Here is a 57,671-nt window from a genome sequence, read left to right on the forward strand (position 1 = left end):
AGATGTGTATAAGAGACAGCCGTAGGAGTCTGGTCCGTGTCTCAGTACCAGTGTGGGGGATCATCCTCTCAGACCCCCTACCCATCGTAGCCTTGGTAGGCCATTACCCTACCAACTAGCTAATGGGACGCATGCCCATCCCTAACCGCCGGAACTTTGGTTGGCAAAGGATGCCCTCTGCCAACGTTATGGGGGATTACCTCCGATTTCTCGAAGCTATCCCCCGATTAGGGGTAGGTTACATACGCGTTACTCACCCGTGCGCCGGTCGTTCGAAGTATTGCTACTTCGAACGTCCCTCGACTTGCATGTGTTAAGCCTGCCGCTAGCGTTCATCCTGAGCCAGGATCAAACTCTCCATTGTAAGTTTGATCTTTTACTCCGGATTCTCTTCTAGGATGTTTTCCACCCTAGGAATACGCTCACCTCTCTCTACATCACAATAAGTCAAAGAACTATCTTTTTCTTTTTTAATTTTTGGACTGCAAAGTTAAATCCTTTTTTTAAATTGACAAAATTTTTCTTAAATTTTTTTTCACTTTTTCGTTCCCTTGATTTTGGGATGGCAAAGATATAACATTTTTTTATAACCAAACAATTTTTTGAAAAAATTTTTTTCTTTCAAAAAACCTTGATTTTTAATAATTTTTACGAGCAAATTTCTGATTTACTAACAATATACCAAAATACATACGCATCTCATGGTTGTTTTTACTTCAACTTCTCAATTAAAGTAAGCCTCATGACAAATTAAAGATTAAATTATAATCTTGTTCTTAATCAAATGTTGATATAATAAATGTGTGGGCAATCCCATAACCGTATAAAACGACCCCTCTATACGCCTAAGCTTAGAAAGGCCTATCCAATCCTGAGCACCATAAGAGCCAGCTTTATCAAAAGGCTTAAAAGTATTCACATAATAAGTCATTTCTTGATCATTAAGTAAATCAAAAGTTACCAAAGCTCTGTCAACAAAAACATCAAAATAATCCATATTTCGAAGACAGACAGCAGTATATACTTCGTGCTTTTTGCCAGACAATTTTCCCAGCATCTTCAATGCTTCTTGTTCGGAAGCGGGTTTGCCTAAAATTTCTCCGTCTATCGATACAATAGTATCGGCAGTTAAAAACCACCTATCTTCCCCCAACCACGTTCTCGGTATTGCTTTTGCTTTATTTAGTGCAATAGCTTTGGCTACCTCGGAAAACTCAGACAAGCATGTCACAATCTGCTCATCAACTTCAATATGTCGTATCGAAAAACGCAAACCCATTTTTTCGAGTAATTCCTTCCTTCGAGGACTTTTTGATACGAGTATCATTTCACATTTTTGAACCATAAGTCACTCTTAGTTTGCATTACCAACTCAATGAAAAAACTTGCAAAGACAATATCCCAGATAACATGTACACTTTAAGCCAAAAAGACATTTTAATAAAATCATCCTTTTGTTGTAATTTCCACATCCAGATAAGTAAATATAACCAAAAAGGTATAAGTAGTAACGAGAAGTAATAAAAAAGATATTTTGACTTAAATGAAAAGCTTATCCAAGCAAAAAAAACTAAAAAAAGTAAAAATACCAACCCCAGTATAAAAATCAATCGAGTCGTTTTTCGTTGGCCAAGATATATGGCAAAATTGTTGCAATTGAAAGCTTTGTCCCCTTCCATATCTATCACATCCTTCACTATTTCACGAATGAAAGTTACCCAAAACGACAACACTCCATACAACAACGAAATATACAGTAGCGGTTTAAAGGTAAATGTTGGAATATCTTTAACCGTCGGGAAAAGCGTCATATAATGTAAGAAAACAAGAAATACATTTAAGAAAGCAAGTAACGCTATCATGAAGTTACCCCAAAAAATCTCTCGTTTGAACTTAGTGGAATAAAACCACATCAACGCACTTACAAACAAGGGTAATATAAACAAATATTTATCTTTAAGCACTATAGCTTGAACAAATGATGAAGTCAATCCAAGGCCCATACATAGAACAAAAACCCTCCATCCTGTCTTTATTGAGAACGTATTTCCTAAAACTTTTTTATGTGGCCGATTAATTTCGTCCATTCCCACATCATAATAATCATTAATAGCATAACCTCCGGCCATAACGAATAAATAATTCAGTACGAGCCACATAAATGTCCATTCATTGAATGGTTTTACGACCTTTTCAAGAGAAAGTAAAAAATCTACTACCCAGATACGGGTAAAATAAAAAACCAAAGCTGCCATGAGAAGATTTTCCCATCTAATAAGGCGAGCAAAACCGCCCAATTTACCAACAAAATGCGTCTTCATCAAACCAATCTCCTTTTACTTTAAGGACTTGTTCAATAACATCCCTCACGCATCCTTCACCTCCCATATGCGGGGAAATATAGTCGGATATGGATTTAATTTCGTGAGCTGCATCCTTCGGACATGCCCTTACCCCTGCTAAAAGCATGGCATGATAATCCGGAATATCATCCCCCATATATAAAAGATTTTCAGAATGAAGGTTTTGTTCTTTCATAAAGTTGCGCAAAAAAGCCTCTTTGTTCTCAATACCAGTATAAACATGAGGAATCTTGAAAAAAGCACATCTGAGTCGAATGTTTTCATCATTGCTTCCCGAAATTACAACTACCTGATATCCTTTTTTTATAGCTAACTGAATAGCATAACCATCCTTTACATTACCTTGACGTATGATGAGACCATTGGTAGCGAGATAAATATTACCGTTGGTCATAACTCCATCGAAATCAAATATAAATGTTGAAATATTTCTTAGCTTACTTCGGTAATTCCGGGTAGCCATATTTTTTCAAGATTCGATTGGTCAAAAATACATAAATTTCAAAGAGCTCAGGCTGGGTTTTGAGCAAGTCAAGGTGCATTTGAATCACATGACGATCGTTGCGAGCAGCTGGCCCTGTCTGTAACAAAAACGGTTCATAGTCTTTGATTCGCTCGACAGTCTGAATCATTAAAGGAATTAAGGCTTCTTGAATTAAATCTGAGGGATAATCACTGAGCCACTCCCAAGCTAAAGAAATTAAGTAATTGACAAAATTTGATGTCAATATGCCAGCTATGTGCAGTCGCCTTCGAAAAATTGCATCTCCCACACAAGCATGTCCTGTTAACATTAAAGCAAACTTCATAAGAGAGACTTCAATTTCCTTGTGATCGCTTTCAATTACAAAAAGGAAATCTTTTCTATGAAGTGGTACTTCTTTGCGAAATGTTTGAAAAGGATACATCACCCCTCGCCATCTAAATTTTTTTAGTATATCTAAATGCATGGTTCCTGAAGTATGAGTCATTATCCCTTTTAGCTCAGCAGGAATGTAAGAAATAACTTCTTCATAAGCATCATCCTTGATGGTTAATAACCATAGGGTGTTTTCTGAATCTAGCCTCATTACATTGTCGAGGCAATCTTTCAATTGGCGAGCAACTAATTTGTGAACGGAAACACCTTTCTCTCTCAATAAGTCAAAGAGGTGAGTTCCCACATGACCTTGTCCTATGACCCCTACTTTCCGTATGACTCTTTGTTCCATGGTACATTTTCCAGTTTATCATCAAACCGTATGTTTAAAATTTGCCAATTTTTTTCAGGCTTGTAAAAAACAAACGTATAATATAACGGTTGTCGTTTGTGTTTCACTAGATATGTAACTGATACCAGACTTGGAGCATATTCATGAACAATCATTTTCTCATAACCATAAAAATCACCAATCAAAGCAGTTACAGTACCAAGTCGCATCTTAATGTTCTTTACCTGTTCTGATTGCACATCCATGTAAGGGTTGGTCGAAAAAACGTAGTCAAGAGCTTTTTCTGGAGCTTCTTTGGAATAAATCTGAAAAAAACGATCTACAATCTCTTCGTAAGAGGATTGACCCATTAGAACCAGTACAACTAAAAAAAATAATACTCCTATCTTTTTCATATGACATGATAATTTTCATTGAAATTTCCACCGATCGTGTGACCAAAAATAGTGTGTCGGTTGTAAACTTATGTCCTCTTCGAGCATTCTGACATATGTCCTAGTTAATCCATGAGTAACATCGATAGTGCTACTTTTACTAAGCTCGATAAATTCATAATAATATTTCGTTTCTTTTCGTAGAATTCGGACATAAAACAATGGGAGGTGAAATTTCTTGGCAATATTTTCAGGACCATGTGCAAAAGCAGTTTTTTTTTGAAAAAAATCTACCCAAATGGCCCTAGAAAATTCCGATCGAGTAGGTCTTTGGTCTGCAAGAAATACCATTAAAGAGGGTTCTTTCAAAGCTTTTATTATCATTTCTTTGACTTCCTTCAAAGAATAAAGCTTCATTCCATGAGACTCGCGTTGATGATGTACAAAATTATCGAAATAAGGATTTTTAAAAGGTTTGTAAACCGCATACACCTTGCATTGAAAAAAAGATGGTAAAAAGGACGACAACCATTCCCAGTTGTTGAAATGAGATAACAACAATATAGCGCTCTGACCATTGGCAAGTACCTCTCGAACTTTGCTGTCCCCCTTCCATATTATGTGGTGAGAAATTTGTTCGAAGGACATACTGTAACCTTTTACAGATTCCAATAATATCAACGAAAAGCGATAATAGTAATCCCAGCTGAATCTAAGAAAACTTATCTTAATCTTTTCATTTTTGACTATTTGTTTCCAATTCTTTCTTAAAACTTTCCGTCGGTAACAGGACAAAAACATCAAAACTCCCAACGTCCTTGCCCAAAGTCTTAACATCCATACGGGATTAAATCGAATTAGCAAATATAGAATCTTAAATCCAGCAAATTCTATTTTGTATTTTATCAAATCTGATTCATTTACACAAAGATACATTATTTACTAGTTGCCAAATTGAAATGCTAATACTTTTATAAGTTCATCAACTTTTTTTCATATGCGTCCCTGTTAGCTTAAAAATGTTCAGCTGTTTTGTTGCAATGGTGGATCGTTGTGAATAAAATTTTTTCGTTTTCGTCTGTGAGATGCATAAATTTTTTATAAGCTTACAAACGAATCATTTGGTCTTAGATAATTTAAGGTATATGAATTTTAAATCATGAGAAAGACGAAAAACGAGACAAATACAAAAGGTAAGCTTTTTCCATATTCAATGACCAAATTCCTTTCTAACAAAAATAATTTAATGGAAAACTTTAACTTTTTTTTTTACTTTTGTCTTTAAGAATAGATTTTAAAACAAAATGGATATGAAAAAACAATTATTTATTTTAATGGCGACATGGTCGCTGTTTGTTTTTACTCAACATGTGGTACTTATTGATCCACAGGGTGATGGGGGGTTTGAGTTGGGAAACAATTTTCCCAGTAACGGATGGACTGTGGTGAATGGTAGCCAAACTAATTATTGGATCATTGGTACCAATGCTGGAAGTCCTTATGGCTCAGCAGCTTTTATCACTAACAATGGAAGCGATAATGCTTATAATACCAGTGCAACCTCAGTTGTCCACTTTTACCGTGATATCACATTTCCAGCAGGTTTTACAGACATTCAACTTACGTTTTGGATCAGAGGTTATGGAGAGTCTACTTTTGACCGATTAAGAGTCTATTTAGTTGACCCATCAACAACACCAGTTGCAGGAACAGAGCTTACTACAGGTCAAATTGGTCTTCCTAATTATAACCTCCAACCCGCATGGATCAAGGTGGGTATACCCATTCCATCAACTTTTGCTGGAACAACTAGGCGCCTAGTTTTTAGCTGGCGCAACGATAACAGTTTGGGAACTCAACCTCCCATAGCTATCGATAACATATCATTAATTGCGCAAATTCCTATTTCTTTCAATGGCTCATATACAATTGATCGAAATTTACCGGCTGGTGGGGGTAATTTTTCTTCGATCATCGATGCTATTCTTAGCTTAAATGCTGGTACCATCACTGGAAACAGCTCTTTTTACATACAAGATGGACAAACATTTACCGAAATTCTACCACCCATCACCAATTCTCATCCAACATTCAGTGTAACATTCACTTCTTCTTCTACCCTACCTGCAAAAATTCTCTCGGGTGGTTTTTCAGGAACTACCGATGCCATTATCAGTCTTGTTGGTGCTGACAATATTACAATTTCAAATCTTGAATTAGGTTACCTTACACTTTCAGAAAGCTCTATCGAATATGGCATAGGTATAACCAATGCCTCTGCAACAAACGGAGCACAAAAAAACACTTTTTCCAATCTCAAAATAACTCTTAACAGAAGCAACACTAGTTCTCGTGGAGTTTATCAAAATGTTGCTGTTACGCCGACATCAGCAGCTGGTGCCAACTCCAACAACATTTATTCTCAAATCAGCATTCAAAACAGTTACCATGGAATTCAATGCACAGGAAACTCTACATATCCTGATTTAAATACTCTGATTGAAAACTGTACTATTGGCGCAACAATTTCATCGGATATTGGAAATGGAACATCAGCTGTAAACGGAATTCGTCTTACTTCTCAATCAGGTTTTATTGTCAGAAAAAATACTATCCGGAATCTAAACGTCACCGGTGGTTCTAACGTGTTCGCCATATATGCTGAAAATGCTGCCGGAAATAACCTTATCGAGGGCAATTATGTCTACAATATTAGCTCTACATCCACTTCTACATCAGCCGTGCTTCATGGAATTCGTGTTGATGGCGTGGCAGGTTCTTCAACCAACGTTCAGAATAATCTCATTTATGGGTTCAGTCATGCAATTTCTACACCTTCCACTACCATTGTGGCTCGAGGATTATCTGCAAACGTAGGTACGACAACCGGCACAGTTAATTTCTACCATAATACCGTACATCTTGATATGAATGCTGCATCATCCAACACTGCTCTTGCTTTGAACAACGGCACGGTCAGAGTGGTAAATAACATTTTTAGTAACCTTTCTGCAACCAACTCTGGTTCCAAACGTTATCTGATTTATCGTTCAGGAGGAACTCTTACTTCTAATTATAACGATTTATACATCCCAGTTGGCACCAATAATTTTGTGGGTTATTTTACAGCAGACCGTGCAACACTTTTAGATTGGCAGACTGCATCCGGACAAGATGCTAATTCCTTTAATACTGACCCTCTCTATACTTCTTTATTTCCTGGTAACTATAATTTCAGGCCAATGAACCCAGACATAGATAACAAAGGAACTTCATCTTTGGGAATCACGACAGATATTGAAGATCAACCACGTTCTCCAACAAATCCTGACTTGGGAGCATACGAATTTAATGCACCTACCTGCCTTCGTCCCACATCTATTAACGTGTCTAACATCACTACATCCACTGCTGACGTATCATGGGTAGGCACATCAACTAATTATCAAGTTAGCTATGGTTTATCTCCCATTACTCCTGATTATGGAAATAAAATTTATGTCTTTAACAGTTCTACGACTACCTTAACAGGACTTCAGCATTCATCATTTTACGATGTGTATGTGCGTAGTATATGCGGACCTGGAGACACTAGCATTTGGTTTGGTCCCCTGACGTTTCAGACTGCTTGTGGTGTCTTTAATTTACCTTATCTTCAATTTATCCCCACCTCCTCGTGGCCACTATGTTTTACCCAAACTCCTTTAAGTGGTGATCGATGGAATGTAAACAACACTTCCAATGCAGGAGGAACTCCATATGAATTTAGATGTTCATACGTTAATGCTAGTGGTACTTCACGTCTAATTAGTCCGTCCCTGGATTTAAGCTCTGCCAACCATCCTTACCTGTCCTTTAGACATTTCTTAGATGATTATTCCTACACATCGACGGCAACCTTGAAAATCCAGTCAAGTTCTGATAACGGCAACACATGGGTCGATGAAGCCATTTTGTACGTAGCAGGCAATGGTCAAAATCGTGGACCAGAAATTCTCTACATACCCCTTACAAATATCAGTCCAAACACCAAAGTTGCATGGACTATTACTGGGCACCATTATGCCTTTGATTATTGGTATGTAGATAATATTCGCATTTTCGATGCTGTGTTTCCAACCGTTAATCCTAATCCCTTTATATACTCCCATCTCTTACCCACCCATGCCACCACTTCCATCACATGGAACGATGCAACTCAATTGAAATATGTCATCAACCTCAGCGCCAACGATACTCTTGCACCAAATACGGAATTTACGCTGATAGGTAGCCAACTTACTATTTTAAATTCTTATCTCCAAAATTATCTACCTAGTCTCAATGATACGATTAACTTCCTCCTTGTATTCAATGTGGGAACTGCCAACTTTATGGTTGTTGATCAACCTGTTTATGCTACCATCAATCCCTCCTTTGGGTATTTTAGATTAGGAATTCCTCAAAATGTCGGCACACAAATTACATGGAACCAGGAAAACATGATTACATCTATTGTGAATATAGTTACCAATGACACATTGCAAGCCAATTTAGATTATATTTTATCAAGTGACTTTTTGGAATTTCAAGCTTCTTACATCAGTGCTAATATAGAATTTCGAGATACGCTAAAACTCAGAATTAAATTTAATGAAAGCATTAGCAATTTCTATATCATAGATACTTCTCTTACACCTGAAGTCTATCCAAACACTTATTATTTCAAGTTTGTGAATCCACTACCTGTTTATTTTAATTTTAACCCAAATGACGCAACAAATATTGACTATATCATCAATCTAACTGACAATGATACCCTAGAGCATAATGTTGATTATGAATATACGGTGAATAATTATACGAACTGGGGTTACGTATTAATTTACCACAACTATCTTTCTAATTACTTAACCTATCCAAATGATTCTTTGATTCTTAGAGTTAAATTCAATATAGGATATTTCGATATTAAAATTGTTGACAACACTACTTTTGCAAGTATTTATCCAACTGTCAGGAATTTCTCTCTTGCTTATCCTCAAAATCTTTTCTTTCAAATTAATCTGAATGATGAACTTTACCTACATCGTATTATCAACACCACCAACAATGATACTTTAATGCTATATCACGATTATCTCGTTAGTGGTACAACTCTTTATATTTTCGCTTCATACATAAGTTCTAGGATACAAGCAGGTGGTCAACTTAATTTGAGTGTTAAATTTAGCACAAGTACTTCCAACATAACTATTAATGAGGTTTCTATTTTACCATACATTTATCCGGATCAAGCCTATTACAACATTTCAGTTTTAAACAACGTAAAATCTCGTATAATATGGAACGATGCTTCCTATGTCCTTAAAGTCAAAAACCTTTCCAATAATTCCTTCTTGCAAGATCCTGATTACGACGTCATCGGCGACACCCTCTTCATCAACGCTTCCTACCTCTCCTCCATCTTCACCTCGTCCGGTCAAACCAAAGCCTTCGAAATTACCTTCAACATTGGAAAAGATACTCTCTTCATCACATCTAAACAATCTCCCTATATCGATCCCAATCCGATGGTTTATTACTATCAAATTCCAAGCGAACTGCGTGGCAAAATCTTCTGGAATGACGCATCCTCCATCACCTCTATCCACGAAAATCCATCCAACCCTCTCGTCCTCAACCAGCATTACAAAATCTCTAACGACACCCTCATCTTCCTGCCATCCTACCTCACTTCCAGATTCACAGGTGTCGATACCGCTCATCTGACAGTGGTCTTTAACACAAGCAACTATAATCTAACCATTTATAGTAAAAAAACTATTTTACCTGCTTACGTCAATCCTAGCAATACCACTTTCGACTTAAGTTTAAACAAGCCTGCCAGAACTAACATTTTCTGGAACGATGCTTCCTATGTCCTTAAAGTCAAAAACCTTTCCAATAATTCCTTCTTGCAAGATCCTGACTTCGACGTCATCGGCGACACCCTCTTCATCAACGCTTCCTACCTCTTCTCCATCTTCACTTCGTCCGGTCAAACCAAAGCCTTCGAAATCACCTTTGATATCGGAAAAGATACGCTATTCATCACATCCAAACAGTCTCCCTACATCACCCCTAACCCTATGGTTTATTACTACGAAGTTCCAAGTGAACTACGTGGCATAATTTCCTGGAACGACGCTTCTTCCATCACCTCCATCTACGAAAATCCATCCAATCCTCTCGTTCTTGGCCAGCATTACGAAATCTCTGTCGACACGCTCATTTTCCTGCCATCTTACCTTAGCGCAAGATTTACTAGCAATGATACTGTCGACTACACCATCATCTTTAATACAGACAATTATGTCCTGAGAATCATCAGCACTAAGTTTACCAACGTAGAAAATTACGAAGCTATTGTCCGTCTTTATCCTAATCCTGCTAGCGAAGAAATTTCGGTAGAGGTTCCCCAAGAAGCTAACGTTGAGATTTGGAACATCGTAGGACAGCTTATCATGTCGGCACGGGTTGAACAACGTTCAACTTTCAACATTTCCCATTTGCAAGAAGGAACGTATTTTATGAAAGTAAATAGCACTGGATTTACTAAAACCCTGCCTTTCATCATCAAAAGATAATTTCACCATCTTCAGCTCCAAAGCCTCCTCTAGGGAGGCTTTTTTTATTCATATCTACAATAACATGATTTGTCATCTTCATGTGATAAATGTCATTGAATATATCATATCAAATTTGAGGTTTTATTTTTGTACGGATCAATAAGAAAAATTCTATGTTTTATTTGGCATTGAATCATGTTTTTACAAGATTAAATCATCCTATGATTAAAATGATAATTTTTTTACAATCAAAAATATGAAAGCAAGAACCGTTCTGATTTATTTATTTTTGAGTCCTTTTGCTCTTATGTCGCAAAACTACTGTCTTCGTTTCTTTGGAAATGGTCAAAACGACATCGATCGAGTAAAAATTGCTTTAGATAGTCCTCATAAGTCCATCGATGTAGGCGAAAGCTTTACGATAGAATTTCAGCTCAAAGCTACAGCAGTAGAAAACCCACTTGGTGCAAATGCAACCGAAGGACATAACGACGACTGGACATTGGGGCATGTCATCATTGACCGCGATATCTTCGGCCCAGGTGATCACGGAGATTATGGAATCTCTTTGGCAGGAGGAAGAATAGCTTTTGGCGTGAACAATGGTTCTCAATCATACACACTTATTAGCAATACCATTCTGACCGACGGCATATGGCACCATGTAGCAGTCACTCGCCGTCACACCAACGGCGAAATGAACATTTTTATTGACGGAATTCTTGATAAAAGTTTCATTTCCGGCATCACAGGTGATATCAGTTATCGTGACAACAGAACCACTCAATGGCCCAATGATCCATACCTGGTCATCGGAGCTGAAAAACATGATTATGACAACTCCACCTATCCATCCTTCAGTGGAATGTTAGACGAAATTCGCATCTCAAACAAGGTCCGATATCATTCCAATTATACACCTCAATTGATGCTAACGTGCGATTCAATAACCATAGCCTTATATCACTTAGATGAAGGCCAAGGACTTCTTATTAATGATGCCTGCAATCCCAATCAAACAGACCTGCAAGGGACCATCTATTATGGTGGGAATCCTGCCGGACCCGTATGGATGATCAAGGATTTTACCCCTACACATTTAGCAAACCAAACTCAAAAAATTGATTCATTTTATTTTTCGGTTAACCCGTTTTTAGGTGAAATGATTTTTTCAAATGCCCCGAACAAAGAAATTTTGTTTTTTGATTCTTCAGGAAAACTCATTCTTGCCCAAAAGCAAAAAAAGATCAATATTCAACACCTACATCCTGGTATCTATCTAGTAAAGTTTGATGACGTTGCTATCACCTTCGTCAAAACTTTTTAAAAAATAGCATTTGCTATATGAAACAATTTTTCAAACCTCCATTCGTTTATTTAATAAAATTCATGAAGCACGTATACAATTATAGTAAAAAAATTTTGTCACATCAAATGGTATGCCTACTTGTTTTGCAGTACGCTGCTATTCAATATTACTGTTTGAGAAAAAGTCGAGCATTTTGGTTTCTTCCTAATTAAAGCTAAAAAGCAAAATAACTTAAAAAACTTCGAGCTACTGAATATAATTAAGGTGAACTTTCTATCTTGCTTATGTCACCATTTAATACTTTTAAACTTTTTTCATTGCCATAAAATTCTATTTCTGCTATCCGAGGTAAATAAAAGATTCATCATAAACTTTTCTTAATTACAACAAAATCATGGGAGCTATAGAAAGTTACCACTTTACATTCTCCATCGCAATTAAGAAGCGGTATAAGGTAAGTAGTTTTTATTATGACTCAAAGAGTTCTAAACGTAGCAATCCTTGAGAAAACTCCCCATACACGATCACCTTTTTTAACAAGTGGTTGAGCAGATGTCGGTAGGAAAATATCTACTCGACTACCAAACTTGATGAAACCTAATTCATCACCTCGACGAACCTGTTGGCCAGACCGAACCAAAGGAACAATTCGCCTTGCAATCAGGCCAGCTACTTCACGAACGAGAATCCTACCATAAGGACTATCCTGCCAATATTCTACATGTTCATTTATCAAAGATGATTTAGCACTAAAAGCAGCTAAATGTTTTCCTGCCCGATGAGTTACACTAAGAATTTTACCATCCACAGGTACATAATTCAAATGTACATCCCAAAGACGCATGAAAATAGAAATTTGCCATGCTTTTCCGTCTGGCATATTTTCGCAATCTACTTGTTCACACACCACAACTTTACCATCGGCAGGGCAGATGATATCATCATTTTCAACATCTGGTAAGACTTTCCGTTCTGGATAACGAAAAAAAAACCTAACCAAGTAAGGCAAAACAAAAAAAACACTCATTCCTACTATCGAAAAAACCGGAGGTAAAAACCAATAACACAATACCATACCTAGCAAACTAAGAATAATCGCGATTGAAAAAAATTTTTTACCAACAGGATGAATTCTCACCATATTATGTGATTTTTCCATAAAACATAAGGAACATAAACCATCGATACCATCAAAAGGCTATCAAGCCGATCTAAAACACCTCCATGACCAGGCAAGATGTTTCCACTGTCTTTTACTTGAACAGTACGTTTAAGCCTAGATTCAAATAAATCGCCCAAAGTAGCCAAAATCAATATTACCGTAGTAACAACCAACACCTCAGGCAAGAGCTCTAAACTGTGCCAATATGTATATGCTCCTGTCCCTAAGAGAGTAATGAACGCACCTCCAAGAGTTCCCTCCCATGTTTTGGATGGTGAAATACGAGCAACAAGCAAATGTTTTCCTCCCACGCTCCCAACTATATAGGCAAAAGTATCATAACTCCATACGACCAACAACACATACATTAATTCATTATAAAATATTTCATGCTGATTTACTGATAAAAAAGCTAAACCTTGTAAAGAAAAAATCACATAAACAAAAGTCAACATCAAAAAAGCAAAATACTTCATCAAATCTATATCCGCTTGCCAAAAAACAAAAACAATGAAATAAAACAGAGATAAAGCCAACACAAGAAAGATTTCAACTTGCCACATTTTCAAATACAACTCAAAAATGGAGATTTCAACAGATACACCTTTCCAAAATAACAGAAAACCCATCCAGACCCATGATAAAAACACAATAACTCCCACAATTCTTGCATTACTATTCTCTATTTTAAGCAAACGTGCAAGCTCCAACACAGATAAAACGGCAAAAAAACCTGTGATCATCCACAAAAGATGAGGGGAAAATAGGGCCGCCACTAACCACAATCCGGCATATACCAAACCAGTTAAACTACGCAAAGCAAAGTCATTAAGTCTCTTCATATAAAAAAACGATCAAACGCTTAGATGCTTGAGCACCTAAAACAATCTCTTTTTCGATGTCTGCTGTTCTAGAAGGCCCAGTAATAAAAGTTACCAAGGATGGATATCGATTGCGGTATTTTGATGTCAACCTCAAGAGTGCATCTTCTATATCGTAAACCACTTGATTAGTTCTTGCAACGATGACCAAAACGTCGTTGGTAAAAAGAGCTCTTCTGCCAGTGCTCAAAAAGCTACTCATCACCACACTGCCTGTTCGAGCGCAAAGGAATTCACATTCAGCTATAGTTACCTCGTTGACAGAAAGATCGTCCTTCTCATTAAGTATGATGTACGACTGAGTATTAAACAAAGATAGCAATTCATCGTTGGTACAATAAACGTTAGTAACTTTCAATCTATTCAATAAAGAATTTATTGCTAAACTTAATTCCTGAACTGATTCTGCATAATAAAATTCACCATTGGCATTTAACAAATTTTGAGCAAATTGAATTAAAATATCGTCTTCATCCTGAACAAAATGATTGCGAATATCTTCCAGGGGTAAATACACTCTTTCTTCATCGTGAGGATAATTAAAATGTCGAAAAAATAAATCTCTTGTTATTTTGCTTTTACTCATGCATACAAGTTAACACCAAAAAAACAAAGATCTTTTATGAAAGACATGGAACATCTGACTATAACTGTTCTGTGGAGATTTTTTGATCGATGAAAGGCCTGGGGCCTAAAATCTGTTCCAAGTCTTCACGATAGAGAATCTGTTTTTCATAAAGCATGTTGCCAAGTTTTCTAACTTGATCTGCATGCTCGATAAGAATCTGTTTTGCCCGATCATAAGCAGAAGCTATAAGCTTTGAAACTTCTTCATCTATGATTTGAGCCGTTTTTTCTGAATAAGGTTTAGAGAATAGATATTCTTGAGAATTGGTTGAATCATAATAACTCAGATTCTTTAGTTTATCGCTCAATCCAAAATAAGCTACAGAGGCGTAAGCTTGTTTCGTAGCACGTTCAAGATCGTTAAGTGCACCTGTAGATACAGTTCCAATAAAGACCTCTTCTGCTGCTCTTCCACCAAGCAAACTGACCAGTTCGTCAAATATTTGCTCACGGGTTGCTAACTGACGTTCTTCAGGTTGATACCAAGAAGCCCCTAGTGATTTGCCTCGTGGAACAATAGTTACCTTGATGAGTGGATGTCCATGAGGAGTAAACCAACTAACGACAGCATGACCTGTTTCATGGAAAGCGACCATGCGTTTTTCGTTCTCAGTAACGATCTTATTTTTCTTTTCAAGTCCTGCCACTACGCGGTCAATGGCATCTTGAAAATCCTGAACGTCGATAGCATCCTTGTTTTTACGAGCAGCAATAAGAGCAGCTTCGTTACAAACATTAGCAATGTCAGCACCACTGAAACCTGGAGTTTGTTTAGCCAAAAATTCTGCAGATACATCAGGTGAAAGCTTAAGTGGACGCATATGAACCTTAAAGATCTCTTCACGTTCCTTGAGTTCTGGAAGATCAACATAAATGATTCTATCAAATCTTCCTGGGCGCAATAACGCTTTATCAAGAATATCCACACGATTGGTCGCACCCATTACAATAATACCGGAATTGGTTGAAAAGCCGTCCATTTCAGCAAGAAGTTGATTTAGTGTGCTTTCTCTTTCGTCGTTGGCTCCACTGATGTTAAATTTACCTCTTGCACGACCTACGGCGTCAATTTCATCTATGAAAACGATGCATGGAGCTTTTTCTTTGGCTTGTTTGAACAAATCACGCACACGTGATGCCCCAACGCCCACGAACATTTCTACGAAATCCGAACCGCTGATACTAAAAAAAGGAACTTGTGCTTCACCAGCAACCGCACGGGCAAGCAGTGTTTTTCCCGTACCAGGTGGCCCTGCTAGCAAAACTCCTTTGGGTACCTTTCCACCCAGCCGTGCGTATTTCTGAGGGTTTTTTAGAAAATCTACTATCTCCTGGACTTCCATTTTCACCTCATCCATCCCGGCAACATCTTCAAATGTCACATTGACATGCATCCCCTTTTCAAGTAGCGTAGGACGTGATTTTCCAAAATTGAAAATGTTACCAGGACCACCACCTCCTTGACTACGAGCTATCCCTCTGAAAAGAACAATCCAGATAATAATAAAAATCAATATAGGCAAAACCCAATACAGAAAAAAATCCCTAACCCAATTGACCCTTTCCTCAGGCACCAACACAATTCCTTTCTGACTAGCTAAAAGATCCTTCTCGGCTGGAGTTTTACCTATGGTATCCTGACGAAATTGGTCCTCAATTACTGCATTTACCTGATTTTCAAAGGCTTCGGGAGTAAGAAATTTGTAGGTATAATGAGGTCCTTTGTAACTACTGCTTTCTCTACCCGCAGCATCTTCAAACTCCTTTTGACGTAAGGCTTCAGGTTTAATAAAAATCTCAGCAAACTCTTTGTTAACAACAACAATTTTTTCGACATGCTTGTTGCGTATAGCTTGTTCCAGCTTTTTCCATGTAAGTTCAGGAACTTTGACGTCGTTGCGCATGAAAAGGAGGTAAACCATAAAAAGAATAAAAGCAGCATATAACCAGTAAGGACTAAATTTAATTTTTTTCATGAAAAAGTTTTTTGTTGGTTAAACAACTGACCGGTATCTACATAATCGCCCCATAATTTTTCTATTTGATAGTATTCTCTTGCATGTTTCTGAAAAATATGCACAATCAAATTACCGTAATCTAACAATATCCATTCAGCATTTTGATATCCTTCTACATGACTAGGTTTCAGTTTCTTTTCATAAGCAAATTCACCCAAGAGGGCGTCTGCCATGCTTCTTACCTGGACAGATGAATCACCGTGACAAATTAAAAAAAAATCACATAAAGGATGATTTTCAAAACGAATAATGACAGGATCTTGAGCTTTTTTAGAGAGCAAGAGTGCATATATACTTGCCAGCAATTCCCTGTCTTTCATGTTTTTTTGCAAATGTACGATAAAAGTTTGACATCTCTAAGAATTTGTTTTACTTTTGCAAAAAAATGAAGAGGTATATTTTATTTATTTTAACACTTAATTTCGTACTTTTACGTGGTCAATTTTATGTATTTAATGGAAACATTGGAAACATTCCCATTACCATGCACATTCTAAAAACCCCTATAGGCTTCTTTGGAAGTTATTACTACGAAAAGATCAAATTACCAATTATGCTCGTCAGTTGGACAACCCCTCAGGAATCTTCTAAAAAATGGAAACTTTACGCTAAAGTGGGCAATCAAAGTGAAGAATTTGACGGTGTTTTTGATGGCAACATTTTTAGTGGAACTTGGAAAAAAAATGAAAAAAGCCTACCCTTTTCCTTGAAACGAAATACGGCAACGGAACAATTATATAAAACATATCACTCTTATGATAGCGCTAGCTATTATAAATTTTCTTGTAGTGTAGTCTATCCTTTGTCATCTCATCCAAATTTTTCTTTGATTGAAAATTATTTTTTTGAATACAGCATCCCCTCTTTTTTAAAGCAAATTGAAATTAAAAAAGCTGAAAATTTTGCACAACATAAAAGTGATTTTTCAGAATTTGAATCTATAAGTATACCCGAAGATATTACCATGTTTTATCCTATTTATTCATCAACCAACTTTATTGTTTATGCAAAATATGATTACACGAATTTAGGCGGCGCTCGTGGCTACAAGTCCTTTTCGTATAGTACTTTAAGTCTAAAGTTAAATACTATCATTGAAGCTTCCGATATTTTACCGATTGATCATAAAGCTTTGAACCAAAAATTAATCAATGAATTGAAAAAATTTTATGAAGACATTGAAATTGTTGATGATCTGCCCCTTTCAGATGCAACCATCTGCATGACAGATGGCGGTATTATGTTTAATTTTCCTCCTGGCATTTTATCTCTTTATAGCGATTTTTCCATTTATCTTTCAAGAAATGATGCTGAATTGCTTCTTAACAATTTTGCTAAAAATTTATGGACTAACGAATAATGCCACTTAATTTGGGATTGACTAAACTTTAGAACTCATTCAGGTCAAATTACTTTTTTATCGCACGGATTGCTTATCTTTAAAGAAATCAAATTTTGATGTAAGTTTGTAAAAAAATGAAGTTATTTTTTTTCTATATCTGTTTTCTTCCAATTTTTGTTATCGGGCAATTGTATGTATTTAATGGAAACCTTAGTGATAAATCCATTACTATGTATGTTTTGTACACACCCGTAGGCATGTGGGGAAGTTATTATGATGAAGAGAGTAAAATACCTTATCCGCTAATAAATTGGGAAGATTTCTCCTCGTCCAACAATTGGAAACTTTATAAGAAAGAAAACAACATGATATCTGAAGAATTTAACGGTAAATTTGATGGAAAATATTTTAAGGGAACTTGGAAAAAAGGAAATAAAGAGTTATCCTTTAATCTAAAACAAGATCAAAAAACAGAAAAATTATTTGAAACTTTTACTTCTTACGACAAAACCAAATATAACCCTTTTTTTGTGGAAATAGTTTATCCCCTTAATAATCATTCAAGTTACTCTCTTATTGAAAAACACATCTTCGAAGGAAATATTCAAAATTTCACAAAAGAAAAAGTGATAAACCGAAAAAAATACTATGCTAATTTTCAAGATATCTTTGCAAACGAAGCCTTTGATAATCCACCCAGGGATTTTTATATTCTCTACCCTATTTATTTATCTTCTACATTTATTGTTTATGCTGAATATTTTTATGCTTCTCTAGCAATGGAACGAGAAGGATACTCTTTTACAGTCTTAAGCATTAAGAACGATCAACCTATTGAAATTTATGACATTGTTGCAGATGAAGATTTCGAGCTAAAAAAGCTCTTGACTGAACGATTAGCAAAAACTTATTCCTTACAAATCCCTGCTGAAGATCTTTCATGGAGTGAAATTGATTTTTATATGACAGATGGAGGGGTTGTTTTTTGTTTTCCTTCTGGTTTCTTTTATCCTGGCATGTATAGAATCAGTTTAACACGTAAAGAAATTGAACCTTTTCTAAATCAGTTCGCCAAAAAGCACTGGGGTAATTAAATCTAATTTTTTTAAAAGTAAAACCTATGCCCAGCAAAAAAGTTAAAACCAAAGCTTCTGATAAAGAATCAGCCCAAAATCCCATACTCGAGCATGGGCGGATTCCACCCAATGCCATTCAAATCGAACCATTTGTTTTGGGGGCACTTCTGATTGACCCACAAGCTATTAACGCTGTCATTGATTTTCTCCATCCAGACGTTTTTTACAAAGAAAATCATAGAATTATTTATAAATGCATCCAGGACCTTTTTTCTAAAAGCATGCCTATCGACATTTTAACCGTAGCGGAAGAATTAAAAAAACAAGATCTTTTTGAAGAGGCAGGAGGGTCCGCATATTTGATACAACTTTCAAATAGTGTTGTTTCTAGTGCCAATATCGAATACCATGCACGAATTTTAGTCGAAAAATACCTAAAACGAAAACTCATTGAAATTTCGACAGAAATCATTAACGAAGCTCATGAAGAAAGTATTGATGTTTTCGATCTCCTAGATACTGCCGAAAACAAACTTTTCCAAATAAATGAAGAAAACCTGAAACGTAAAGGTGGAGCCATTACCTACATCCTCAGCGATGTTAAGGAAAACATACATCATGCAGCAAAAAGCAACACAACCGTCACAGGAGTTCCTAGTGGCTTTAAGTCTCTCGATCAGTACACTTCTGGTTGGCAACCTTCTGATCTTATCATCATTGCTGCAAGGCCAGGTATGGGAAAAACAGCTTTCGTGCTGACGATGGCACGAAAAATGACTGTCGAATACAAAATACCAACTGCTTTTTTTTCTCTTGAAATGAGTTCTCACCAACTTGTCATGCGACTATTATCATCCGAAACGCGAATACCAACAGATGTTCTAAGAAGAGGACAATTGTCACAACAACAATGGAAAATGCTCAATCGATCCATAGAAACACTATCGTCAGCTCCGTTTTTTATCGACGATACACCATCCCTCTCCATTTTTGAGCTTCGCGCTAAAGCTCGCCGATTCAAACAACAACATGACATTCAGTGTATTATTATTGACTATCTCCAGCTCATGTCAGCAAAAGTAGATAAAAATGCCACACGGGAAATTGAAATTGCAACCATTTCCAGATCTTTAAAAGCTTTAGCTAAGGAACTAAATATTCCTGTGATCGCTCTTTCACAACTTAGCCGCGAAGTAGAAAAAAGAGCTGGAACCAAGCGTCCTCAGTTGTCGGACTTGCGTGAATCAGGATCCATCGAACAGGATGCCGATCTTGTATTATTTATTTATAGACCAGAATACTACTATAAGGAAGGATCGGGTAAACAAGCCATACCAGAGGAACAAAAAAATTACGCCGAAATCATCATAGAAAAACATAGAAATGGACCACAGGGAACTGTCAAACTTAAGTTTATTCCCAATTTTGCTACATTCTACGATGAAACTGATCATGATTATCAACTAGCAATCAATTACCTCAAAGAACTTGAACCAGAAACTACATATACCACCGACTCAATCATTGTTGAATCTCGTATGAATAAAGAAGTTGATGAATATCTATATTCTGGCACGGAAAATGAGGATGAACCTTTTTAAAAACACCTTACCCATGAGACCATACATACTTATCTTAATGTTTTCTATGATAACACAAGTTCAAGCTACGTTTCTTCTCATTCCCATGGATGAAAAACAAAAAAACCATCTAAAAGCTTATGGAATTGCTTATTGGATTTTACAGAACAATTTGGAAGTTGAATGGTTACTCAACTATCGTGGAGGGAGTTTTCTCACAGGTTATTCCAAAACAGTTCAAATCGAATGTCAGTTGCGTGGTGTAACATGTGAAGTTTTGGCAGACGCACAAGTGGCTTCTATAAAGGAATATATTTCACAACCTGATGTAAATATGGATGTTATGAAGTTGGTCAAAGCTCCACGTATTGCTGTATATGCACCCAAATACTATCAACCCTGGGACGATGCTGTCATGCTGGTACTTACATATGCCGAAATTCCTTATGATGTGATTTATGACGAGGAGGTATTGCAAGGTGCACTGCTAAAATATGACTGGCTCCACCTACATCATGAAGATTTTACAGGGCAATTTGGAAAATTTTGGGCAGCTTATAGAAATTCTGATTGGTATCAGAAACAAGTTGAAGAAGATCAACGCATTGCTCGTCTATATGGTTTCAATAAAGTATCAAAACTCAAATTGGCCATAGCCAAAAAAATTAGAGATTTTGTAGCCGGAGGTGGATATCTTTTTGCCATGTGTAGTGCCCCGGAAAGCATTGACATAGCACTAGCAGCTGAAAACACAGATATTTGTCCTGAACCCTTCGACGGTGATCCTGTCGATTATGATTACGCCAAAAAGCTTGACTTTACACAAACCTTTGCTTTTCAAAATTTCACTGTTGTGGTTAACCCTTATGAATATGCTAAATCGAATATAGACGTTACACGTACACGCCCTAAAGTAAGACAGGAAGATGATCTTTTTGTTTTGTTCGAGTTTTCAGCGAAATGGGACCCCATTGCTACTTTACTTACTCAAGATCACGAACGTATTATTCGTGGCTTTATGGGTCAATCCACAGCCTTTAATCCTAAAACTCTCAAACCCAATGTTGTCGTTCTTGCAGATAACAAACAATTTAATGAAGCTCGTTATATATACGGTGAATTCGGCAAGGGCTTTTTTGCTTTTCTTGGAGGACACGATCCTGAAGATTATCAACATTTTGTTTATGATCCACCTACAGACTTAAATCTTTTTCCAAATTCAGCTGGCTATCGTCTCATTCTTAACAACGTTCTTTTCCCTTCTGCACAAAAAAAACAACAAAAAACATAATCATATTTTTTCAAACAACTAAAGCCAATCAAAAATTGTATTTTTGAAAAAAATTTATCATGAAGAAGTTTAACTTTTTTATTGTATTATCTCTTTTCTGGATCGTGGGATACATCCCATCTAAAGCTCAGCAAAATGTTCCTGGTACACCACCTAGTTTTACATGGAATCTCTCCATTACTGAAGTTCCTTGCATGTTTTTACCAAAGCCAGATTTACAAACTATAGCAAAAGAAGACGAAGAGATGCAAATTCGTGGAAGAGGTTACCGTAACGGCGTTTTTGTAGATGCATTTATTAACCCCATTACAACAGGAATATGGAGTTATTTACCTGATGGATCAAAAATTTGGCGAATTAAAGTATCAATCCCCGATGCAAAGGCGTTAGGCATATATTTTTCCAATTACAAACTTCTACCGGGAATGGTTTTTTATGCTTACACACCTGACAAAAGTTTCGTGATTGGAGGTTTTACTGAAATTAATAACAATTACGATTATCCTGTTATGGCAACACAAGAAATACCAGGAGATGAGGTAATAATTGAACTCTTCGTACCAGAAGGAATTGCTCATCATGAATACGCATTCGAAATCGATAAACTAGCCTACTTCTATCGTTCAACTCCTTTTGAAAATTCAACTAAAGTGGGAACATGCTACATAAATGTAGCTTGTTCTGAAGGAGATAATTGGCAAAACCAGGTACGTGGTGTTGCTAAGGTCACTATGGTTTTAAGTGATGGAACTTATCTTTGTTCTGGGACTCTTATTAATAACACCAACCAAGATTGTAAAAAATATTTTTTAATGGCTGATCATTGTTCAGTTTCAGGTAGTGGGGTTCCTGTCACTTCTGCTCAGCTTTTACAATGGACTTTTAGATTCAACTATCAAGCTACAACTTGTACTGGGACAGCATCAGGTCCATCCCAAGTATTAACTGGAGCTTACTACAGAGCTTCTGACACTTATGGAGAGGATAACTCAGGATCTGATTTTTTCTTGTGTGAACTTAAAGAAAATCTCTCAACAACCATAAATCCATACTTTAACGGTTGGAGTATTTCAACCTCTCCTGCATCCAGTGGTGTGTGCATTCATCATCCTGCTGGTGTTATCAAGAAGATTAGTACCTACACCACACCTTTAACTACCTATGGAAACACACATTGGAAAGTATATTGGGCAACAACCACAAACGGTCATAGTGTCACAGAAGGAGGTTCATCAGGTTCACCTTTGTTCAATCAGAACAAATTGGTAGTTGGTACTTTGACAGGCGGTCTCTCTGCTTGTACCGATGGTGAAGCTGGTCCAGGCACTGGACCTAATCAACCCGACATTTATGGTCGGATGGATAAACATTTTACGGGCATTGGTACCTCCAATGATAAAAGGCTAAAACCCTGGCTCGATCCAACCAATTCCAATGTATCTACACTCAGTGGAAGAAATCTCTGCACTACTTCTTTCAACGATTTTCTCTCTGTTTTACAAAAAATCAACATTTTCCCAAATCCAGCATCAACAGTTCTTCATATTGATATGTCTTCCTTTGAAATGACTGACATTAACGTTACTATTTCAGATTATACAGGTAAAGTTGTATGGAACCAGTTTTATTCTACCATTTCCGGTAAATTAACAATACCAATTGACGAATTGAGAGCGGGCATTTATTTCATTACTTTTGAACAAGAAGGGAAAAAATTCTACGAAAATTTTGTAAAGCTATAATTGAGTCATATTAACTTAGTTAAAATAGTCACCCTCCTCGTTGCAGGAGGGTTATTTTTTTAATTGATATTATAAAAATATTTATTTTTGAATAAAATTATCCATATGGTTAAATTAAAACACATTTATTTGAAATGTATTTGCATATTTTTTATGCCAATACAGATATTGCCTCAGCTGAATTATCGAGGAGAAAACACTGTTCCTTGTGTTTTTATTGAGAACAAAGGTCAATGGCCAAAAGAAGTGCTATTTCTATACAAGCAAAAAAACATTTTTTATTGGATCGTCAAAGATGGTATCATTATTGACATCGCAAGAAGCAATGAAGATCCTACAAATAGAATAAAAAATTACTCCGATAATTCCACAAATAATCTTTTTTCATCAATTGAAGAAAGACATGTAGCCAGACTGTATTTCAAAAATGGTAATGTTAAAAACTATGAAGGAATTCTGGAAGAAAACGTTACATTTAATTTTATCCTTGGAAACGACCCTACAAAACACATTACTGGAGTTAAATGTTTCAAACAGGTATATTTGAAAAATTTATATCCTGGCATTGACGTTAAATACGAACTGACAGAAAAAGGAAACTTGCGTTTTGATTTTATAGTGAACCCCGGATCAGACCCTTCTCAAATCCTTTTAACTTTCAAAGGAATAGACCATTTAAACATTACTCCTAAAAGTTTATTATTGCAAACACATTTAGGTGATTTACAAATAAAAGATATCAAGCTTATTCAAAAGAACGATTCTTTTCCCATATCTTTCATATCCCAAAAAGACGACATTGGTTTTTATATCCCTTCTTACAACAAAAATGAAATATTAATTATCGATCCAACCATTGAGTTTTCGAGCTATATGGGTGGTTCAAACGACGATTACCTGGTGGCTATTAACAAAAATATTTACTCTTGGTGGCCATTCATGTGGTTTGGTGGATATTCACGTTCAACTGATTTTCCCAATATAACAGGATATGATGTCTCACATAATGGAGCATATGATGTTGTTCTCATAGTAAGTAATTTTTACAACTATCATGCGGTGACTTATTTAGGTGGAAGTGGTGATGACTACTGTACCAATATAGGACTTTTGGGAGGCTTTCCTCCCAAACTTCTGATCTCAGGCTATACTAATTCTACAAACTTTCCTACCACTACTAATGCTTATCAACAGACCTTGATGGGAGCCTCTGATGGTTTCGTAACATGCATGACTTACACATTAAACAATTTAGTATTTTCTACTCTTTTAGGAGGCAGTAATGTCGACAAAATTAAAGCACTAGGTACAGATCAGAATGAAAACATTTATGTGGGAGGTATCACAACATCATCTAATTTTCCTATAACTCAAAATGCTTTTCAAACAACTCTTTCCTCAAATCAAGCATGTTTTGTTACCAAACTAACACCTACCGGAGATAGTTTAATATTTTCAACATTTCTTCAAGGAAATAATATGCAAGAATTAGTAGCTTTAGAGGTTTATAATTCAAAACCTATTGTGGCTGGATATACCAATTCACAAAATTTTCCTCTTACCCCTGGGACTTTTCAAACTCCTTCCGCAAATTATGATATTTTTGTTACACGCCTCAATAACAATGGCTCAAATATCGAAAGAAGTGCACGTTTTGGAGGATCTCAAGAAGAGTATACTTCAGATCTCGAAATTGATCAATTCGGACAAATATACATCTGTGGAAAAACCAATTCCTCAGGATTTCCTATTACCTCAAATGCTATTCAAACCACTTACAGGGGTGCTAATGATGGTTTTTTCGTTAAAATGGATAGTGCCTTTTCTCATATTCTTTATAGCACTTACTTCGGAGGGCATAAATTAGAGAATGTCTACAAAATGAATTATGATCCATATACAAAAAATGTATGCATTGTTGGCTCTACGTATTCTTTTGATTTTCCTATTTCACCTAATGCTTTTCAACAGAACAATAAAGGTAGTATGGATGGATTTATCATGAAAATTAACCCCAATGGTGAAATTGTTAAATATTATAGTACTTACCTTGGTGGTTCTACTTACGATGAAATTAAAGATATCGTAATGTTATTCATGTACTCTAACCAAAATTATACTACTAAAGAATATGTGATTGGTTATACTTCTTCATTTGACTTCTACACAACACCAGATGCTTTTCAATTCACTATAAATCCGTTCGATGGGTTTATCATGCGTCTTTCATTGCCAACAGCGTTAGCAGTAGATTTCGAGCCAGATATAATTTGCGAAGGCGACACGGGTACGATAATAGTCAGAGGAACCCCTTATGTCAAATGGTCCCATGATCCTTTTGAGGACACTCTTACTACTGTTATACCCCAACCTGGTTATATTTATGAAGTCAAAGGAATTCTAAATGGAGACACTTCCAGTCTTCTCTTTTCATATCCCATCGATGTTGTTCAAGTCAACGTGTTCCCCTCCCAGGCCTCCATCTGCAACGGTCAAGAAATCACTTTGACAGCATCTGGCGCAAACAATTATCAATGGTATCCTTTACCATTACAGGGTCCCCAAATCACCATTTCTCCCGATTCATCTTTAAATTTATCAGTCATAGGAACTTCCTCTTTGGGATGCAAGGATACAGCATCTGCCTTCATCCAGATTAATTATTATCCCACCTACGAATTAATCTCCGACCCTTCTACTGATCATCAATCCGTCTGTATAGGAGATTCTATCCAGAAAATTGAATATCTCCTCCATCATGTCAATTCCATTCATTATCAACCCAACTCTTTCCCTCCAGGAATTTCAGCTTCTTTTAATCTTTCAAATCATAAGCTATCTATTAAGGGAGCTCCCTACCTGAGCGGAACATATGTTTACGGTGTTGAAGGTGATGGCCCCTGTGGTTCAATTTTCTTCAATGGTCTAATTCAAGTAGATCCATGCACCTCTATCGAAGAAATGGACGAAGCTAATAATGATGTGATGATCGCTTCAAATGCTGTTAGTTTTGAACTAAGAGAACCAACCACCCTTTACATTCTGGATGCTCAAGGAAAGATAGTGAGCACGTATGAATTGAATGGGAAACAATCCATCGACATCTCCTATTTAGCAAAAGGAGTTTATTTCTTTAATTTCCATACCAAAAACGAGCTGATCTTAAAAAAGATTGTGATAAAATACTAAAACGGAATCAGTTAGTTATTTTCTTTGAGTTCTCAGATGGTCAAGAGCTTTTTCATAGTCTGGCTCCTGACTTATTTCTGGTACGTATTCTACGTATGTAATTCGTCCTTCTTTGTCGATGATAACAATACCACGAGCAAGTAATCCTAATTCTTCTATGTAAAAACCATACTTATAACCGAATTCTCGATGTTTGTAATCGCTGCTTGTTATAACATTTCGTATACCTTCGGACGCACAAAAACGTTTAAGAGCAAAAGGTAAATCCATTGAGATAGTAATCACAACAACATCTTCTAGGGACGTAGCAAGTTCGTTAAATTTTCTGGTTTGTTGAGCACAAACAGGTGTATCGACCGAAGGCATAATAGAAAGAACAACTGTTTTCCCCCGAAATTGAGACAATGTAACAGGTTTTAAATCCGTATCAAACGTCGTAAAATCTTCAGACAATTTTCCTACTTGGGTCAAACTACCTACTAATGTCATTGGTTGACCTTTAAACGCAACAATGCCTTTGTGTTTTTCCATCATTTTAGAATTTTTTCAAAAATATGATAAGATCTCCAGAATTACAAAAAACTAATAAAAAGCAGGTTGTAAATATTGATTGCATAATATTTAACAAACCTATATTTGCCAAGAACTTAAGTCAGATAAAATGACATTGAATAATCTGTCTTCATTGGTTAGTTATTTAAAAAGCAAAAAGAAACTATACGAAATTCAGGAACTTGTATCTCCAACGCTAGAGATGACTGAAATTGCTGATAGAATCTATCAGAGCAAAGACAAAAGCTATCCTATTTTATTCACCAACAATAGTACTCCTTTTCCAGTTCTCATAAACATTTTTGCCAACGAGGAGCTTACAAGACAATACGTCAGATGGGATGAAGTAGCCCCTATTCTTGAAAATTTTTCTGATCTCTTCAAGCTTAAATTCAGTCGATCATCCTTTTTATTCTTGAAGAGATTTATGAAATCAAAGCCCTACAAGAGAAGATGCGCTCCTTGCCAGGAAGTAGTGAGCCGTGAACTTGGCTTTTTTGATTTGCCCATTTTGCAATGCTGGCCTAACGATGCAGGTCGTTATATTACCTTACCTCTAGTTCACACCATCGATCCCGAAACGGGTATCCAAAACATAGGGATGTATCGGATGCAGATTTACGATAACAAAACTGCTGGTCTACATTGGCATATTCATAAAGGTGGAGCTGAGCACTTCCAAAAATGGAAAGAAATGAAAAAACGAATGCCTGTAACTATTACGTTGGGCGGAGCACCGGCCCTAATTTATGCTGCTACTGCACCTTTACCTCAAGGAATTCCAGAATACGCCTTTGCTAGTTTTCTGCTCAATAAAAGAATACATTTAGTAAAATGTATTTCTAACGATATTCTAATTCCTGCTGATAGCGAAATAGTACTTGAAGGCTTTGTTGAACCTGAAGAAGAACTACGGATGGAAGGACCTTTCGGTGACCACACCGGCTTTTACTCTATTCCGGATTATTATCCTGTTTTTCACCTAGAACTTATTACACATCGTAAAAAAGCTATCTATCCTGCAACCGTCGTTGGGATACCTCCCAAAGAAGATGAACAATTGGGGCATCTTACTACACAAATTTTCACACCCATCATAAAACAAACCCTACTACCCGAACTGATCGATTTATACCTTCCAACAGAAGGCGGATTTCATAATCTTGCCTTGACTAGCATACATGAAACATTTCCTGGTCAAGCTGAAAAAGTAGCTCATGCCATATGGGGTATAGGTCTACTTTCGCTAACCAAAATTATTTTGGTTTTCGACGATGATATTCACTTACGTAATTGGTCTAATATTCTCAGTAGGATTGATCGCTCTGTCGCAATTCCTGATGACATTCTCTTTTCGAAAGGACCCCTCGATGTTTTAGATCACTCGGCTCAAAAGTTTGCTTATGGTGGCAAACTTGCTATTCTCGCCACCTCCAAATTCAAATCGAACCACATGTTTGATATGAACACCTATGAACTCCCTTTCATTCACTTATGGTTAACTCAACGAATTGCCATCATTTATCATGATCATTTTGAAGATGTTCTTACATGGCTTAAACAACATTCATTGCATCGAGATAAATTTTACGTAGTAATGGAAAAAAGATGGTATTCTGCGAAAGCTTCTTTACAGCTTTGGTTTGGACTTTCCACTTTGGATCCTGTTCGAGATTTGCATTTTATTCAAGAGAGATTCTCTCTTGTTATCAATTGTCTTTCCTATGGGAAAACGCCTTCTCCTTTTAACACCTCTTGGCCAGAAATGGTTTTAATGGATGAAAAAACTATCAATACCATTGATCAAAAATGGTCTTCGTTCAATTTTGATTTCTTTACAGAATCTCCATCAGCTATCCTACGCAAAGAAATAGAACAGTAGGTATCCTATTCCAAAAGTCACCGAAGCCATTCCATTCCATAAACCGAAATTAAGATGTACTTTTCGGTCATAACCCAACCAAACTATGACGTGCTGAACAAACAACATCAGCGAGAATAGAAAAAAACTTGTCCATACCCATTCATGATTGATTATCATGCAGAAATAAAACAAAAAAAACATTGCAAATACGTGGGAAATAAAAGCAATCACTAAAGAGTGTCTTCCAAAGCGAACAGGTATTGAAAAAAGATTCATTTTTCTGTCGAATTCTTCATCCTGCAAGGCATATATAATGTCAAATCCTGCCACCCAAAATACAACCGACATTATAAGCCAAAGCAAATAAAAATCGATATTCCCACTAGCAGCTATATATCCACCAGCTGGAGCCATCGAAAGACTCAGTCCAAGCACGAAGTGCGACAAAATGGTAAAACGCTTGGTGTAACTATACCCCAATATTACAAAAAGAGCAAGTGGTCCAAGTATGAAAGTAAGTTCGTTAATGAATGAAGTCACAAGTAAAAACAACATTGAAGCTAAGATGGTTAGAAGCAAAGCCTCACGAGGGTGTACTTTTCCGCTTGGAATATCCCGAATTTGTGTGCGGGGATTGAGAGCATCAATGTCACGATCGATCCATCTGTTAAAAGACATGGCTGCAGTACGAGCCAAGATTAAAGCTAAAAAAGTTAAAAAAAAGTTGTACCACGAAAAAAACCCAACTTCCCGGACCCCTTCGAAATAACCAACTAGTGCAAAAGGAAAACTGAATATGGTATGAGAAAATTTGATCAAACGCAAATACTTGATCACACTATACAGATTTTCGTCTAATTAAAGAAAAGGAAATGGTAGCTAAGACAATTAACAAAGAAGCAAAAACGGATATTCTACCCAAATAATCGCCATATTTAACGTAAAAAGTAATTTGATCATTTGCATAAAGAGTTACGGTAAATCCAGCTGGTTCCCAGTATTTTGTCTGTATGAGAATGTTTCCACGTTGATCAATAGCACCAGATATTCCAGTGTTTGCAGAACGAGCAATGGCACGGCGAGTTTCAATAGCACGCAAAACAGACATTACAAAATGTTGCCGATGGCCAGGTGTATTACCCCACCAACCGTCATTGGTGATAACAAAAAGCATATGAGCACCTTTTTTTACGAAATCAGCCATGAATTCGCCAAAAGCGCTCTCGTAACAAATAACCGTGCCTACAGGTATATGTCCTTCATGAAAAACTACAGGCTCTTTTGAAGATCCTAAAGTACCAGAAATTCCACCTAAATCGATGGTTAATTTTTCCAAAAAAGGGAAAAGAGTTTTGTAAGGCATGCGTTCTACACCAGGAACAAGCTTTATTTTACGATATACTTCTTTTACCTGAGACGTATCTAAGTATAAAGCAGAATTGTAAGCTTCGTATAATGTACCGTCAGAAAGTCGTCTGGTGGCTGATCCTGCTTCCTCAGGAGATATGACCCTGTAAGTAGAAGCACCTGTTATCCAAATAGCACGAGGAAATCTTGTTTTTAACATGTTCACTATAGCCGGTATACTTCGGGAATATTGAAATTGATCTTCATACATGCCTTCTTGCAAAATACTTTCAGGACAAAGGATAAAATCTATACTTGTGTCTCTTTCAGACGGTAACTGATTAAACAATCTGTCCAAGGTTTCATCGGCTGTTAGATTAAATTCCTCTTCCCATGGATCGATGTTGGGCTGAACAACATGAATACGTACAGGGTTCGATTTTTCATCGTAAGTGAAATAACGGATGTAAGAATACGCCAGTGGAACCAATATTGTAAAAAGAGTAATTCCTACCAATGTGTTCCTCAATGATTTAAATTTTAAAGATATATTTTCTTTCTCGAGATGAATCCAAAGCCAGAAGAATAATAAAAGATTGATGAATAAAATCCAAAAAGATCCTCCGAGAACACCTGTAAATTCATACCATTGAACCCACGTAGGTTTAGTGGCGAAAACATTTCCTAAAGTCAACCAGGGCCAAGCAAGTTCCCAACGATAGTGCAAATATTCAAAACTAACCCAAAAAAAGGGGAATATCAAAAAGCTTCGGAGATTATTTGAAAATAATTTCTCTCGAACCCAACCATAGATCCACACTACCAAAGCCATAAGAAAAGAATTGGCAATCATAGCAAATAGCGACCCCCAAATGGTTGAATTCCATATCCACCATGTCGTGGCTACATTCCATAAAAGAAACATTGGAAAAGAGAAAGTAAAATAACTGGTCTTTTTTCTCCCATGCAAAGAAATCAAATACAAACCATAAAAGAAAGGTATCCAAGCAAAAAAAATCAGAAAAGCCCATCCTCGCATGGGCCATGATAATGTAAGCAAAATACCTGATAATAAAAAAACGATTAACAATTTGATGTTTCTCATAGGTACTAACTCTATTCTAAAATTTGTTCAAATGTGACAAGTTCCAATTTTTCAGCAATCATGTCTCGAATTTCTTTCATGAGCAGATAAAATTTTTGATGTTTTTCAATAGGTGAAGGTTCATAAAAGTATTCTGAAACACTTGGAACAGGTGCCAGGGGTCCATCGAAAAGACGTACGATTTCAGCAATGGTAATTTCAGAAGGGTGTTTTTTTAAAACATACCCGCCTGACGATCCTTTTACGCTTTTAACATAACCAGTGTTTTTTAGGACCAACATAATTTGCTCTAAAAACTTTTTAGGTATGTTCCACTTCTGAGCAATTTGTTGCAATGATTTGAGTTGAGATGTATCCTTGGCCAACTCAATAATAGCTAAACAAGCGTATTCACATTTTCGAGAAAGACGCATGTTTTTTGACAAAAATAAAAAAACTTAGCACACACACGTGCTAAGTTCTACATAACGTGAAATATGGGTTAGAACAACCCGTAAATGTTACCAGCTTCGTCTATATCAATTTTTTCAGCAGCAGGTACTTCTGGCAAGCCCGGCATACGCATGATGGTACCTGCAATTGGTACTACAAAACCTGCACCCGCCGAAATTTCTATTTCTCTAATATTGACGATGAAACCTTCGGGTCTGCCTCTAAGATCTGGATTGTCGGAGAGCGAATTTTGTGTTTTTGCCATGCAAACAGCTAGATTTTCTATACCTAGGGAACGAATAGTTTTTAAGTCTTTTCTTGCTTGCAAAGAATACTCGACACCAGCTGCTCCGTACATTTTTGTTGCAATGGTATGAATTTTCTTTTCCAAGTCCCAATTAAGATCGTACAAAGGTTGAAAACATGAGGGGCACTCCTTGACAGCACTGAGAACCTTTTCTGCTAGTTCGACTGCTCCTTTACTTCCTTTTGCCCATCCTTCGTTGATAGCCATTTCGACACCGTGTTCTTCACACCTCTTTCTTACTACTTCGATTTCATCTTCCGTATCAGAATCAAATCTATTTAAAGCTACAACTGGCCTAAAGCCAAAATACTTCATGTTTTCGATATGCTTGTCCAAATTGGCCAAACCTTTTTTAACATACTCGATGTTCGGGACAGAAAACTCTTCTTTTGTAGCACCGCCATGATATTTCAAAGCTCTTATAGTTGCAACAACAACAACAGCATTGGGCTTAAGGTTGCCAACCTGACATTTGATGTCGAAAAACTTTTCAGCACCAAGATCACTAGCAAAACCAGCTTCAGTAACGACGTATTCTGAAGTAGAAAGGGCAAGTTTGGTAGCAATGATAGAATTGGTTCCTTGTGCTATATTAGCAAAAGGACCTCCGTGAATAATAGCTGGTGTATTTTCAATGGTTTGTACGAGATTAGGTTTAATAGCATCCTTAAGCAAAGCAGCCATGGCTCCATGAGCATTGAGATCTCGAGCATAAACTGGTTTTTTGTCGAGAGTAAACCCAATGAATATTTTACCCAATCTTTCTTTAAGATCGTTGATATCTTTAGCTAGACATAGAATAGCCATTACCTCGGATGCTGCCGTGATATTAAAACCCGACTCTCGTGGTATTCCGTTGGCTGTTCCTCCCAAGCCTATGACAACCTGACGAAGTGCACGATCGTTCATGTCCAGTACTCTTTTCCAACGAATGGTACGTGGATCAAAATGAAATTTTCGTTCTTTGGTTTGAAGTTGATTGTCGATAAGAGCAGCCAACAAGTTATTAGCTTTCTCAACTGCTGCAATATCTCCAGTGAAATGCAAGTTAATGTCTTCCATCGGTAAAACTTGAGCAAAACCACCTCCGGCAGCTCCACCTTTAACACCAAAAACGGGCCCCAATGAAGGTTCTCTTAAAACAACAGTTGTTTTCTTCCCTATTCGATTAAGCCCCATAGCAAGGCTAATGGAAGTCGTTGTTTTGCCTTCCCCAGCTGGTGTAGGAGTTATGGCTGTTACCAGGATCAGTTTTGATTGTTTAGCTTTTTCCTCATCAATGTAACTGAGGGGAACTTTGGCTTTATACTTTCCATAAAGTTCCAGGTCTTCGGGATCGATATTTAATTGCTCTGCAATTTCCTGAATTGGCAACATAGTTGCCGCTCTCGCAATCTCAAGATCCGATTTCATAATTGATTTTTAAAACAAAGATAATTTAAATTCCGTCTAAATAAGCAAAAAAGCAATGATATTAATCATATTACCTAAATGGGATGATTTTGATGAAAAAGACTGAGTCGTTTATTCAGATCTTCCATCTGATCAAATCCAACGAGGGAAACACAAGCTCTAATCCCTTCTTTGCTTTCACTTCCTGTTAAAGACAACGAAATGGCACTGATCCCATAATGTAACAACTCATATAAAAGCTGATCACTTTCCAATCCGGGATAACTAACTGTGAAATAAAAACCATCAGCTAAAGGCTCACCATCATCCTGGTCATAAACTAGTTTAAAGCCATTAGAAAGAAATGCCTCTTTCATCAATTGAGCTTTTTTACTGTAAACAATGACGTCGTCTCGATAATTATACAATCCATCATTAATAGCTTTCAAAATTGCCAACAAAGCATACTGAGATGAATGAGCTGTACCACTACTCAAAGCATAAATAGTTCCAAAAATCATGGCGCTGGAAAAACGATCTGTTCCATAATAAGGGATAAGATCCTCGAATCTGCGCCGAAACAATGAATCAGAAATTACCATCATACCAATACGTTGACCAGCATAACTAAATGCTTTAGAACTACTAATAAGCAAAATATACTGATCGTAATATTTAGCGATGGTGGGTTGAAATGGCGGCTTTCCAGGATGACTGTAATCCTTCCTAAAATCCATTCCAATGTAGGCAAGATCTTCGACAACCACAACATCATATTTCCTAGCCAGTTCAGCAATTATTTGCAGCTCTTTTTCCGTGAAACATATCCATGCTGGGTTGTTGGGATTGCTATATAATAAACCATATACATTACCAACACTAAGCAATTCATCAAGTTTGTCTCTGAGTTTTTCTCCACGATAGTTATAGACATCAAATTGAATAAATTTTCCACCCAAAATTCTTAACTGTTGTTTGTGAACAGGAAAACCTGGATCAATAAAAAGAAATGTGTCTTTATTTTTGTTAATTCTTTGCAACGTAAGGAAAGAAGCAAAACCACCCTGCATTGACCCAACAGTGGGCAAACATCCATCAGGCGAGACGTCTACATCCAAAAAATTTTTAACAAAACGAGCAATTTCTTCTTTTAAAGAAGGTATCCCTGTCACATCAGGATAAATGGATGCTACTCCTTTTTTTAATGCATCAATTTCAGCTTCAACTCCTATCTGCACAGGTGGCAAACCTGGTATGCCCATCTCCATTCTAACGAATCTAACCCCACTTTGCTGTTCGATAATATCGACTATTTTTTTTATTTCTCGAATACTAGCCCTTGCCATAGAAGAAACCCCCACTTCTTCCATGGCTTTTTGTACTATTTCCCCCGAAATGACAACTTTCATAATTTAAATTTTTGCTAATATAAATTTTTCAGTAACATAAAGCCAATTCCTAAAAAATTTTATTCTACAACTCTTCCTTCTTTCATGGTGAAAAATATTAAAAAAATAATTCTATGTAATTTTAAAACCAAAATTATTATCATGTCAAAGATGATTAAGATTCGGGATCTAACTCTAAGAGATGGTCAACAATCTTGGTTTGCTACTCGCATGACTATGCATCAAGTTGAAAGAACACTACCACTTTATAAAGAAGCCCGGTTTTATGCCATGGAGGTATGGGGAGGAGCTGTGCCCGATAGCGTCATGCGCTTTCTGAATGAAGACCCATGGGAAAGGCTTAGCAGAATCAAAGAACAAATTTGTGATGCATCAAAACTCACTGCTCTTTCCAGAGGGCGTAATCTCTTCGGTTACAATCCCTATCCTGAAGACGTTATTGAAGGCTTTATCAAACATACCATCCAAACAGGTATTGACATTCTGAGAATTTTTGACGCTCTCAATGATTTGGACAATATCAAATCCAGTATCATTTATACGCAAAAATATGGAGGCATTGCTGATGGAGCTATTTGCTATACTACCGATCCTCAATTAGAACCTAAAAGCTGGTTTGGTGGACTTCTTAAAATTAAACCCAAATGGAAGCCGGTCTTTACCATCGAATATTTTGTGGAAAAAGCTAAAGAAATAGAACGAATGGGTGCTGACATGATTACCATCAAAGATATGGCAGGACTTGTTGATCATGTCAGTGCTGGAAAAATCATACGAGCTATAAAGCAAAACGTCAACATTCCTGTTGATTTCCACACTCATTCTACACCTGGTTACGGACTTGCTTCCACACTAACTGCTATCTTGAATGGTGCCGATATCATTGATACATGTTTGCTTCCATTTGCCGGCGGACCAGCTGCCACTGCTTTTGAAATTATTTATCTTTTCTGCAAAAAACTTAAGATTGAAACAGATGTTAACATTGAGGTAATAAGCCCTCTCTCAGACATTCTCTTTGACATACGTAATGAATTGAAAGAATTTGACAGCATCCGAAAAACTCCCCGTCGCTTCGACCTCCAAAAAGATAAACTCCCTCTGGAAATTGAAAAAATGTTCGACATTGCCATTGAAAGTGTTGAGAAAGAAGACTTCGATAATGTTCTCAAAGCTTGCCATACGATAGAAACTTTTTTTAACTTTCCAGAACCTAACGAATTGGTTAAAATTGCTCAGATCCCTGGTGGAATGTATACCAATATGGTAGCCCAACTTAAACAACTCAAACTTGAACAACATCTTCAAAGTGTTTTAAAGGCCGTTCCTCGCGTACGCATTGATGCTGGCTGTGTGCCTCTTGTTACTCCTACTAGTCAAATCATAGGAACTCAAGCAGTTAATTGTATACTTGATGAAGTTAATAATCGACCATGGTACACCACGAAAAACACTCAATTTATAAATCTCGTCAAAGGGCAATACGGCAAGACACCTGTACCTATTAGGCCAGAATTCAGAGAAATGATCACAGGATCTCCTCACGAAGTTCCCTATGATACTTCAAATTACAAACCTCAACCCAACAAAATTCTTTCAGAATATGGCAACAAACCTCTCATACGAAATGAAAAAGATCAATTGCTTATGGAGCTTTTCCCCAACGTGGCAGAAAATTTCCTCACACAAAGAGCTCGTTTAGAATACGAAAGAGAATTACAGGAAAAACGACAGGAAGAAGAAAGACTTCAAAAAATGAAAGAAGAAACATTTCTAAGCGAAAAAAAAGCTTACCATGAAATGACACCCGAAGAAAAAGCCGAACGCCTAATTTACGGCCTTTATAACTACAAATGGACTACATATTGGGAAGAAATGACAGAAAGCAACGAAGACGAACAAAACCGATCGGGTTGCTAACTTTTTCAAAAATGGAATTATTTTATCTTCCTTATTTATATGAGGGAAGTATTCATATAACGGATAAAAACATCATACGACATCTTTTCGCACTACGCCTTAAAAAAGGTGATTCTTTATATTTCACGGATGGTAATGGTAATCGCGCTTTTTCGATAATCACAGAAATCAAAAAGGCAAACGTTCAAGTGCAAATCACAAAAATTGAATCTCTAGCACCTCCTGAAAAAAAAATTATTCTTTTCGTATCACCTCTCAAAAATCCTTCACGTTTTGAATGGCTTGTGGAGAAGGCAACAGAACTTAATGTTCATTCTATTGTACCCATCCTTACCAAACGAACAGAAGGACATTTAAAAAAGATAGAGCGTCTTAAACAATTAATAATCACAGCTAGCCTTCAATCTCAAAGAGTATTTTTTCCCGAAATACATAACCCTTTCGATTTTTCAAAGGCTATCCAACAATCAAATAATTTTTTAAATCTTATTGCTTATTGTGGAATCTGTGAAAAAAAAGTGTCACTTCCTCAAATTTGTCTTAAAAAAAAGGTAGCTATCTGGATAGGGCCTGAAGGAGATTTTACGGAAGACGAAATAATGGTTGCCCTAAAAAACAACTTCATTCCCATTACTCTTGGTCAACAAAGACTGAGGAGTGAAACCGCTGCCATATCTGCTCTTTCCTTCGTATATTTGCATAATTGTACAATATGAAACTTGTTTATCTTTTATTATCGATAACAACACTATTGGGATTCTCACAAACGGGCTCCTTGAAAATTGCATTGTTGAAATATAAGGGAGGTGGTGATTGGTACGCTAACCCTACATCCCTACCTAATTTGGTAAAATTTTGTAACGAAAATATTCGAACCAATATTTCAATGGACATACCTACCGTCGAACCTGGAAGTCCCGAAATTTTTAATTACCCTTTCGTCCATATGACAGGTCATGGAAATGTAGTTTTTTCTGATCAAGAAGCACAAAATCTACGAAAATATTTGACTTCTGGTGGTTTTTTGCATATCGATGATAATTACGGCATGGACAAATACGTTCGACCACAAATTCAAAAAATTTTCCCTGATATCCCCCTTAAGGAAATTCCTCTAAATCATCCCATTTTCAAAAAACCTTACCCATTTCCCAATGGGATTCCTAAAATCCATGAACATGATGGACTACCACCTAAAGCATATGGCATTTTTTTAGACGGTCGACTTGTTCTACTTTACACTTGGGAAACCGATCTTGGCGATGGTTGGGAAAATCCTGAAGTTCATAAGGATCCTGAAGAAAAACGCCTTGAAGCTTTAAAAATGGGAGCAAACATCATCTACTATGTTTTCGTTGGCAAGTAAAAGAATTTTTCTTTTATTCCTTCTCTTTTTCCTTCAAGCATGCAAAAGAAATGAAGAAGGATTAATTATATTCCATGCAGGCAGTCTTTCTTCTTTCGTGGAAAATCTTAAGAAAGAAATCCCAACCGTCAAAATCATCAACGAAGCATCTGGTAGTGTGGAAGTAATACGAAAAGCCATTTCCTTAAGAAAACCCTGCGACGTTTTACTTCTCTCCGATGCTCGTCTCATTGATTCAATTCCCGACCATCTTATCAAATCAGCATACGTCTTTGCTTACAACAGTATGGTGCTAGCTTATCATCCAGAAAAATTTCCAAATTTGACGACTCAAAATTGGATCAATATTTTTTCAACTCGAGGAGTGAAAATCGGTAGGAGTAATCCATGTCTTGACCCTTCAGGTTACCGTGCTTTGATCATTTTAAATGAATTGAGCAAACGTTTCCCAGTTATCTCAAACATAATCCAAGAATCGAAAAATTTCATTCGCCCCAAGGAAACCGATTTAATTGTTTACTTTAATCTAAAAAATCTGGATGCTATGATTACTTACAAAAGTATTGCTCTGGAAAATCAATTTCATTTTATCGATTTTCCAGACTCTCTTAACTTTGGAGTTGATTCTCTCGACTCATACTACCGACGCTTATGTGTCAATGTTGATGAATGTGGTCATTTTTTTTGCGGATCGGCTATTGCTTATATTTTAATTGAGCTAGAAGGATCGACAAAAACAGAAAAAATAGTTGAAGTTTTGCATTTTTTACAAAGCCAGTCGGGACAGAACTTACTCAAAAAACACGGATTTCGCCCAACCTGGATTAAGATTCGCTAACTATGAAAATCCTCGTTATTCTTCTTCGCGGATTACTTATCGTCGGTGCTATGCTTATTGTTTTCATTGTTTTCATGCCTTTTCTGGGTTTGTTCATGGAAACTTCTAAACACGCCCTAACAGAAACTATGTATGATTTGAACTTTTATTTATCCCTTCTTCGTTCGATTTCATTGAGTTTGCTAAGTGTTCTTGTTTTTGGCTTTTTTCTTCTTCCTTTGAGTTATGTAATATCTTGCAAAAAGTTTCCACTTAAAGGTTTCATTTGGGCATTGTTTCAAATACCGGCTTTTATTCCCCACATTGCTGCAGGCATTGCCTTGTTTGGAGTTTTTTCTGCCCAAGGTATGTTAGGCCAAAGGTTGACGGAAGTGGGATCATTCATTGTTGGTACTCCAGCAGGTATTATGTTAAGTATGGCTTTTGTAAGCCTCCCATATTTTTTTAATACGATGGTCGCTGCTTTTTCATCAGTTCCTAAAGAAATGGAATGGATAGCATTAAATGCAGGAGCTAATCAAGTAGAGTTTTTTTTTAAAATCCTTCTCCCTTCTCTGAAAAAACAAATCATATCAGCTGGAATCAGCATGTTTTCACGTGGAGCCTCAGAATTTGGAGCTGTACTTATAATAGCTTATTATCCCAAAACTTTTCCTGTTTATCTCTATGATACTTTTCTTGTCAAAGGTCTTTCTCATGCACTTGCTTCTACTGGGCTGGTCGTCCTCTTACTGCTTATTCTTTTTTGGTGGATATATTATACTTCCCACAGAAAATAACATCTATGTTGATTATTAGGGATCTAGTGGTACAAAATCAAAATTTCAAGGCGGGACCTTTCAACTGTGAAATCAGTCCAGGTGAATGTCTTTTCGTAACTGGCGAAAATGGATCTGGCAAAACTACTTTTTTCCTTGGGGTTTCGGGACTACTTCCTCATAAGGCAAAAACATTTTCATGGAATCAGCTCGACTTACTTCAATTACCACCTCAAAAAAGACCACTATCACTTCTTTTCCAAAAGCATAATCTTTTTCCCCATATGACGGTGAAAGAGAACATTGCTTTTTCATTGAAACACCGTGCTAGCAAGACCTTTCAAGAAAAATCCACCTTAGAAGAAATCAAACATACCTACCAACTGGAATCCATTTGGCACAAAAAACCCTCATTCCTTTCTGGTGGAGAATACCAACGTGCAGCTTTAGCTCGTGCCCTATGTTGGAATCCAGATATCATAGTGCTGGATGAACCCTTTACTGCTCTTGACATTCAATGGCAAAAGGAATTGGAAATTTTAATTTACTCCCTTAGATTAAAAAACAAAATCATTTTGCTTTCCTCGCATAACCCTGAAAAAGGAATAGGTTTATCTGATCAGGTATTGATGTTAAATAAGGGGCAAGTTACATTCTATGGAAAAACATCTGATGCAATCGAACAATTGAAAATCTCCTCCTCTTACCAAGCCACTCTTGAAAATATATTTGGAATTCACAAAATGGAAAATTCTGGAGGTATCACTACTATATATATTAAGCCAGAGCTAAAGATTTATTCTTCTCAAATGATTCCTTTTCATGCTCGATTCATTCAAATAAATCCGTCCGATGTTCTAATTTCGTCCCAAAAAACTGAAACTTCGGCCCTAAATCAGATCAAAGGCATTATTGTAGCTATTCAACTTTATCAGAATATCGTTAAAGTGACTATTGACGCAGGTATACTTTTCACCGCATACATCACGATCCAATCATGGAAAAACAGACATTTTCAGGTAGGCGAAGAAGTTTATGTCATTTTTAAAGCTTCACAGGTTGGTTGGCTGCCTGATTATTTCAATATTTAAGCAATTTTACTTCGACCAATTCACATTTTTTTATAAGTTTGCTTTAAAAAAATGTTAATTGAATTTGTAAAATCCGATGACATTGAAAAGATTTCCAATCACGTCTGGTTAATATCTGATGTTGATCGCATTCCTCACCAACAATTGGAAAAGTCATGGAGTTATGTCCGAGAAAAACTAGTATCAGAGAAAAAAGCTAACGTTTTTCATTATCCAGGTGTTGACCTTTTATTTCTTCTTCCAACTTGCTCAAACATTCACGCATTTAACGAAGAGCTCAGGCGCTTAGGCAACCAAACTTATTTATTTTTCAAAAACAACAAAATTTCTGAAGCTACGCTTGTAATGGAGAAAAATGATTTTACTGGATATCTTTATTTTCTAGAGGGTTTCCTTCTTTCTAGCTACTATTTTGATAAATACAAAAGTGAAAAAGAATCATTTCGCTTCGAAAAAATCATATTACCCGAGTCTATCAAATTAGATTTTGAAGGTGCATGGAAAGAACTTACCATCATCCAAGATGCTGTTTTTTTTGCTCGTGATCTAGTAAACGAACCACCCATGGTTCTCAACTCGCAAACATTACCTCAATTAATTTCAGATAAATTGAAAGGAATTCCCAAAGTAAGCATAGAAATACTAGGTAAACAACAACTTGAAGAGCTTAATATGGGGGGTATTTTAGGGGTGAACAAGGGGAGTTTTGTAGACCCTACTTTAACCATTATTCATTACAAAGGTACGGACAAAGAGACTCAACCCATTGTATTAGTAGGTAAAGGAATTACTTTCGATACAGGTGGTATTAATCTCAAACCAACGGATGCTCTTGCAACGATGAAGTGCGATATGAGTGGAGCTGCTACTGTAGCCGGAGCATTGTATGCCATTGCTCGAGCAGGTTTAACCACTCATGTATATGGCTTAATTCCTGCTACCGACAACCGACCCGGCAGAGAAGCCTATGTTCCTGGAGATATCTTACGCATGTATAACAAAAAAACTGTTGAAGTAAAAAACACCGATGCCGAAGGGAGGATCATTCTTGCAGATGCACTAGCTTACGCCGAAGAAAAAATGAATCCAGCCCTACTCATTACTATTGCCACACTTACTGGAGCAGCTCATATAGCTGTTGGAGACTATGCTATTGCAGGAATGGAGCAAAGGGCTACCGACTATTTCCAAAAACTGATCGAAATTGGTCAAGAAGTACACGAACGTATAATTCCATTTCCCCTATGGGACGAATTTGGCGAAAGCTTGAAATCGGATGTGGCTGACATTTCTAATTCTGGCTCTCGATATGGCGGCGCTATCATAGCTGGAAAGTTTCTTGAGTTTTTTACTACCTCTCCTTTTATCCACCTTGATATAGCTGGACCTGCTTTTCTCGATAAGCCTTACCATTACTTACCTGCAGGAGGAACAGGAATAGGGGTTCGTCTTTTGTTTACATTCATTAAATCTTTAAGCATTTAATATTTTTAAGATTGTTATAAATTTGACAAACATATGCCCACCGTTGAAGTTTGCTTTTCTCCAGTTCTTTTTCCTCACATTTTAACTCAACCACCATTTGCTGCAGCGGTGGTGGATGTTCTTCGAGCAACCACTAGCATTACCACAGCCATTGAATTTGGAATCAAAGAAATTATACCCGTTTCCTCCGAAGAAGAAGCAAAAGAATTTAAAAAAAATGGTTTTATCCTGGCAGCAGAAAAAAATGGTCTTAAACTAGATTTCGCCGATATAGGCAATTCGCCTGATCAATTCATGAATCCTGAACTGAAAGGCAAATCCATCGCTTACTTGACCACCAACGGAACACACACCATTAAACTCACATCTCAAGCACGTTTGAGTGTCATTGCTTCATTTATCAATATCAGTGCGGTAACTTCCTTCTTAGCTCGTCAATCCATCAATGTAGTTATCTTATGTGCAGGTTGGAAAAACAAATTTAGCCTTGAAGATTCAATACTTGCAGGTGCGATGGTTGAAAAATTACAAGAATTTGGGCTAAAAATAGAATGTGACAGTGCTCATGCTGCCTGGGACCTTTGGAAAGTTGCTAAAAACGATGTCTTGAAATACATTCAGAAAGCTATGCATAGAAGCCGTTTGCAAAAACTTAATCTTGATTATGTTCTCGAATATTGCTTTACCCCAGATAAATCTAATAAAATACCCATTTTTGATGGTTATAAAATTTATGCCCATGAATAAGCTAAAACCTGCCTTCCTTGGCATTATACTATTTTTTTTTCACGTGCAATGTTTCTCATGGGGATTTTTCTCACATAAGTTTATCAACAAACACGCTGTTTTTTTACTCCCCCCAGAAATGATAGGATTTTACAAAAAACATATCGACTATCTTATTGAACATTCGGTAGACCCAGATAAAAGAAGTCACATCGCAGAAGGAGAAGCCCAAAGGCATTACATAGACATTGACGTTTACGGTGAAAATCCTTTTGATGTCGTCCCTCGCCGTTGGAAAGCTGCTGTAGAAAAGTATACAGAAGACACTCTCCAGAAATATGGTATTCTCCCATGGTGGATCGAAAAAATGTATTATCAGCTTGTTGACGCATTTAAAGAAAAAGATGTTGATAGAATATTGTGGGTATCAGCTAATTTGGGTCATTATATAGGCGACGCTAATGTTCCTCTTCATACCACACAGTTTTATGATGGTAAAACTCCCTATCAAAAAGGCGTTCATGGTTTATGGGAGTCTCGACTTCCTGAATTGTTTGCAAACAACTATGATTATTTCATCGGCAGAGCTCAATTTATTCACAATCCACTTGAAACTGCATGGAAAATGATCGAACGCAGTCATAGACAAGTTGACAGCGTTCTCAACATTTTCGATTCACTCTTTTTAAACTATAATCCATCCCGCATCTACGTAGTTGAAGAACGAAGCAATATCATCAAAAAACAATTCAGTAGAGACTTTTGCGAAACATACCATCGACTTCTGAATAACATGGTATATCGTAATCTTGTTAATAGCATTTACATGGTTGCCTCTTTTTGGTATTCGGCCTGGGTCTTGGCTGGGCAACCTGATCTTGATAGCTTACTAGACAAAGAAGTTAGCAAAGCTCATCGAAAAGAACTACAAGAAACCGAATACCTTTGGAAACATGGAAAACCTAAAGGTCGCCCCAATCCTGAAGAGAGTGAGGAATAGATTTTCGATCAGTTTTCTAAAAGTCCGATCAATTCATCGTAACTAAATAAGGGATAAGTTTTATCATCATTAAGATATTTATCGAATAATGCTTTCTTTTCTTTTTGTAATTCGACGATTTTTTCTTCAATAGTGTTTTTGGTAATAAATTTATAAGCAATGATGTTTTTATCTTGCCCGATGCGATGTGTGCGGTTAATAGCCTGATTCTCTACGGCTGGATTCCACCATGGATCAAGCATAAAGACATAGTCTGCGGCTGTTAGATTGAGTCCAAAGCCGCCAGCTTTGAGCGACATGAAAAACAAAGGTATTTCACCTGTTTGGAACAACTCCACCATTTTACCTCTTTGTTGCGAAGGTGTTTGACCGGTAAGAAGCAAGTACCTAATATCTTGCTTTTCAAAATATGATGTGTAAATCTGAAGATGCTTTACAAATTGGCTGAATATGATAATTCGATGATTTTCTTCCAGTGCTTTTTTGATATGTTCGACAACCTGTACAAATTTACCTGATTCGCCCTGAAAACTTTTATCGACAATAGTAGGGTGATTAGCAATAAGACGAAGCTTCATTAACCCCGACAAAACAATCATATAAGTTTTATTTCTTATGAGTGAGTTTTTGTTTTCTAATAAATAATTACGAATCTCTGACTTACGAATTTCGTAAACTTTCTCTTGCTCTTCTGTCATCATGCAATAATGGATTTTTTCTGTCAGGGGAGGCAGCTCTGGAGCAACTTGTTCTTTGGAACGCCGTAAGACAAATGGTCTAATTGTCTTTTTAATGCGGTCTTCTTTTTCAGGATCCGTCGAAAAATAGTGTTTGAATGTTTGGAGATCACCCAACATGCCAGGATTAACAAAATTGAGCTGTGCCCATAAATCAAGAATCTTGTTTTCGATCGGAGTGCCGGTTAGAACAAAACGAGCTCTTGCTTTTAACTTCAAAACACTTGCATAAATCTTGCTAGTAGGATTTTTGATGTACTGGCTTTCATCCAAAATTACAAAAAGCCATGGGATATTAGCTAATAATTCGATGTCATTTCTGAGCGTTCCATATGTAGTTAGAACGATATCTTGACAAGTCAAAAAAGGAATTAATTGATGCCTTTCTACACCTGCATAAACAACATATTTGAGACCAGAAGTAGATGAATTTATTTCATGCACCCAATTATGAACAATGGAGAGCGGAACGACGATCAATGATGGATATGAGGAATGCTCTTCTAACAACGAATTCTGGTGTTTAAACGGCAAATCTTTCCAATTGCCATCTTCAATATCTTTCTTTACCTTTGAGAGAAAGGCCAATACTTGAATTGTTTTTCCAAGTCCCATGTCATCGCTTAAACATCCACCTAATCTTTCCGATGCTAAAAAGTAAAACCAACTCATTCCATACAACTGATAAGGTCTCAAAGTTTTTTTTAATGAAGAAGGAGCAGATAAAATTGGTATATGGGAAAAGTCAACCCTAGACTTTATCATCAATCCGCTATTTTCGTCTTCTAGACTTATAAGAAGATTTACATTGGATTTGGTAATCTCAATGACGTTGTCTTTTTTAACCTTTCCAAGCAAGAAAACATCTTTAAATTTTGAAAACCATGCCGCTGGTATAACGAAAACCCTACCGTCAGGCAATATGTATTCTCGTTCATTATTCAAAATATTTTTTCGCAAGGCAGTGAACGGTATCCACGTATCATCATCTAACTTAATAATCATGTGAAGATCAAACCAATCATGAAATTTCTTAATATCTTGCTTTAATTCAATACTCTTCCAGTAGTAAGATTTTTCAAAAGCTGATACAATAGCAACATTTTTTTCTTCAAGTATTGGAAAAATCTGATTGATATAATTGATAAGCTCATGTAAAAAATCTATAGAAAAATAATTTTCATGTTTTAAGCGAAGTTCAACGGGTAAGAATTCATTTGCCTGGATTCTTTCTAAGCCAATTTCCTCCAACCAGGCAATCATTTTTTTTTCATATTGAAAATCCCTTTCAATAACCTCGAAAAAATATTCTGAATTCTGTTTTTTAAACCTAACATATCTTCTTTCCTCATGAAATGGTGAGATATATTGTCCTTGATAATTAAACTGAACAGAAAAAGAATATCCAAAAAAAGGAGATTGATTTAAAAAAAGACAAAGTTGAGGATGCTGACGTATGTAATTGACTTTAATTCCAGAAAAGAAGGGGTCGTGATAAAGAAGAATTTTTTTAACAAACTTTTGTAAATATGCATCCACCTGCTTTGATGGAACAATAATTTTATCTCGCTCAAGAAAGGGCTGTAGTTTTTTCCCGTCGACATTGGCTTCAACTCTATAAAAAGTTGTGTTGTGAATTATCCAACATGGCTCATAATTAAGAATGATTGTATTTCCATTTCGTAAATTAAGATCTTGATCATTATTTTTCAAAGTAAGCTGATATACGAGTTGATTCCCATCATATTGGAAATAAAAATTTGCCTTTAGAATATTTTTCGAAGGAAAAATTGGCTCATTTTGAATAATATTTTCATATTCACCTCTGTAAAAAAGTGGAATAGAATATTCAGACAAGATTTGAATAGCTGCATCCGTTTTTTTCCTTAGGTAACTAACCACATCTTTGAATAATTTTTCATTATCAGGGAGTTGATTGAAAAAGTCATACATTTTTACTTGTCCGCGTGTAAAGTGAGAAACTATAAACTCAGGACGGCATTCATACAGAATGCGCACTGCCTCGTATTCAGCATCGGAATATTCTTGAAGATAGGTGTTAATGTTGTTAGGAGAAATACGAATAGCTCTGTAACTCCAAAGTCCTTTTCTTAAAATCTCTACCGCATATGGTTCAATCATCCACTGAAAATCAGGATCACGGACGATAGCAAAGACCAGCTTAAAAACGCCCATAACGGACTTCTCATTTTTCTGCAAAAATAAGTCTTAATTATTAGAAAAACTCCTACTTTACAATAGTTATGGTACCATCAAACTTTTTATCATAGCGATGTGGATAAAGTATAAAATAATAGGTTCCTGCACTCACCTCACTGCCATCCCAATCATTCTTGTATGGAGAAGCGAAATATATCAATTTACCCCAGCGATTATAAATAAACAGTTCAGATTTAGGATAATTTTCTATATTTCGAATTACAAAATAATCGTTAAAACCATCTCCATTTGGAGTAATAACATTGGGCACCGTCAAGATATCATCAATCACTACCACCGGTTTAATAATAGTATCCATACACCCATATTCGTTAATTGCAATTAACATTACGTAATATGTCCCTTCAGAAGAAAAGGAATGAGATGGATTGGTTTCCGTACTAGTATTGTTGGAAGAAAGACTATCACCAAAATACCATGTAAGCAAAGTATAGCCCTGACTCAGATTATTAAAATAAACTGTAAACGACGGATCCTGCATAGAATAAATCGTATCTGGTATGGCATTGAAATCAGCTAAGGGTGACGGATAAACAGTTATCACATCATTTAAGTACAAAATAGAATCACAATCATGTTCATTCGTTACAGTTAAAATCACATCGTACACTCCTGGTTGTGTATACACATGAGTTGTGGTCTGAAGGGTATCATAAGCTCCGTCGCCAAAAGACCAATGATAAGCAATGGTAGGTGAATGAGTTTCTGTAAATGTTACCACCAAAGGAGCACAACCTTCCTGTGGTGTGATTAAAGCAGAAGCAGGTGGCTTCGGATAAAGCTCAATGAGCACGATTGAATCTTTTGCCGTACATCCAAAAGTATCTGTTACCAATAAGATATATTTTCCTGCAGGTATTCCAATGTTATTCTGCGTTGTAGCTCCATTAGGTATCCAATAATAAGAGTATCCTGGTGTTCCACCTGTCACTGTAGCATAGATAGCACCTGTAGAATCATTCTCACATCTTACATCTTCTTTGCTTAGTTGAATGAAAATGGCCGGATTATCAATAACTTGCACTTCATCGTATAACGTACAGCCACCTCCATCTGTGACTGTTACTGCATAATACCCTGCCGTACCCACAATACTGTCAGAACTCCATGGATGTGAATCAGTCACACCAGTTGACCAGACAAAGGTATAAGGAGGGGCTCCATGATTAGCTTGCGCTATGATGACCCCAGAACTATCACCATAACAAATGACGGTATCACCAACAATAGACATAGTCATGAAAGGACCACTCTGCAAATGAACAGGAGGAAAACTATGTGTACCAAAACAACATAACTCCCATGTTTCATTAAACCAAGTCAAGGGGATGTACCCGAGTGGAATATTTAAACTAAACAATGGCCCAATGGTAATGGTAAAATCCTCAGGGAAAACGGGATTTATGGGAACCTCCACTGGATTAAAGCAAATTTGTTGATCCGAATTTTCAGGATGTTCCACACACAAAGGAGGAACATTGAAAAAGGGTAATGGAGCAAGAAAAGGAATATTTAAAGTGAAAGTGAAAGCATCTAGCGAAAAAGAAAAAGCTAAGCTATCCCACGTGTGATTAGTAAATTCATTATCCATCCAATGACGAACAGGAGGGTTAAACTGACTCACACCAAAGCAAGGCCATTTAATGTATAAAATGTTGCCTACTTTAAAAACTATGGTATCGTTGGTTCCTATTTGCACTGTATCTCCCGTTGAAGGATTAAATTCAAAGTAATCGAGTGGTTGAGGAAAAACAAGTTCAGTATAAATTGTAGGACAAAATGTAAAATCTTGATGAAGGTAATTGTTCATAGAAAGCAACACGTTGGACAATATCTCATAGCTTAAAGTTATCCCCGAACCTAAATTAATGGTACTAGAGTTATAAGATAAAAGTTGCTGTATAGCCGGACCAGTTGGAGGAGGTAAAATATCTCCCATAAATCCAAGAAATGTCAATATATCCAACGAAAGCGTTAGGTAGTAATCTTGACCCTTTGCATACAAGCATTTATCACTACCAAGATAATCAGTGGTTTCAATATATGGTATGTCGGCGAAAAGATTTAATCCTATCCCCCCAATGTTATTCAAAACAAGCGGAACCACTTGACTTTGACATATAGCAGGTTGACCATTTTGAAAACACGGATAGATCGAATTACCGGTAATGGTATTAACTTCAAAAATGGTCATGGAATCGTCGGGAACAGAAATATCAAGTAAAGAAATGTTGGTACAACCCACAAAACAAATCTGACCAATAGCCTCCACACTTAATCCAAAATCAAGATCAAGATTAACAACTCCAGTCTCAGGAAAATGAGTAGTTAAATCCCATCCTGGTAAAACTGTATAGTCAGAGTATATAGGAAAATACTGCCCTGGCACTGGCGTGCCGGGAGATGGAAAGGTAAGTTGTATGTCCACAGGATAAGATACGTCTACACTCCCAGAACTAAAACCGTACAAAGAAAAATCACTCCCTATCATCAAATAAGTATTAATGTCAATTTCAGCTCCAAAATCTCCAAGTAAAGTATGCTCAATTTGCCCAATGCTTGTAGATTCATTGAGTTCATATTGAAAAATAGGTTGGTTGATGTTAAGTGTCCACGTAGACCCATTGGGGCCCCACATGTATTGATTGGTCGTAGCCCAATTGATTTGATGATGGACATCAAATGTCTGCCCCTTTAACAAAAAAAAGCACGTAATTAGCAATATCCCCCCTTTCAGTTTCATAATATTTATAATTATTTTGACCTCAAAGATTGTATGGAGTTAAAGACAGTTTCTTTAAGCATTTTGTACGACAAAGATGGCATCGTAACACTGATATAACATGTAAAGTTATTTTTTCCAGCAATAGCAAGAATTCGTATTATTTCTTGTGGTTGATCACCTTCTAGGTAAAATTGTGAAACGTAAGCATTTCCAAGAAAACCTTCTTCATTGAATTTTAATGGTACACTTTCAATTAAATTGAGTGAATTCTTGGTCAATTGCGAGGTACTAAATCCTTCTATGGCTTTCTGGGCATTTAAGCCGGGAATTTCTTTAAGTTGGAAAACAGCACCTGCACTAGAACTTTTATATACGATTTCATCAGGAGAAGTTGATACCAATTCAAAACTCTCAGGAGGTGTAAATATCACAAGCTGTTGAGTCCAAATCATTATCCCCCCTAGGAAACCTGCCAAAAAACCAATTATTTTCATAAATTACTGTTTTATGCAAAGATAATAAAATTTCACGCAAATCAATAATTATCTTTTAATCTCTACACTCAATCACCTATGAAAAAAATTCTACTCCAAAAATATTCTCTTATCTATGCAACACGATAAAAGGTAAAGAAATGAGAAAATTGTCTTTGTCAGCGATTTGCAAAACATATACACCATTTTCGAACATCGATGTGTTAATTTTCATGCGAGAATTAGCTTCAAAAGCTTCTGTCGTTCTATAGATTTCTTTTCCATCATGCGAACAAATAACTATCATTACTGAAGGAGTAATTGACAGATTACTTTGTAAGAGAATGTAATCATCAGAAGGATTTGGGAATAATAAAAAAGACGGATTTAATTTTTCTTCGAGATTAGCCCCTTCTCCAATAATAATGTCATCGAGAAACAGATTGTTGCCATAACCACTTATAGCTCTAAAACGGAGCATTACGTTATTCATGTTAGCCCATTGACTTAATCCTACACGTTCGATACGCCAATCTTCGGGATTTGGATTAAGGTATTGCGAAGTTAAATAGTTAGAAACTGTAGCAAGATCTGGATCTTGCTTTTTCCAAACATTAGTCCAGCTTTGACCACAGTTGGTACTGACATCAACTTGTAGTAAATCAACATAGTTTGAGTTATATTGTACATGAGCTATTTTAAACGAAAGTCCCGGATGTGATATTCCAGTAAAATTTAGAGGACCCACATATAAATCATCAATAAACCCTCCTGGCGCAAAATAGAAATTGATGAAAGCTGAACCACCGTTAGCGTCTTTTCTCATCCACGTACGTCCATCCACATACACGTCCAACATTCCCATATGGTCGGGAGGAAACTTGGAAGAAGAAAAATCTTGTGTATAAGGAACAGAAATAGAAAAGGGAAATAGATTTATAGCTTTAAAAAATTGATCATTGCTAGATCTATAATCTACATTTCCATTGGGATTCATAACTCTTACAAAATATTTGAGATAACCTTCTTCTTGCGAGCTTATTGATGGAAGAGAAATAGTTGCCTGATTCCCTGGTGAAATAGCTTGCACCACGTGAATAGTATCAGAAATAATATTTTGAAAACCGTATTCAATATCAAAAAAATTAACATTTTGTAAACCGACATTTTTCACTGTCACATTGGATGAAACTGTGTTGTTACAAGATAGGGAGGATAACCCTGATATCGAAAAAGCCTGTAAGTCATAAGGAGGCAAAGGAACTTTTTTCCCATGACCTGAAAGTATTTCTTTTTTGGATTCAGAAACGAAAGCTACTACTTCCAAGTTAGCTACTTCGGCCAATATGTTTCCATATTGCTGCGGCACTTGATAGACTATCACAGTATCCCAGAAAGTACCTGCAGTGGTTTGAGGTATTTTAACTCCCCATTGTCCTGTAAGCAAAGTTCGTAATACATGTTTTTGGTAGTACAAACCATCTGGTCCCATCCATGATGGATTAGAAGAAGCTCCTGCTTGGGGACTTTGAATTTCATCTTGTAGGATAGCTACATTCAAGTAATTTTTGGGATTCGTTGCATTGGCAGTGTAATATACTTCAACCAGAATGGTAAGAGTTCGTGTGGAATAATTCACATTGACATCTACTGCCACATTAACAGGAGAAGGCGTATTTAAAATCTGATTAGTATAGTTTGCCCACTGTGTATAAGGAACTAAAATGGTACCTGATAAAAACTCATGTCGATTGATCATCCCGTCAGGATAACCTTGTACTCCGGCTAGCATAGCTAAAGAATCGCCAAAAGGAGTTCTCAGATCTGGTTCCCCTGGACCAGGATTAGCAAATGGGCCCTGATGAATATTAATGACCCACACCCTTCCAGGATTAGCATTTTTTATTTCATCAGATATACGATGCCCAGTAGGACAAACACTGCAATACATCCCCGTAAACTCCTCTAGAATTGCATTTTTGTTCTGAGGAGAAGTACTGACGATGGTCTGTGAACTCAACGATAAAAAAAAGAAAACAATTACCCAATAAAAAAATATTTTTTTCATAATAGTTTTTAACAAATGTAGTAAAAAATTTTAAATACCCTATTTTTTTTATCATCATCTTCGATAGAAAAAAACTAAATAATAAGACTTATCGAAACTCGCCTAACTTTCTTCTATATCTCTATTTTTCGCGCCTTTTGCTATATTTTCTCAAGATATTTGTTAGTTCATATTTTATATTTTCGTTCAAATATCTCTTCCTGTATAAAATAACACTCATCACGAGATAAAAACCCATTACATTTTTTACCGAAGGATAAAAATGACGAAGATCCAAATAGATAATCCAGGAAACAACTTTGCTGCTTTACTGTCATAATCCTTTTTAATTTGAGTTTACTTAAATGTTTTTTTTCAAAGTTGAAAATTTTTCCAATATGAAGCAAGAATTGGTTTCATTGGTAGATAAGCCTATGCATATATAATAATTTTAAGCCATTCTCTTCCACAATATTACCTATGACTTATTAAAATCAAAATGCAATTATGGTATACCTTGCATTAAGAATCATTGTATTTAGCGACTCGAGTGCTATTCATCAAAGGGAAAAATTAATTTATTAAAAAATACTTACTTTGCAGACTAAAAACATTCATATGTCAATTCGGTCAAAAACGAAAGAATTAAGTGCCCGCATGCGAAGTGCCAGAGAGGGTGGAGGAAAAAAAGCTGTGGCCAAACAGGTTGCGATGGGCAAACTCACAGCTCGCGAAAGAATTTTGGCCCTTTTAGATCCTGATTCCTTTCATGAATATGATCTTTTCGTAGAACATGCGGGTAGGGATTTTGACATGGACAAAAAGTATCTTCCAGGGGATGGTGTAATTACTGGAACGGGAACCATCAATGGTTACCCTGTTTGTATCTATGCACAAGACTTTACGGTAGCTGGTGGTTCTTTAGGCTTTATGCATGCTAAGAAAATCACAAAAATCATGGATCACGCTTTGAAAATGAAGATGCCCATCATTGGAATTAACGATTCTGGTGGAGCACGTATTCAAGAAGGTGTAAACTCACTAGCTGGCTACGGAGAAATTTTCTATAGAAATAGTATCGCCTCAGGTGTCATTCCTCAAATTTCAGTGATTTTAGGGCCATGCGCTGGAGGTGCTGTATACAGCCCTGCATTGACCGACTTTGTTTTTGTTGTTGATAACATATCTAAAATGTTTATTACTGGTCCTGAGGTCATAAAAACAGTCCTTGGAGAAGAAATTTCTATGGAAGAACTTGGAGGTGCAAGAATACACGCTGAAAAAACTGGTAATGCTCATTTTTACGCACGCACTGAATTTGAATGTTTTATGCAGATTAAAAAATTGCTTTCTTTCATTCCATGGAATAACATGAAGAAAGCCGATCCTTTCCCTCCATCTAACCCCAAAAGAGATTATAAAATTGAAAAAATTTTCCCCTCTGATCCTAAGGAGCCTTACGATGTTAGGAACATTATCAGAGCCATTGTTGACGATTCTGATTTCTTTGAAGTACAACAATTGTTTGCTCCTAACATCGTAATTGGATTTGCACGTATTGAAGGTGAAACTGTTGGATTCGTTGCTAATCAACCTCTATACCTTGCAGGTGTTTTGGATGTGGATAGTTCAGATAAAGCTGCACGTTTTATTCGCTTTTGCGATTCTTTTAACATTCCTATTGTTACCTTGGTGGATCTTCCAGGTTACCTACCTGGAGTGGATCAAGAACATAGCGGGGTCATTCGTCATGGAGCCAAGTTGCTATATGCTTATAGCGAAGCCACTGTTCCTAAAATTACCGTTATTTTACGAAAAGCTTATGGTGGGGGTTATATAGCCATGGGATCTCGTCACCTAAGAGCAGATTTCGTATTTGCATGGCCTACTGCTGAAATTGCTGTAATGGGCCCTGAAGGTGCTGCTAATATTATTTTCCGCAACGAAATTCAACAAGCTGAAAATCCTGAAGAAGTAAGACAGAAAAAAATTCAAGAATACCGCGAAAAATTCGCTAACCCTTATGTAGCAGCAGCTTTTGGGCATATTGATGCAGTCATTGATCCTCGAGAGACAAGAAAATTTGTAGCTCATGCTCTAGAAGTTTCTTCACAAAAGAGCGTAAGTAGACCACCTAAAAAACATGGAATTCCACCGTTTTAAATTTTCCGCTCATGAAAAAAGACAAAGAAAAACCTGAATATCATAAATTTTATTTTGAATCAGGCGAATTTTATGGCTTGCCGACGGAAAAATATTTAAATCGCAAGCCATATAGACCTCTCAATCCAAAACATGTTTTATCAATTATCCCTGGTATCATTCGGAAGATTTATGTTAAACCTAATCAACTTGTAAAAGAAGGAGATATATTACTTGAATTGGAAGCCATGAAGATGTATAATAAAATCCTTGCTCCTATGACTGGGAAAATTAAACACATACATGTTAGTCCGGGAGATAAAATTCCAAAAGACTTCATCATGATTGAGTACTATTAATTTAGATCTCATTGCATTTAAAAATCCATGTCCTCATAATTTTGATTTTCCCTATCTCTTTTTTTCCTGTCGCGAGGCTTGTAGTCTCCTTTTAATTTCCATGTCAGGTTTAGCATGACAATGGGGGATTCATGCTTGTGTTGATTGATGAAAAAATACGTGGGCTGATCGAAAATGATTTCAAATTTTTGCGTCATAAAGATGTCCATCGCGTTCAAAGAAACTATTATTTTGTCTTTTAAGAAAGATTTTCGAAAACCAGCATTTACTGCCCAAGAGGGCTGACGAGTTCCTTGCCCAGTAAAACGGGGGCCATTAAACATGCCAGTAAATTGTAGTTCAGTCATATGAGGCAATTTGAAAGTTTGATTGGTTTTTAACGACCAACCTCTTGCATCACCTGTAATGGAAGTTTCAATATTTTGTCCATTGATACGCGTCCAATAATATTGCCCACTTATAGTAAAATTCCACCATTTTTGTGGTTTTCCAGAAAAAGTGGCATCTATACCAGTCGAAACTGCACTTTGATAATTTTGCCATGTCATGATAAAAACAGAATCATTGATGCTTTGTCGATAACGAGTTATCACATCGGTCACATATTTATAAAAAACAGAAGGAATGAAATTGAACTTTTTTCCATATAAAGCATACGAAAACTCTACTGAATGAATGTATTCGGGTTTTAGATATGGATTTCCTGCTCTAATGTTAGGATAATTGCTATAATCTTTAAAAGGATTTAAATTAAAAAAAGAAGGGCGATTTATCCTTCTGCTATATGTCAGTTGAATTTGATGATTAGGTCGTATCATGTGAGAGATGGCTCCACTTAAAAAAATGCTTTTATAAACATTGATATTATCAGCAGAATCAATCAGATGCACATTTGTTTGAGCATGTTCTAGCCTAATTCCTCCAGAAGCACTCCATCTTTTCCATTGCTTTTTTAATACTCCATAAAGAGCAGCTATTTGTTCCTTAAAAATATATGTGTACAATAACGTATCATTTTGTTTCCACTGAAGTTGATTGAAATCATACCACAAGTTTTCATTTCTAAAATTCATCAGACGCAGGGATCCTTCAAATCCTGCCTCCATCAACATACTATCAGAAAGAGGATAAGACCAGTTAATTTTACCATTTCCTATTTGATGTTTTGTGGCTCTTTGATATAGCTGCCAATTAGTTAACTGAGATTCAATGCTATCACCTTTAAAAAAAAGAAAACGATTAAATGACGTATCTATAAATTTACTGTTGCTCCAAGAAAAATCAATAGTTAATTCTTCTTGAGGCTGTTTAAATCTTTTCATCATATTAATCGCCAGATCTGTATTATGTCCACCTCGCGTATAGTTATTCATGGTAATAAAACTCAAGGTCGTATCGCCAGAAGGATCTTCGTAAAATGAATTAGTCTTGTCTTTTCCTATTCCTTCATTAAAAAAAGTCGTAACGGAAGCAGATAAAGTCCATCCTGGTAAAAAATACCAATCGCCCCCAAATTTAACAGAATAATTTTGCATGAGATCACTTCCGTTTGACTTTTGAAATAAATAGTATTGATCCAATAAATAATATGAAAATCTTTCTCTTTTTCCCATCTGAAAGCTTTGCCTATTTGATCCGTCCAGGTTAAGAAATACTGAATACTTGTCGGTAGAATAATTGAGAGCAAAGTTTCCATTGTATTTATTTTTAGATCCTATGCCCATGGTTAATATTGAATTAAACCCCGATCCTTTCTTTTTTTTCAATATCAAATTTATGATCCCTGTCATCCCTTCGGGATTATACTTTGTTGATGGATTGGTCAGTATTTCTATTCGTTCGATGTTGGAACCTTGTATTTGCTCTAAAGCTGCTCGACGATTAGACCCAGTTAACGTGCTAGGACGACCATCTATTAGCACAAGCACATTTTCACTCCCTCGTAAGCTAATATTGCCATCTTGATCTACTTCAATACCAGGAACATTACGCAACAAATCCAAAGCTGTACCTCCCTGCGAAGTAATATCCTCCTTTACGTGTATTACTTTTTTATCTAATTCCAACTCAATTTGAGGTCTATCGTCTTCGATCGTGACTTCCTTTAGTCGATAAGTGGAAGACATTAAATATATTGTTCCCATATCTATCGACGCATTAGGCAAAGATGTCTGAGGAGAAATCTGTACAGGTGAGACTGTTTTTGGAGTATAACCCAAAAAGCTAAAAGTAATGCGAAACTTCCCAGGGCGAGGAACAGTAATGTTAAATTGACCGTTTTCATTAGTAATACCTCCAGTAACCAGAGATGAATCTTTCAACAAAAACACACTGACCATACAATATTCTATAGGTTTTTTGGATAAAGAATCCAATACAACCCCTTTTAAAGTCCAGGAAAATGAAGTATGATCATCGCGTTGAGCTAAAATCAAGCCATTCCAGAAAAATGGAAATAAAATAATAAGTTTTTTCATAAAGTTTTTTCTTTTAGACAGTCTTATTGTTTTTTTCTTTCGATAATGTATATGAATAATTTTTGATAAATTTGCTCAACAATGTAAAATTTTCATTATGAAAAAGTTTCTTATTCTTACCGT

The 57,671-nt window shown here is 36.4% G+C and carries 43 protein-coding genes and 1 rRNA gene (1 of these 44 running past the window's edge); 21 read left to right on the forward strand and 23 right to left on the reverse strand.

Translation table 11 applies throughout. The annotated features are described in order from the left end of the window. The 7 genes from N2Z72_05150 to N2Z72_05180 all read right to left on the reverse strand — a co-directional run. Positions 1 to 364 (reverse strand): 16S ribosomal RNA (locus tag N2Z72_05150); the annotation flags it as partial. A 393-nt stretch (positions 365 to 757) separates the two neighbouring features. Continuing rightward, positions 758 to 1,327 carry a Maf family protein gene (locus tag N2Z72_05155; protein MCX7697065.1) on the reverse strand — a complete coding sequence of 190 codons (570 nt, stop codon included), beginning with the start codon at positions 1,325 to 1,327 and terminating at the stop codon, positions 758 to 760. A gap of 37 nt (positions 1,328 to 1,364) precedes the next feature. Continuing rightward, on the reverse strand, positions 1,365 to 2,321 hold the full coding sequence (locus tag N2Z72_05160) for a geranylgeranylglycerol-phosphate geranylgeranyltransferase (GenBank protein MCX7697066.1): 957 nt from the start codon (positions 2,319 to 2,321) through the stop codon (positions 1,365 to 1,367). Then, entirely contained in the window at positions 2,299 to 2,826 is a 528-nt protein-coding gene (locus tag N2Z72_05165) for an HAD hydrolase family protein (protein MCX7697067.1), read from the reverse strand. The genes N2Z72_05160 and N2Z72_05165 overlap by 23 nt, the downstream gene beginning before the upstream one ends. Continuing rightward, positions 2,801 to 3,574 (reverse strand): DUF2520 domain-containing protein, encoded by a 774-nt coding sequence (locus N2Z72_05170; GenBank protein ID MCX7697068.1) that lies wholly within the window; start codon positions 3,572 to 3,574, stop codon positions 2,801 to 2,803. Before N2Z72_05170 ends, N2Z72_05165 begins: the two co-directional genes overlap by 26 nt. Then, the gene (locus N2Z72_05175) at positions 3,547 to 3,969 is read right to left on the reverse strand and encodes a hypothetical protein (protein ID MCX7697069.1); all 423 of its coding nucleotides are present in this window, start codon (positions 3,967 to 3,969) and stop codon (positions 3,547 to 3,549) included. Before N2Z72_05175 ends, N2Z72_05170 begins: the two co-directional genes overlap by 28 nt. A 15-nt stretch (positions 3,970 to 3,984) precedes the next feature. Then, positions 3,985 to 4,884 carry a lysophospholipid acyltransferase family protein gene (locus tag N2Z72_05180; protein MCX7697070.1) on the reverse strand — a complete coding sequence of 300 codons (900 nt, stop codon included), beginning with the start codon at positions 4,882 to 4,884 and terminating at the stop codon, positions 3,985 to 3,987. Between the two features lie 374 nt (positions 4,885 to 5,258). Between N2Z72_05180 and N2Z72_05185 the strand changes: the two genes are divergently transcribed. Together N2Z72_05185 and N2Z72_05190 are read left to right on the forward strand one after the other, a co-directional pair. Then, positions 5,259 to 10,556 carry a T9SS type A sorting domain-containing protein gene (locus tag N2Z72_05185; GenBank protein MCX7697071.1) on the forward strand — a complete coding sequence of 1,766 codons (5,298 nt, stop codon included), beginning with the start codon at positions 5,259 to 5,261 and terminating at the stop codon, positions 10,554 to 10,556. 238 nt (positions 10,557 to 10,794) lie between these two features. Further along, positions 10,795 to 11,865, forward strand: a complete 1,071-nt coding sequence (locus N2Z72_05190) for a LamG domain-containing protein (GenBank protein ID MCX7697072.1) — start codon at positions 10,795 to 10,797, stop codon at positions 11,863 to 11,865. 457 nt (positions 11,866 to 12,322) lie between these two features. Here the strand turns inward: N2Z72_05190 and N2Z72_05195 are convergent, their stop codons facing one another. Genes N2Z72_05195 through rsfS form a run of 5 tightly spaced genes read right to left on the reverse strand, consistent with a single transcriptional unit; the run spans position 12,323 to position 16,855 of the window. Next, a complete protein-coding gene (locus N2Z72_05195; protein MCX7697073.1) occupies positions 12,323 to 12,988 on the reverse strand; it encodes a phosphatidylserine decarboxylase in 666 nt (221 codons plus the stop codon). Then, on the reverse strand, positions 12,982 to 13,851 hold the full coding sequence (locus tag N2Z72_05200; protein ID MCX7697074.1) for a phosphatidate cytidylyltransferase: 870 nt from the start codon (positions 13,849 to 13,851) through the stop codon (positions 12,982 to 12,984). Before N2Z72_05200 ends, N2Z72_05195 begins: the two co-directional genes overlap by 7 nt. After that, the gene (locus tag N2Z72_05205; GenBank protein ID MCX7697075.1) at positions 13,838 to 14,476 is read right to left on the reverse strand and encodes a lactate utilization protein; all 639 of its coding nucleotides are present in this window, start codon (positions 14,474 to 14,476) and stop codon (positions 13,838 to 13,840) included. Before N2Z72_05205 ends, N2Z72_05200 begins: the two co-directional genes overlap by 14 nt. A 58-nt stretch (positions 14,477 to 14,534) precedes the next feature. After that, the gene (gene ftsH / locus N2Z72_05210; protein ID MCX7697076.1) at positions 14,535 to 16,493 is read right to left on the reverse strand and encodes an ATP-dependent zinc metalloprotease FtsH; all 1,959 of its coding nucleotides are present in this window, start codon (positions 16,491 to 16,493) and stop codon (positions 14,535 to 14,537) included. Further along, positions 16,490 to 16,855, reverse strand: a complete 366-nt coding sequence (rsfS, locus tag N2Z72_05215; protein ID MCX7697077.1) for a ribosome silencing factor — start codon at positions 16,853 to 16,855, stop codon at positions 16,490 to 16,492. Before rsfS ends, ftsH begins: the two co-directional genes overlap by 4 nt. 65 nt (positions 16,856 to 16,920) lie before the next feature. Between rsfS and N2Z72_05220 the strand changes: the two genes are divergently transcribed. The 6 genes from N2Z72_05220 (at position 16,921) to N2Z72_05245 (ending at position 26,755) form a co-directional block, all read left to right on the forward strand. Then, positions 16,921 to 17,895, forward strand: a complete 975-nt coding sequence (locus N2Z72_05220) for a hypothetical protein (GenBank protein ID MCX7697078.1) — start codon at positions 16,921 to 16,923, stop codon at positions 17,893 to 17,895. Between the two features lie 116 nt (positions 17,896 to 18,011). Then, the gene (locus N2Z72_05225) at positions 18,012 to 18,971 is read left to right on the forward strand and encodes a hypothetical protein (protein ID MCX7697079.1); all 960 of its coding nucleotides are present in this window, start codon (positions 18,012 to 18,014) and stop codon (positions 18,969 to 18,971) included. A 26-nt stretch (positions 18,972 to 18,997) separates the two neighbouring features. Continuing rightward, positions 18,998 to 20,554: a replicative DNA helicase gene (gene dnaB / locus N2Z72_05230; protein ID MCX7697080.1), complete on the forward strand. Its 1,557-nt coding sequence runs from the start codon at positions 18,998 to 19,000 to the stop codon at positions 20,552 to 20,554. A 13-nt stretch (positions 20,555 to 20,567) separates the two neighbouring features. Then, entirely contained in the window at positions 20,568 to 21,824 is a 1,257-nt protein-coding gene (locus tag N2Z72_05235) for an asparagine synthetase B (protein ID MCX7697081.1), read from the forward strand. A gap of 59 nt (positions 21,825 to 21,883) precedes the next feature. Next, a complete protein-coding gene (locus N2Z72_05240; GenBank protein MCX7697082.1) occupies positions 21,884 to 23,566 on the forward strand; it encodes a T9SS type A sorting domain-containing protein in 1,683 nt (560 codons plus the stop codon). A 153-nt stretch (positions 23,567 to 23,719) separates the two neighbouring features. After that, positions 23,720 to 26,755, forward strand: coding sequence for an SBBP repeat-containing protein (locus N2Z72_05245; GenBank protein ID MCX7697083.1), 3,036 nt, complete (start codon positions 23,720 to 23,722; stop codon positions 26,753 to 26,755). A 15-nt stretch (positions 26,756 to 26,770) separates the two neighbouring features. Here the strand turns inward: N2Z72_05245 and tpx are convergent, their stop codons facing one another. After that, positions 26,771 to 27,286: a thiol peroxidase gene (tpx, locus tag N2Z72_05250; GenBank protein ID MCX7697084.1), complete on the reverse strand. Its 516-nt coding sequence runs from the start codon at positions 27,284 to 27,286 to the stop codon at positions 26,771 to 26,773. Positions 27,287 to 27,416: 130 nt separating this feature from the next. Here tpx and N2Z72_05255 point away from each other — a divergent pair, with 130 nt between their 5' ends. After that, complete coding sequence (locus N2Z72_05255) at positions 27,417 to 29,189, forward strand: menaquinone biosynthesis decarboxylase (GenBank protein MCX7697085.1); 1,773 nt, start codon at positions 27,417 to 27,419, stop codon at positions 29,187 to 29,189. Here N2Z72_05255 and ubiA read toward each other — a convergent pair. The 5 genes from ubiA to N2Z72_05280 all read right to left on the reverse strand — a co-directional run bounded on the left by ubiA (position 29,166) and on the right by N2Z72_05280 (position 35,163). Continuing rightward, positions 29,166 to 30,008: a putative 4-hydroxybenzoate polyprenyltransferase gene (gene ubiA / locus N2Z72_05260; protein ID MCX7697086.1), complete on the reverse strand. Its 843-nt coding sequence runs from the start codon at positions 30,006 to 30,008 to the stop codon at positions 29,166 to 29,168. The two genes, N2Z72_05255 and ubiA, sit on opposite strands and share 24 nt — an antisense overlap. Position 30,009: 1 nt before the next feature. Then, positions 30,010 to 31,623, reverse strand: a complete 1,614-nt coding sequence (lnt, locus tag N2Z72_05265; GenBank protein ID MCX7697087.1) for an apolipoprotein N-acyltransferase — start codon at positions 31,621 to 31,623, stop codon at positions 30,010 to 30,012. 11 nt (positions 31,624 to 31,634) lie between these two features. Next, positions 31,635 to 32,036: an Rrf2 family transcriptional regulator gene (locus N2Z72_05270; GenBank protein ID MCX7697088.1), complete on the reverse strand. Its 402-nt coding sequence runs from the start codon at positions 32,034 to 32,036 to the stop codon at positions 31,635 to 31,637. Between the two features lie 68 nt (positions 32,037 to 32,104). Beyond that, positions 32,105 to 33,775: a formate--tetrahydrofolate ligase gene (locus N2Z72_05275; protein ID MCX7697089.1), complete on the reverse strand. Its 1,671-nt coding sequence runs from the start codon at positions 33,773 to 33,775 to the stop codon at positions 32,105 to 32,107. A 74-nt stretch (positions 33,776 to 33,849) separates the two neighbouring features. Next, positions 33,850 to 35,163, reverse strand: coding sequence for a pyridoxal phosphate-dependent aminotransferase (locus tag N2Z72_05280; protein MCX7697090.1), 1,314 nt, complete (start codon positions 35,161 to 35,163; stop codon positions 33,850 to 33,852). Between the two features lie 141 nt (positions 35,164 to 35,304). Between N2Z72_05280 and N2Z72_05285 the strand changes: the two genes are divergently transcribed. Genes N2Z72_05285 through N2Z72_05325 form a run of 9 tightly spaced genes read left to right on the forward strand, consistent with a single transcriptional unit; the run spans position 35,305 to position 44,347 of the window. Then, on the forward strand, positions 35,305 to 37,083 hold the full coding sequence (locus tag N2Z72_05285) for a carboxylase (protein MCX7697091.1): 1,779 nt from the start codon (positions 35,305 to 35,307) through the stop codon (positions 37,081 to 37,083). Positions 37,084 to 37,094: 11 nt separating this feature from the next. After that, a complete protein-coding gene (locus N2Z72_05290) occupies positions 37,095 to 37,799 on the forward strand; it encodes a 16S rRNA (uracil(1498)-N(3))-methyltransferase (GenBank protein ID MCX7697092.1) in 705 nt (234 codons plus the stop codon). After that, positions 37,796 to 38,449 carry a DUF4159 domain-containing protein gene (locus tag N2Z72_05295; protein MCX7697093.1) on the forward strand — a complete coding sequence of 218 codons (654 nt, stop codon included), beginning with the start codon at positions 37,796 to 37,798 and terminating at the stop codon, positions 38,447 to 38,449. The genes N2Z72_05290 and N2Z72_05295 overlap by 4 nt, the downstream gene beginning before the upstream one ends. Then, the gene (locus N2Z72_05300) at positions 38,430 to 39,287 is read left to right on the forward strand and encodes a substrate-binding domain-containing protein (GenBank protein MCX7697094.1); all 858 of its coding nucleotides are present in this window, start codon (positions 38,430 to 38,432) and stop codon (positions 39,285 to 39,287) included. Before N2Z72_05295 ends, N2Z72_05300 begins: the two co-directional genes overlap by 20 nt. Positions 39,288 to 39,289: 2 nt before the next feature. Continuing rightward, entirely contained in the window at positions 39,290 to 40,066 is a 777-nt protein-coding gene (locus tag N2Z72_05305; protein ID MCX7697095.1) for an ABC transporter permease subunit, read from the forward strand. Between the two features lie 5 nt (positions 40,067 to 40,071). Next, the gene (locus N2Z72_05310) at positions 40,072 to 41,136 is read left to right on the forward strand and encodes an ATP-binding cassette domain-containing protein (protein ID MCX7697096.1); all 1,065 of its coding nucleotides are present in this window, start codon (positions 40,072 to 40,074) and stop codon (positions 41,134 to 41,136) included. A gap of 51 nt (positions 41,137 to 41,187) precedes the next feature. Beyond that, a complete protein-coding gene (locus N2Z72_05315) occupies positions 41,188 to 42,621 on the forward strand; it encodes a leucyl aminopeptidase (protein MCX7697097.1) in 1,434 nt (477 codons plus the stop codon). Between the two features lie 33 nt (positions 42,622 to 42,654). Further along, complete coding sequence (locus tag N2Z72_05320; protein ID MCX7697098.1) at positions 42,655 to 43,368, forward strand: 2-phosphosulfolactate phosphatase; 714 nt, start codon at positions 42,655 to 42,657, stop codon at positions 43,366 to 43,368. After that, on the forward strand, positions 43,361 to 44,347 hold the full coding sequence (locus tag N2Z72_05325) for a zinc dependent phospholipase C family protein (protein ID MCX7697099.1): 987 nt from the start codon (positions 43,361 to 43,363) through the stop codon (positions 44,345 to 44,347). The genes N2Z72_05320 and N2Z72_05325 overlap by 8 nt, the downstream gene beginning before the upstream one ends. Positions 44,348 to 44,355: 8 nt before the next feature. Here N2Z72_05325 and N2Z72_05330 read toward each other — a convergent pair whose 3' ends face one another. The 4 genes from N2Z72_05330 to N2Z72_05345 form a co-directional block, all read right to left on the reverse strand. Then, a complete protein-coding gene (locus N2Z72_05330; protein MCX7697100.1) occupies positions 44,356 to 47,280 on the reverse strand; it encodes a DEAD/DEAH box helicase in 2,925 nt (974 codons plus the stop codon). 52 nt (positions 47,281 to 47,332) lie between these two features. Next, positions 47,333 to 50,068 (reverse strand): gliding motility-associated C-terminal domain-containing protein, encoded by a 2,736-nt coding sequence (locus tag N2Z72_05335; protein ID MCX7697101.1) that lies wholly within the window; start codon positions 50,066 to 50,068, stop codon positions 47,333 to 47,335. A gap of 11 nt (positions 50,069 to 50,079) precedes the next feature. Beyond that, on the reverse strand, positions 50,080 to 50,544 hold the full coding sequence (locus tag N2Z72_05340) for a hypothetical protein (GenBank protein ID MCX7697102.1): 465 nt from the start codon (positions 50,542 to 50,544) through the stop codon (positions 50,080 to 50,082). A gap of 109 nt (positions 50,545 to 50,653) precedes the next feature. After that, positions 50,654 to 52,591, reverse strand: a complete 1,938-nt coding sequence (locus tag N2Z72_05345) for an Omp28-related outer membrane protein (protein ID MCX7697103.1) — start codon at positions 52,589 to 52,591, stop codon at positions 50,654 to 50,656. A 597-nt stretch (positions 52,592 to 53,188) separates the two neighbouring features. Here N2Z72_05345 and N2Z72_05350 point away from each other — a divergent pair. Together N2Z72_05350 and N2Z72_05355 are read left to right on the forward strand one after the other, a co-directional pair. Beyond that, complete coding sequence (locus tag N2Z72_05350) at positions 53,189 to 54,733, forward strand: acyl-CoA carboxylase subunit beta (GenBank protein MCX7697104.1); 1,545 nt, start codon at positions 53,189 to 53,191, stop codon at positions 54,731 to 54,733. Between the two features lie 11 nt (positions 54,734 to 54,744). Next, positions 54,745 to 55,071 (forward strand): acetyl-CoA carboxylase biotin carboxyl carrier protein subunit, encoded by a 327-nt coding sequence (locus N2Z72_05355; protein MCX7697105.1) that lies wholly within the window; start codon positions 54,745 to 54,747, stop codon positions 55,069 to 55,071. Between the two features lie 17 nt (positions 55,072 to 55,088). Here N2Z72_05355 and N2Z72_05360 read toward each other — a convergent pair whose 3' ends face one another. Continuing rightward, complete coding sequence (locus N2Z72_05360) at positions 55,089 to 57,548, reverse strand: TonB-dependent receptor family protein (protein ID MCX7697106.1); 2,460 nt, start codon at positions 57,546 to 57,548, stop codon at positions 55,089 to 55,091. A 97-nt stretch (positions 57,549 to 57,645) separates the two neighbouring features. On the opposite strand from N2Z72_05360, the gene N2Z72_05365 reads away from it, so the two are divergent. Next, positions 57,646 to 57,671, forward strand: the 5' end (the start) of a protein-coding gene (locus tag N2Z72_05365) for a choice-of-anchor J domain-containing protein (GenBank protein MCX7697107.1). The gene runs 2,593 nt beyond the window's last position; only the first 26 of its 2,619 coding nucleotides appear in the window; the start codon lies at positions 57,646 to 57,648; the stop codon falls past the right edge of the window.

Source organism: Bacteroidales bacterium (assembly GCA_026418905.1).
Classification (GTDB): Bacteria; Bacteroidota; Bacteroidia; order Bacteroidales; family DTU049; genus JAOAAK01.

Excerpts from the sequence above, each read along its gene's own strand:
- N2Z72_05180 (MCX7697070.1), bottom strand. The coding sequence starts at position 4,884 with ATGTATCTTTGTGTAAATGAATCAGATTTGATAAAATACAAAATAGAA.
- N2Z72_05220 (MCX7697078.1), top strand. The coding sequence starts at position 16,921 with ATGAAGAGGTATATTTTATTTATTTTAACACTTAATTTCGTACTTTTA.
- ftsH (MCX7697076.1), bottom strand. The coding sequence starts at position 16,493 with ATGAAAAAAATTAAATTTAGTCCTTACTGGTTATATGCTGCTTTTATT.
- N2Z72_05295 (MCX7697093.1), top strand. The coding sequence starts at position 37,796 with ATGAAACTTGTTTATCTTTTATTATCGATAACAACACTATTGGGATTC.
- N2Z72_05310 (MCX7697096.1), top strand. The coding sequence starts at position 40,072 with ATGTTGATTATTAGGGATCTAGTGGTACAAAATCAAAATTTCAAGGCG.
- N2Z72_05290 (MCX7697092.1), top strand. The coding sequence starts at position 37,095 with ATGGAATTATTTTATCTTCCTTATTTATATGAGGGAAGTATTCATATA.
- N2Z72_05330 (MCX7697100.1), bottom strand. The coding sequence starts at position 47,280 with ATGGGCGTTTTTAAGCTGGTCTTTGCTATCGTCCGTGATCCTGATTTT.
- N2Z72_05280 (MCX7697090.1), bottom strand. The coding sequence starts at position 35,163 with ATGAAAGTTGTCATTTCGGGGGAAATAGTACAAAAAGCCATGGAAGAA.
- N2Z72_05305 (MCX7697095.1), top strand. The coding sequence starts at position 39,290 with ATGAAAATCCTCGTTATTCTTCTTCGCGGATTACTTATCGTCGGTGCT.
- N2Z72_05335 (MCX7697101.1), bottom strand. The coding sequence starts at position 50,068 with ATGAAACTGAAAGGGGGGATATTGCTAATTACGTGCTTTTTTTTGTTA.
- N2Z72_05340 (MCX7697102.1), bottom strand. The coding sequence starts at position 50,544 with ATGAAAATAATTGGTTTTTTGGCAGGTTTCCTAGGGGGGATAATGATT.
- N2Z72_05155 (MCX7697065.1), bottom strand. The coding sequence starts at position 1,327 with ATGATACTCGTATCAAAAAGTCCTCGAAGGAAGGAATTACTCGAAAAA.
- N2Z72_05345 (MCX7697103.1), bottom strand. The coding sequence starts at position 52,591 with ATGAAAAAAATATTTTTTTATTGGGTAATTGTTTTCTTTTTTTTATCG.
- N2Z72_05235 (MCX7697081.1), top strand. The coding sequence starts at position 20,568 with ATGAGACCATACATACTTATCTTAATGTTTTCTATGATAACACAAGTT.
- N2Z72_05360 (MCX7697106.1), bottom strand. The coding sequence starts at position 57,548 with ATGAAAAAACTTATTATTTTATTTCCATTTTTCTGGAATGGCTTGATT.
- N2Z72_05355 (MCX7697105.1), top strand. The coding sequence starts at position 54,745 with ATGAAAAAAGACAAAGAAAAACCTGAATATCATAAATTTTATTTTGAA.
- N2Z72_05270 (MCX7697088.1), bottom strand. The coding sequence starts at position 32,036 with ATGCGTCTTTCTCGAAAATGTGAATACGCTTGTTTAGCTATTATTGAG.
- N2Z72_05195 (MCX7697073.1), bottom strand. The coding sequence starts at position 12,988 with ATGGTGAGAATTCATCCTGTTGGTAAAAAATTTTTTTCAATCGCGATT.
- N2Z72_05225 (MCX7697079.1), top strand. The coding sequence starts at position 18,012 with ATGAAGTTATTTTTTTTCTATATCTGTTTTCTTCCAATTTTTGTTATC.
- N2Z72_05245 (MCX7697083.1), top strand. The coding sequence starts at position 23,720 with ATGCCAATACAGATATTGCCTCAGCTGAATTATCGAGGAGAAAACACT.
- N2Z72_05165 (MCX7697067.1), bottom strand. The coding sequence starts at position 2,826 with ATGGCTACCCGGAATTACCGAAGTAAGCTAAGAAATATTTCAACATTT.
- N2Z72_05175 (MCX7697069.1), bottom strand. The coding sequence starts at position 3,969 with ATGAAAAAGATAGGAGTATTATTTTTTTTAGTTGTACTGGTTCTAATG.
- N2Z72_05205 (MCX7697075.1), bottom strand. The coding sequence starts at position 14,476 with ATGAGTAAAAGCAAAATAACAAGAGATTTATTTTTTCGACATTTTAAT.
- N2Z72_05275 (MCX7697089.1), bottom strand. The coding sequence starts at position 33,775 with ATGAAATCGGATCTTGAGATTGCGAGAGCGGCAACTATGTTGCCAATT.
- N2Z72_05160 (MCX7697066.1), bottom strand. The coding sequence starts at position 2,321 with ATGAAGACGCATTTTGTTGGTAAATTGGGCGGTTTTGCTCGCCTTATT.
- tpx (MCX7697084.1), bottom strand. The coding sequence starts at position 27,286 with ATGGAAAAACACAAAGGCATTGTTGCGTTTAAAGGTCAACCAATGACA.
- rsfS (MCX7697077.1), bottom strand. The coding sequence starts at position 16,855 with ATGAAAGACAGGGAATTGCTGGCAAGTATATATGCACTCTTGCTCTCT.
- dnaB (MCX7697080.1), top strand. The coding sequence starts at position 18,998 with ATGCCCAGCAAAAAAGTTAAAACCAAAGCTTCTGATAAAGAATCAGCC.
- N2Z72_05255 (MCX7697085.1), top strand. The coding sequence starts at position 27,417 with ATGACATTGAATAATCTGTCTTCATTGGTTAGTTATTTAAAAAGCAAA.
- N2Z72_05170 (MCX7697068.1), bottom strand. The coding sequence starts at position 3,574 with ATGGAACAAAGAGTCATACGGAAAGTAGGGGTCATAGGACAAGGTCAT.
- lnt (MCX7697087.1), bottom strand. The coding sequence starts at position 31,623 with ATGAGAAACATCAAATTGTTAATCGTTTTTTTATTATCAGGTATTTTG.
- N2Z72_05320 (MCX7697098.1), top strand. The coding sequence starts at position 42,655 with ATGCCCACCGTTGAAGTTTGCTTTTCTCCAGTTCTTTTTCCTCACATT.
- N2Z72_05240 (MCX7697082.1), top strand. The coding sequence starts at position 21,884 with ATGAAGAAGTTTAACTTTTTTATTGTATTATCTCTTTTCTGGATCGTG.
- N2Z72_05285 (MCX7697091.1), top strand. The coding sequence starts at position 35,305 with ATGTCAAAGATGATTAAGATTCGGGATCTAACTCTAAGAGATGGTCAA.
- N2Z72_05185 (MCX7697071.1), top strand. The coding sequence starts at position 5,259 with ATGAAAAAACAATTATTTATTTTAATGGCGACATGGTCGCTGTTTGTT.
- N2Z72_05300 (MCX7697094.1), top strand. The coding sequence starts at position 38,430 with ATGTTTTCGTTGGCAAGTAAAAGAATTTTTCTTTTATTCCTTCTCTTT.
- N2Z72_05325 (MCX7697099.1), top strand. The coding sequence starts at position 43,361 with ATGAATAAGCTAAAACCTGCCTTCCTTGGCATTATACTATTTTTTTTT.
- N2Z72_05315 (MCX7697097.1), top strand. The coding sequence starts at position 41,188 with ATGTTAATTGAATTTGTAAAATCCGATGACATTGAAAAGATTTCCAAT.
- N2Z72_05200 (MCX7697074.1), bottom strand. The coding sequence starts at position 13,851 with ATGAAGAGACTTAATGACTTTGCTTTGCGTAGTTTAACTGGTTTGGTA.
- N2Z72_05190 (MCX7697072.1), top strand. The coding sequence starts at position 10,795 with ATGAAAGCAAGAACCGTTCTGATTTATTTATTTTTGAGTCCTTTTGCT.
- N2Z72_05350 (MCX7697104.1), top strand. The coding sequence starts at position 53,189 with ATGTCAATTCGGTCAAAAACGAAAGAATTAAGTGCCCGCATGCGAAGT.